At 70.4% G+C, this 52,172-nt stretch carries 45 protein-coding genes and 1 pseudogene; 12 read left to right on the top strand and 34 right to left on the bottom strand.

The window, feature by feature from the left end; all coding sequences use genetic code 11:
• Window positions 1-129 precede the first annotated feature (129 nt).
• From hisF to hisD, 8 genes are read right to left on the bottom strand one after another with little or no spacing between them, the layout of a single operon-like run.
• A complete protein-coding gene (gene hisF / locus AAW14_RS32820; protein WP_265568078.1) occupies window positions 130-885 on the bottom strand; it encodes an imidazole glycerol phosphate synthase subunit HisF in 756 nt (251 codons plus the stop codon).
• A gap of 25 nt (window positions 886-910) precedes the next feature.
• Window positions 911-1,303, bottom strand: coding sequence for a RidA family protein (locus AAW14_RS32815; RefSeq protein ID WP_265568077.1), 393 nt, complete (start codon window positions 1,301-1,303; stop codon window positions 911-913).
• Complete coding sequence (priA, locus tag AAW14_RS32810; RefSeq protein ID WP_265568076.1) at window positions 1,300-2,034, bottom strand: bifunctional 1-(5-phosphoribosyl)-5-((5-phosphoribosylamino)methylideneamino)imidazole-4-carboxamide isomerase/phosphoribosylanthranilate isomerase PriA; 735 nt, start codon at window positions 2,032-2,034, stop codon at window positions 1,300-1,302. The genes AAW14_RS32815 and priA overlap by 4 nt, the downstream gene beginning before the upstream one ends.
• A gap of 3 nt (window positions 2,035-2,037) precedes the next feature.
• The gene (hisH, locus tag AAW14_RS32805; protein ID WP_265568075.1) at window positions 2,038-2,685 is read right to left on the bottom strand and encodes an imidazole glycerol phosphate synthase subunit HisH; all 648 of its coding nucleotides are present in this window, start codon (window positions 2,683-2,685) and stop codon (window positions 2,038-2,040) included.
• Window positions 2,676-2,840 (bottom strand): hypothetical protein, encoded by a 165-nt coding sequence (locus tag AAW14_RS32800; RefSeq protein ID WP_265568074.1) that lies wholly within the window; start codon window positions 2,838-2,840, stop codon window positions 2,676-2,678. Before AAW14_RS32800 ends, hisH begins: the two co-directional genes overlap by 10 nt.
• Window positions 2,837-3,439, bottom strand: coding sequence for an imidazoleglycerol-phosphate dehydratase HisB (gene hisB, locus AAW14_RS32795; protein ID WP_265568073.1), 603 nt, complete (start codon window positions 3,437-3,439; stop codon window positions 2,837-2,839). Before hisB ends, AAW14_RS32800 begins: the two co-directional genes overlap by 4 nt.
• The gene (locus tag AAW14_RS32790) at window positions 3,436-4,542 is read right to left on the bottom strand and encodes a histidinol-phosphate transaminase (protein ID WP_265568072.1); all 1,107 of its coding nucleotides are present in this window, start codon (window positions 4,540-4,542) and stop codon (window positions 3,436-3,438) included. Before AAW14_RS32790 ends, hisB begins: the two co-directional genes overlap by 4 nt.
• Entirely contained in the window at window positions 4,539-5,864 is a 1,326-nt protein-coding gene (gene hisD / locus AAW14_RS32785) for a histidinol dehydrogenase (protein WP_265568071.1), read from the bottom strand. The genes AAW14_RS32790 and hisD overlap by 4 nt, the downstream gene beginning before the upstream one ends.
• A gap of 1,023 nt (window positions 5,865-6,887) precedes the next feature.
• Here hisD and AAW14_RS32780 point away from each other — a divergent pair.
• The 4 genes from AAW14_RS32780 (at window position 6,888) to ybaK (ending at window position 11,288) form a co-directional block, all read left to right on the top strand.
• Window positions 6,888-8,468, top strand: coding sequence for an oxidoreductase (locus tag AAW14_RS32780; protein ID WP_265568070.1), 1,581 nt, complete (start codon window positions 6,888-6,890; stop codon window positions 8,466-8,468).
• A gap of 141 nt (window positions 8,469-8,609) precedes the next feature.
• Window positions 8,610-9,680, top strand: a complete 1,071-nt coding sequence (locus AAW14_RS32775) for a hypothetical protein (RefSeq protein ID WP_416223412.1) — start codon at window positions 8,610-8,612, stop codon at window positions 9,678-9,680.
• A gap of 11 nt (window positions 9,681-9,691) precedes the next feature.
• Window positions 9,692-10,432, top strand: a complete 741-nt coding sequence (locus AAW14_RS32770) for an LON peptidase substrate-binding domain-containing protein (protein WP_265568068.1) — start codon at window positions 9,692-9,694, stop codon at window positions 10,430-10,432.
• A 355-nt stretch (window positions 10,433-10,787) separates the two neighbouring features.
• Window positions 10,788-11,288, top strand: coding sequence for a Cys-tRNA(Pro) deacylase (gene ybaK / locus AAW14_RS32765; RefSeq protein ID WP_265568067.1), 501 nt, complete (start codon window positions 10,788-10,790; stop codon window positions 11,286-11,288).
• 267 nt (window positions 11,289-11,555) lie between these two features.
• Here the strand turns inward: ybaK and AAW14_RS32760 are convergent, their stop codons facing one another.
• The 4 genes from AAW14_RS32760 to AAW14_RS32745 form a co-directional block, all read right to left on the bottom strand.
• Entirely contained in the window at window positions 11,556-12,239 is a 684-nt protein-coding gene (locus AAW14_RS32760) for an AAA family ATPase (RefSeq protein ID WP_265568066.1), read from the bottom strand.
• A gap of 34 nt (window positions 12,240-12,273) precedes the next feature.
• The gene (locus AAW14_RS32755) at window positions 12,274-13,092 is read right to left on the bottom strand and encodes an ABC transporter permease (RefSeq protein ID WP_265568065.1); all 819 of its coding nucleotides are present in this window, start codon (window positions 13,090-13,092) and stop codon (window positions 12,274-12,276) included.
• 91 nt (window positions 13,093-13,183) lie between these two features.
• On the bottom strand, window positions 13,184-14,155 hold the full coding sequence (locus AAW14_RS32750) for an ABC transporter ATP-binding protein (protein WP_265568079.1): 972 nt from the start codon (window positions 14,153-14,155) through the stop codon (window positions 13,184-13,186).
• A gap of 122 nt (window positions 14,156-14,277) precedes the next feature.
• Entirely contained in the window at window positions 14,278-15,492 is a 1,215-nt protein-coding gene (locus AAW14_RS32745; protein ID WP_265568064.1) for an NYN domain-containing protein, read from the bottom strand.
• Window positions 15,493-15,713: 221 nt separating this feature from the next.
• On the opposite strand from AAW14_RS32745, the gene AAW14_RS32740 reads away from it, so the two are divergent.
• A complete protein-coding gene (locus AAW14_RS32740; RefSeq protein WP_265568063.1) occupies window positions 15,714-15,893 on the top strand; it encodes a hypothetical protein in 180 nt (59 codons plus the stop codon).
• Between the two features lie 115 nt (window positions 15,894-16,008).
• On the opposite strand, the gene dnaE is transcribed toward AAW14_RS32740, so the two are convergent.
• Complete coding sequence (gene dnaE, locus AAW14_RS32735) at window positions 16,009-19,548, bottom strand: DNA polymerase III subunit alpha (protein ID WP_265568062.1); 3,540 nt, start codon at window positions 19,546-19,548, stop codon at window positions 16,009-16,011.
• A gap of 341 nt (window positions 19,549-19,889) precedes the next feature.
• Between dnaE and AAW14_RS32730 the strand changes: the two genes are divergently transcribed.
• From AAW14_RS32730 to AAW14_RS32715, 4 genes are all read left to right on the top strand, one after another.
• Entirely contained in the window at window positions 19,890-21,215 is a 1,326-nt protein-coding gene (locus tag AAW14_RS32730; protein ID WP_265568061.1) for a DUF2252 domain-containing protein, read from the top strand.
• Window positions 21,216-21,307: 92 nt separating this feature from the next.
• Window positions 21,308-21,994, top strand: coding sequence for a hypothetical protein (locus AAW14_RS32725; RefSeq protein WP_265568060.1), 687 nt, complete (start codon window positions 21,308-21,310; stop codon window positions 21,992-21,994).
• A gap of 93 nt (window positions 21,995-22,087) precedes the next feature.
• Entirely contained in the window at window positions 22,088-22,927 is an 840-nt protein-coding gene (locus AAW14_RS32720; protein ID WP_265568059.1) for a thioredoxin domain-containing protein, read from the top strand.
• A gap of 105 nt (window positions 22,928-23,032) precedes the next feature.
• Window positions 23,033-24,694, top strand: a complete 1,662-nt coding sequence (locus tag AAW14_RS32715; RefSeq protein ID WP_265568058.1) for an alkaline phosphatase D family protein — start codon at window positions 23,033-23,035, stop codon at window positions 24,692-24,694.
• Between the two features lie 17 nt (window positions 24,695-24,711).
• Here the strand turns inward: AAW14_RS32715 and AAW14_RS32710 are convergent, their stop codons facing one another.
• Window positions 24,712-25,281: a dienelactone hydrolase family protein gene (locus AAW14_RS32710; RefSeq protein WP_265568057.1), complete on the bottom strand. Its 570-nt coding sequence runs from the start codon at window positions 25,279-25,281 to the stop codon at window positions 24,712-24,714.
• 104 nt (window positions 25,282-25,385) lie between these two features.
• Here AAW14_RS32710 and AAW14_RS32705 point away from each other — a divergent pair, with 104 nt between their 5' ends.
• Window positions 25,386-26,495 carry a mechanosensitive ion channel family protein gene (locus AAW14_RS32705; protein WP_265568056.1) on the top strand — a complete coding sequence of 370 codons (1,110 nt, stop codon included), beginning with the start codon at window positions 25,386-25,388 and terminating at the stop codon, window positions 26,493-26,495.
• An 11-nt stretch (window positions 26,496-26,506) separates the two neighbouring features.
• On the opposite strand, the gene AAW14_RS32700 is transcribed toward AAW14_RS32705, so the two are convergent.
• The 6 genes and pseudogenes from AAW14_RS32700 to AAW14_RS32675 all read right to left on the bottom strand — a co-directional run bounded on the left by AAW14_RS32700 (window position 26,507) and on the right by AAW14_RS32675 (window position 31,187).
• Window positions 26,507-27,247, bottom strand: a complete 741-nt coding sequence (locus tag AAW14_RS32700; RefSeq protein WP_265568055.1) for an SDR family NAD(P)-dependent oxidoreductase — start codon at window positions 27,245-27,247, stop codon at window positions 26,507-26,509.
• Window positions 27,248-27,425: 178 nt separating this feature from the next.
• Window positions 27,426-27,647, bottom strand: a pseudogene (locus AAW14_RS32695) (Na+/H+ antiporter); the annotation flags it as partial.
• A gap of 63 nt (window positions 27,648-27,710) precedes the next feature.
• On the bottom strand, window positions 27,711-28,202 hold the full coding sequence (locus tag AAW14_RS32690) for a GNAT family N-acetyltransferase (protein ID WP_265568054.1): 492 nt from the start codon (window positions 28,200-28,202) through the stop codon (window positions 27,711-27,713).
• Entirely contained in the window at window positions 28,199-29,143 is a 945-nt protein-coding gene (locus AAW14_RS32685) for an RluA family pseudouridine synthase (RefSeq protein ID WP_265568053.1), read from the bottom strand. Before AAW14_RS32685 ends, AAW14_RS32690 begins: the two co-directional genes overlap by 4 nt.
• Before the next feature lie 52 nt (window positions 29,144-29,195).
• Entirely contained in the window at window positions 29,196-29,873 is a 678-nt protein-coding gene (lspA, locus tag AAW14_RS32680) for a signal peptidase II (protein ID WP_265568052.1), read from the bottom strand.
• A gap of 81 nt (window positions 29,874-29,954) precedes the next feature.
• Window positions 29,955-31,187: a TraR/DksA family transcriptional regulator gene (locus AAW14_RS32675; RefSeq protein ID WP_265568051.1), complete on the bottom strand. Its 1,233-nt coding sequence runs from the start codon at window positions 31,185-31,187 to the stop codon at window positions 29,955-29,957.
• On the opposite strand from AAW14_RS32675, the gene AAW14_RS32670 reads away from it, so the two are divergent.
• Entirely contained in the window at window positions 31,171-31,959 is a 789-nt protein-coding gene (locus AAW14_RS32670) for a hypothetical protein (RefSeq protein WP_265568050.1), read from the top strand. The genes AAW14_RS32675 and AAW14_RS32670 overlap by 17 nt on opposite strands.
• A gap of 650 nt (window positions 31,960-32,609) precedes the next feature.
• Window positions 32,610-35,741 carry an isoleucine--tRNA ligase gene (gene ileS / locus AAW14_RS32665; RefSeq protein ID WP_265568049.1) on the top strand — a complete coding sequence of 1,044 codons (3,132 nt, stop codon included), beginning with the start codon at window positions 32,610-32,612 and terminating at the stop codon, window positions 35,739-35,741.
• A gap of 201 nt (window positions 35,742-35,942) precedes the next feature.
• Here the strand turns inward: ileS and AAW14_RS32660 are convergent, their stop codons facing one another.
• The 14 genes from AAW14_RS32660 to AAW14_RS32595 form a co-directional block, all read right to left on the bottom strand.
• Window positions 35,943-37,079, bottom strand: a complete 1,137-nt coding sequence (locus AAW14_RS32660; protein ID WP_265568048.1) for a DivIVA domain-containing protein — start codon at window positions 37,077-37,079, stop codon at window positions 35,943-35,945.
• A 52-nt stretch (window positions 37,080-37,131) separates the two neighbouring features.
• Window positions 37,132-37,422, bottom strand: coding sequence for a YggT family protein (locus AAW14_RS32655; protein ID WP_265568047.1), 291 nt, complete (start codon window positions 37,420-37,422; stop codon window positions 37,132-37,134).
• A gap of 51 nt (window positions 37,423-37,473) precedes the next feature.
• Entirely contained in the window at window positions 37,474-38,115 is a 642-nt protein-coding gene (gene sepF, locus AAW14_RS32650) for a cell division protein SepF (protein ID WP_055491830.1), read from the bottom strand.
• Between the two features lie 129 nt (window positions 38,116-38,244).
• The gene (locus AAW14_RS32645) at window positions 38,245-38,964 is read right to left on the bottom strand and encodes a YggS family pyridoxal phosphate-dependent enzyme (RefSeq protein WP_265568046.1); all 720 of its coding nucleotides are present in this window, start codon (window positions 38,962-38,964) and stop codon (window positions 38,245-38,247) included.
• Window positions 38,965-38,970: 6 nt separating this feature from the next.
• Window positions 38,971-39,699, bottom strand: a complete 729-nt coding sequence (pgeF, locus tag AAW14_RS32640) for a peptidoglycan editing factor PgeF (RefSeq protein WP_265568045.1) — start codon at window positions 39,697-39,699, stop codon at window positions 38,971-38,973.
• On the bottom strand, window positions 39,696-40,880 hold the full coding sequence (gene ftsZ, locus AAW14_RS32635; protein WP_265568044.1) for a cell division protein FtsZ: 1,185 nt from the start codon (window positions 40,878-40,880) through the stop codon (window positions 39,696-39,698). Before ftsZ ends, pgeF begins: the two co-directional genes overlap by 4 nt.
• A 279-nt stretch (window positions 40,881-41,159) precedes the next feature.
• Complete coding sequence (locus AAW14_RS32630) at window positions 41,160-41,945, bottom strand: cell division protein FtsQ/DivIB (RefSeq protein ID WP_265568043.1); 786 nt, start codon at window positions 41,943-41,945, stop codon at window positions 41,160-41,162.
• A 142-nt stretch (window positions 41,946-42,087) separates the two neighbouring features.
• Entirely contained in the window at window positions 42,088-43,182 is a 1,095-nt protein-coding gene (gene murG / locus AAW14_RS32625; RefSeq protein WP_265568042.1) for an undecaprenyldiphospho-muramoylpentapeptide beta-N-acetylglucosaminyltransferase, read from the bottom strand.
• Between the two features lie 6 nt (window positions 43,183-43,188).
• Window positions 43,189-44,535: a putative lipid II flippase FtsW gene (gene ftsW, locus AAW14_RS32620; RefSeq protein WP_265568041.1), complete on the bottom strand. Its 1,347-nt coding sequence runs from the start codon at window positions 44,533-44,535 to the stop codon at window positions 43,189-43,191.
• 187 nt (window positions 44,536-44,722) lie between these two features.
• Window positions 44,723-46,147 (bottom strand): UDP-N-acetylmuramoyl-L-alanine--D-glutamate ligase, encoded by a 1,425-nt coding sequence (gene murD, locus AAW14_RS32615; RefSeq protein ID WP_265568040.1) that lies wholly within the window; start codon window positions 46,145-46,147, stop codon window positions 44,723-44,725.
• The gene (gene mraY / locus AAW14_RS32610; RefSeq protein ID WP_265568039.1) at window positions 46,129-47,202 is read right to left on the bottom strand and encodes a phospho-N-acetylmuramoyl-pentapeptide-transferase; all 1,074 of its coding nucleotides are present in this window, start codon (window positions 47,200-47,202) and stop codon (window positions 46,129-46,131) included. The genes murD and mraY overlap by 19 nt, the downstream gene beginning before the upstream one ends.
• Window positions 47,199-48,614, bottom strand: a complete 1,416-nt coding sequence (locus tag AAW14_RS32605) for a UDP-N-acetylmuramoyl-tripeptide--D-alanyl-D-alanine ligase (protein ID WP_265568038.1) — start codon at window positions 48,612-48,614, stop codon at window positions 47,199-47,201. The genes mraY and AAW14_RS32605 overlap by 4 nt, the downstream gene beginning before the upstream one ends.
• Window positions 48,615-48,618: 4 nt before the next feature.
• Window positions 48,619-50,274, bottom strand: a complete 1,656-nt coding sequence (locus AAW14_RS32600; protein ID WP_265568037.1) for a UDP-N-acetylmuramoyl-L-alanyl-D-glutamate--2,6-diaminopimelate ligase — start codon at window positions 50,272-50,274, stop codon at window positions 48,619-48,621.
• Window positions 50,275-50,310: 36 nt separating this feature from the next.
• Window positions 50,311-52,172 (bottom strand): peptidoglycan D,D-transpeptidase FtsI family protein (locus AAW14_RS32595; RefSeq protein WP_265568036.1); only part of this gene is annotated, 1,862 nt, incomplete at its 5' end.

Raw genomic sequence — 52,172 nt, 5'->3', positions numbered from 1 at the left:
CCGACGGCGGCGGCCCCGCGGCACGGGCAGGGCCGCCGCCGTCGGCGCCGCTCTCTTCCCTGCGCGTCCGCCTGGCCCAAAGCCCCGGCCGTCACCGGCGTCGACCGGGGCTCAGGCCCGGTCTCGGCGTCACCGCACCGGGTGACCCGCCGCCCTCAGCGACTCCTTCACCTCGCCGATGCGCAGGTCCCCGAAGTGGAACACCGAGGCCGCCAGGACCGCGTCCGCGCCCGCCGCGACGGCCGGCGGGAAGTCGGCCAGCTTGCCGGCGCCGCCGGACGCGATCACGGGCACGGTCACGTGCATGCGTACGGCCGCGATCATCTCGAGGTCGTAGCCGTCCTTGGTGCCGTCGGCGTCCATCGAATTGAGCAGGATCTCGCCCGCGCCCAGTTCGGCGGCCCGGTGCGCCCACTCGATCGCGTCGATGCCGGTGCCACGGCGGCCGCCGTGGGTCGTCACCTCGAAGCTGCCGGACGGGGTCCGGCGCGCGTCCACGGACAGCACCAGCACCTGGCGCCCGAAGCGCTCGGCGATCTCACGGATCAGGTCGGGGCGGGCGATCGCGGCCGTATTCACACCGACCTTGTCGGCACCCGCCCGCAGCAGCCTGTCCACGTCCTCGGCCGTGCGGACGCCGCCGCCGACCGTCAGCGGGATGAACACCTGCTCGGCGGTGCGGCGCACCACGTCGTACGTCGTCTCGCGGTTGCCCGAGGACGCGGTGATGTCCAGGAACGTCAGCTCGTCGGCGCCCTCGGCGTCGTACACCTTGGCCATCTCGACGGGGTCGCCGGCGTCGCGCAGGTTCTGGAAGTTGACGCCCTTGACGACCCGGCCGTTGTCCACGTCCAGGCAGGGGATGACTCGGACCGCCAGGGTCATGAATCCACGGCTCCTCTTGCTGCTTCTAGCCTCTGAAGGCTTCCAGTTCCACTTCGACAAGGATGCGCGGGTCGACGAAACCCTCCACGACCAGCAGGGTCGAGGCCGGGCGCACGGAGTCGAAGAGCTCCTTGTGGGCCCGGCCCACATCGTCGACGTCCCGCAGATGGGTCAGGTACATCCGGGTCCGGAGCACCGATTCGGGGCCGAGCCCGAACTCGGCGATCGCCTCGAGCGCGCTGCCGAACGCCACCTTGGCCTGCTCGTACGGGTCTCCCTCCCCGTACAGCACCCTGCCCTTGAAGGAGGTCGTCCCGGCCACCAGCACACGGTCACCCGCCGCGACGGCGCGTGCGAACCCGAAGGACTCTTCCCAAGGACTTCCGCTCTGCACACGCCGCACGGCATCGGACGTCATGACGACACAGCCTCCAAGGCCTCTTCCAGGGTGAACGCCTTCGCATAGAGCGCCTTCCCGACGATCGCGCCCTCGACACCGAGCGGGACGAGGCCGGCGATCGCGCGCAGGTCGGCCAGGGACGACACCCCGCCGGAGGCCACGACCGGGCGGTCCGTGGCCGCGCAGACGTTCTTCAGCAGCTCCAGGTTCGGGCCCTGGAGCGTGCCGTCCTTGGCGATGTCGGTGACCACGTACCGCGCGCAGCCCTCCTTGTTGAGGCGCTCCAGCGTCTCGTAGAGGTCACCGCCGTCGCGGGTCCAGCCGCGGCCGCGCAGGGTCGTGCCGCGTACGTCGAGACCGACCGCGATCTTGTCGCCGTGCTCGGCGATGACCTTGGCGACCCACTCGGGGGTCTCCAGGGCGGCCGTGCCCAGGTTCACGCGTGTGCAGCCCGTGCCCAGAGCGGCGGCCAGTGTGTCGTCGTCCCGGATGCCGCCGGACAGCTCCACCTTGATGTGCAGCTCCGCCATGCGCTCGGCGACCTCGGCGATCAGCGCACGGTTGTCGCCGGTGCCGAACGCGGCGTCGAGGTCGACCAGGTGCAGCCACTCGGCGCCCGACCGCTGCCAGGCGAGGGCGGCCTCCAGCGGGGAGCCGTACGAGGTCTCCGTACCGGACTCGCCGTGCACCAGGCGGACGGCCTGGCCGTCGCGGACGTCGACGGCGGGGAGGAGTTCGAGCTTGGCCATGGTCTACAGGGTTCCGATCCAGTTGGTGAGCAGCTGCGCTCCGGCGTCGCCGGACTTCTCGGGGTGGAACTGCGTGGCCCACAGGGCACCGTTCTCCACGGCCGCCACGAAGGGCTTGCCGTGCGTCGACCAGGTCACCTTGGGGGCGTGCAGCACCGGGTTGTTCGTCTCGAGCTGCCAGTCGTGGACGGCGTAGGAGTGCACGAAGTAGAAGCGCGCGTCCGGGTCCAGGCCGGCGAACAACTCGGAGTCGCCGGGTGCCTCGACGGTGTTCCAGCCCATGTGGGGCACGACGTCGGCCTGGAGCGGCCCGACCGTGCCCGGCCACTCGTCGAGGCCCTCGCTCTCGACGCCGTGCTCGATGCCGCGGGCGAACAGGATCTGCATGCCGACGCAGATGCCCATCACAGGGCGACCGCCGGCCAGGCGGCGTTCGATGATCCAGTCACCGCGCGCCTGCTTCAGTCCTTGCATGCAGGCGGCGAAGGCACCGACGCCCGGCACCAGCAGGCCGTCGGCGTTCATGGCCTTGTCGTAGTCGCGGGTGATCTCGACGTCGGCTCCCGTGCGTGCGAGGGCACGCTCGGCGGAGCGGACGTTGCCGAAGCCGTAGTCGAAGACGATGACGTTCTTCCGAGCGCTCAATTCCACACCCCCAGCCGCATGACGCCCGCGACGAGGCACAGCGCCGCGCCGATGGAGAGCAGCACGATCAGGCTCGTCGGCATCTTCTGCTTGACGAAGGAGATGATCCCGCCGAGCAGGAAGAGACCGACGACGATCAGTGCGGTGGAGGTGCCGTTCACAGCGCGCCCTTCGTGGAGGGAAGGATTCCGGCCGCGCGCGGATCGCGCTCGCTGGCGTAGCGCAGGGCCCGTGCCAACGCCTTGAACTGGCACTCCACGATGTGGTGCGCGTTGCGTCCGTACGGCACGTGCACGTGCAGCGCGATCTGGGCCTGGGCGACGAAGGACTCCAGTATGTGCCGGGTCATGGTGGTGTCGTACTCGCCGATCATCGGCGCCATGTTCTCCGGCTCGGTGTGCACGAGGTACGGGCGGCCGGACAGGTCGACGGTCACCTGGGCGAGCGACTCGTCGAGCGGGACCGTGCAGTTGCCGAAGCGGTAGATCCCCACCTTGTCGCCGAGCGCCTGCTTGAAGGCGGCGCCGAGCGCGAGGGCGGTGTCCTCGATGGTGTGGTGCGAGTCGATGTGCAGATCGCCTTCGGTCTTCACGGTCAGGTCGAACAGACCGTGCCGGCCGAGCTGGTCGAGCATGTGGTCGTAGAAGCCGACGCCGGTCGCGATGTCGGTCCTCCCGGTCCCGTCGAGGTCGATCTCGACGACGACCGATGTCTCCTTGGTGGTGCGCTCGATTCTTCCGAGGCGTCCCTCGCGAGTCATGCGCTCTGCTCCTTCTTCAGTTCACGGACCGCGTCGAGGAACGCGTCGTTCTCCTCCGGGGTTCCTGCGCTGACGCGCAGCCACCCCGGTACTCCGTTGTCCCGGACCAGGACGCCCCGGTCGAGGATCTTCCGCCAGGCCTCGTGGGCGTCGGCGAACCGCCCGAACTGCACGAAGTTGGCGTCGGACCCGACGACGTCGTAGCCGATCGCGCGCAGCTCGGCGACCAGCCGGTCGCGCTCGGACTTCAGCTGCTCGACGTACTTCAGCAGCGTGTCGGTGTGCTCCAGGGCGGCCAGGGCGGTCGCCTGGGTGATCGCCGACAGGTGGTACGGCAGCCGTACGAGCTGGACGGCGTCCACGACCGCAGGGTGCGCGGCGAGATAGCCGAGCCGGAGGCCGGCGGCCCCGAACGCCTTCGACATCGTCCGTGAGACGACGAGATTCGGCCGACCTTCGATGAGTGGCAGCAGCGAGTCGCCGTGGCTGAACTCGATGTATGCCTCGTCCACGACGACCATGGACGGCTTCGCCGTCTGCGCGGCCTCGTACAGGGCGAGGACCGTCTCGGGGGGCACCGCGTTGCCCGTCGGGTTGTTGGGGGTCGTGACGAAGACGACGTCCGGCCGGTTCTCGGCGATCGCCTGCTCGGCGGCGGCGAGGTCGATCGTGAAGTCCTCGTTGCGCGGGCCCGAGATCCAGCCGGTGCCCGTGCCGCGCGCGATGAGCGCGTGCATCGAGTACGACGGCTCGAAGCCGATCGCCGTGCGGCCGGGTCCGCCGAAGGTCTGCAGCAGTTGCTGGATGACCTCGTTGGAGCCGTTGGCCGCCCAGACGTTCTCGATGCCGACCTGGTACTTGCCGGTCTTCGTCAGGTACTCGGCGAGCCTTGTGCGCAGTTCGACCGCGTCCCGGTCCGGGTAGCGGTTGAGGTCGCGGGCGGCCTCGCGGACGCGCTCGGCGATCCGCTCCACCAGCGGTTCGGGCAGCGGGTACGGGTTCTCGTTGGTGTTCAGCCGTACGGGGACGTCCAGTTGGGGCGCGCCGTAGGGGGACTTGCCGCGCAGCTCGTCCCGTACGGGGAGATCGTCGATTCCAGTCACTTGCCTTGGGGTACCTTCCAACCGAACCTGGCCTTGATCGCCGCGCCGTGCGCCGGCAGGTCCTCCGCGTCCGCCAGCGTCACCACATGGTGCGCGACCTCGGCGAGCGCGTCCCTCGTGTAGTCGACGATGTGGATGCCGCGCAGGAAGGACTGGACGGACAGACCCGAGGAGTGGCAGGCGCAGCCCCCCGTGGGGAGCACGTGATTGGAGCCCGCCGCGTAGTCGCCCAGCGACACCGGCGCCCAGGGGCCGACGAAGATCGCGCCCGCGTTCCGTACCCGGCCCGCGACGCCGGCGGCGTCCGCCGTCTGGATCTCCAGGTGCTCGGCTCCGTACGCGTCGACCACCCTCAGGCCCTCGTCGATGCCGTCGACCAGCACGATCGCGGACTGCTTGCCCGCGAGCGCCGGCCGGATCCGGTCCTCGATGTGCTTGGTGGCCTCGACCTGCGGCTCGAGCTCCTTCTCCACCGCGTCGGCCAGCTCGACCGAGTCGGTGACGAGGACGGCGGCCGCCAGCGGATCGTGCTCGGCCTGGCTGATCAGGTCGGATGCCACGTGCACCGGGTCGGCGGTCTCGTCCGCGAGGATCGCGATCTCGGTGGGACCGGCCTCGGTGTCGATGCCGATCTTGCCGGTGAAGTAGCGCTTGGCCGCGGCGACCCAGATGTTGCCGGGGCCGGTGACCATGTTGGCGGGCGGGCAGGACTCGGTGCCGTGGGCGAACATGGCGACCGCGGTCGCGCCACCGGCCGCGTACACCTCGTCGACGCCGAGCAGCGCGCACGCGGCGAGGATCGTCGGGTGCGGAAGGCCGCCGAACTCGGCCTGCGCCGGGGAGGCGAGGGCGATCGACTCGACGCCGGCCTCCTGCGCGGGCACGACGTTCATGATCACGGACGATGGGTAGACGGACCGGCCGCCGGGCGCGTACAGCCCGACGCGCTCCACCGGCACCCACTTCTCGGTGACCGAGCCACCGGGTACGACCTGGGTGGTGTGGGTGGTGCGGCGCTGCTCGCGGTGGACCAGGCGGGCGCGGCGGATGGACTCCTCCAGGGCCGCGCGCACGGCAGGGTCGAGCTGGTCCAGCGCCCCGCTGAGCGCCTCGAGGGGCACCCGCACGGACTCGAGCCGCACACCGTCGAACTTCTCCGCGAAGTCGATCAGCGCCGCGTCGCCCCGATGATGCACGGCTTCGCAGATCGGACGCACCTTCTCCAGTGCGGCCTGAACGTCGAAGTCGGCTCGGGGCAGCAGGTCGCGCAGGGCGGGGCCCTCGGGGAGGGCGTCGCCGCGCAGATCGATACGGGAGATCACAGGCCCAATTCTCTCAGACGGCGCCGACCCGCTGGACGCCCGTATCAATGGCTGATACGGAGCGTGCGCGGCCGGACGGGCTGCGTGCCCGGGGCGCCGCAGCGGGCTCCCGGCGGGACAGGGGTCGCCCCCGGTCACGGTGCTCCGGACGGCAGGGAGCTGTGCCGGGGCCCGGGGCGGCTCGGCGTGTCGGAGTCGGGCGGTGCGGGTGCGTCGGAGCGGGGGGCGGCGCGCGGGCGGCACACCTCCCGTGCCGGTGCCGTTGTGCGGGCGCGGCATGTCGAGGCACGTCGAGGCACGTCGAGGCACGTCGAGGCTGGGACGGCGACATGTGTCCGGCTCGGGAACCCGGGTCCGGAGAGCGCGAGCCGGATCCCTGCCGTCGGCGTGTCGCAGGCGGGGCCGTGGTCCGGTGGGCGCACGCCGCAACCGGGCCCTCGGCCGGCGCAGGCGGGGCCGTGGTCCGGTGGGCGCACGCCGCAACCGGGCCCTCGGCCGGTGTCGGCGGCCCTCCGGGCGACGTATGCGGAACCGGGGCAGGCGGCGCCCGGCCGAGCCGCGACTTCGGTCCGGACGGCGCATGCCGTGCGTGCCGGGCCACCATCGGCGGGACACGCCAAGGGCAGCCCCCATCCATCCAGGCAGCGGATGCCACTGCGACGGCCGACGCGGCGTGTCGAAGCCGGGCCGCCGGGTCCGGACAGCGCGTGCCGCAGCCGAGGCCCATCGGCGTGTCGAGCCCTGCCGGTGGTTCGCGCAAACCGTACCGGCCGGCCCAGGGCTTCACGCGACCCCGGCCGGGCTCGGCCCGGCGCCTCACGCACCCCCAACGAGCTCGGCCCAATGGCCCGCATGCGGCGCGGCGTGGCTGGATCCGGTGGTTTCGGCGGCGTGGGCGATGGCCGGATCCGATGGCTGATACGACGCCCGGAAGATCCGCTTCACCAGTAGCGTTCGGCCCGTCACACAGCGGGCATGAACGGTCCTACGAACCCGCGAGTAGCTGGGGAGGAAGGAAGAGCCGTGACCGAAGGTGCCGGCATCCGCACCGGGGACCTGCCGGACGATCTGACCGCCTCCGAGGCCGGGATGTGGCAGGCCTTCCGCAACGGGAGCGTGTACGACCTGCGCAGCGGGGACAGCGTCGTCGACGACCCGCACGGCGGCCACCCCTGGGGACCCGAGCGCAGTGTGCGGGCGCGGATCGTGGCCTGGCTGCTGCTGGACGGGCCGCCCGCACTCGCCGGGCGTGTCTCCTCCCTGAAGCTGACCGGGGTGCAGATCGTGGACACGCTGGAACTCGCGGGAGGCACGATCGTGCCGTACGTGGAGCTCAAGGGCTGCCGGTTCGAGAAGGAGATCCTGCTGCCGGAAGCCCACTTCACGACCCTTCGGCTGGTGGACTGCTCGGTGCCGCGCCTGGAGGCGGCACGGGTGCACACGGAGGGCGATCTGCATCTGCCGCGCTGCCGCTTCCAGAACGGGGTCCGGCTCACCGACGCGCACATCGGCACCGATCTGCTGCTCAACCAGGCCGTCGTCTACCGGGACCGGCGCGGCTGTTCGATCACCGCGGACGGAATGACCGTAGGACAGGACCTCCAGGCCGAAATGCTGGAGTCGCACGGCGAGCTGAGTCTGCGCAGCGCCAAGATCGGCGTGTCGCTGAGCCTTCGCGGCGCCCAGCTGAACAACCCCTACACCCGGCTGGCGCTGAACGCCCCCCAGCTGACGGTCGAACGGACGATGTATCTCACGCCTGCGGGCGTCGGCAATCCGCTGCTGACCAGCGGCACCACGCCCGCGCGCGGAACCCGGGTGCAGCGGTTCGAGTGCCGGGGCGGGGTCCGGCTGGACGACGGGCGGTTCGGGGACGCGGTCGACCTGGACCGGGCCCGGTTCGTCCTCGACGAGGACCAGGAGCTGTCACTGCGCCGGCTCCAGACTCCCGAGCTGCGCTTCCTGGGCGAGCGGCCCGGGCGCGGCAAGGTGATCCTCTCGGGAGCGCGGATCGTGACCCTGATCGACCGGTGGACGAGCTGGCCCGGCCCCGGCGATCTGCACATGGGCGGCTTCACCTACGAGAACCTCGTCCCGCAGGACGCCTTCCCCCTCACCCGGCGCCTGGAGTGGGTGGCGGCGGCGACCGCCGAGTACGCCCCGGAGCCTTACGAGCGTCTCGCGGCCGTGCTGCGCAACTCCGGGGAGGACGAGGACGCGCGCGAGGTGCTGCTCGCCAAGCAGCGGCGCCGCCGCGAGACGCTGCCGCTCGCGGCCAAGCTGTGGGGATACGCCCAGGACTGGACGGTGGCCTACGGGTACCGGCCCGGCCGTGCGGCGGTGTGGATGGCGGTGCTGTGGGCGGCGGCGTCGATCGCCTTCGCGCACGCGAGTCACCCGCCGGTCAACAAGGACGGGCATCCCGAGTGGAACCCCTCCCTCTTCGCCCTGGACCTGCTGCTCCCGTTCATCGACCTCGGGCAGCAGGGCCAGTGGCAGATGAGCGGGGCCTGGCAGTGGGTGCAGACGGTGGTGATCCTGCTGGGCTGGATCCTCGCGACGACGGTCGCGGCGGGCGCGACACGCCTGCTGCGGCGCAGCTGACCGGGAGCCTGCCCATGGCGGCCCAACAGCTGAGAAACGGTCACCTTTTGTGCATTCTTGACTCTTGGGAACGCAACTGAATGCGGTTTACGCATTCGTGCTGGCGCCGCCCCGACCTGCGGCTTTTCAATGGTCGACACCATGGCACTGCTGCCCCCGTTCATGCGTACGGCACGGACGCTCCGTCGCCCCTCCCACGTCGCCGCCGGGCTGCCCGCGGACGACGAGGTCCTGCTGGACGCGCCCGACGAACGTCTGGCACCCGCCCTGGTCGCGGCGGGCCGGGGCGACCACGGCCCGGCGGCCGGACTGCTCGCGGCCACGCGGGAGGCCGCCGCCTGGGAGGACCGCGACCGGTATGTGACGCGGCTCGCCGCCTTTGCCTGCTCGCGCGCCGAGTGGTTCACGGACTGGTGTGCCGCCGCCCCGGACGATCCGGACGCGCTTGTGGTCGGGGCGGAGCTGGCCGTGGCACGGGCCTGGGAGTCGCCCGCCCGCTCCGAACTCCTCCGCCAGATGGGCCCGTTGATCCGGGCGGCGGCCGAGGGCGATCCGCGCGACCCGGTGCCGTGGCGGGTGGCGCTCGACCACGCCCGCGGCACCAACGCGGGCCACGCCGAGTTCGAGCGGTTGTGGGCCGAGGCCGTGCGCCGTTCCCCGCACCACTACGGCTGCCACGTGGCGGCTCTGCAGTATCTGTCGGCCCCCTGCTGCACCCGGTGGGGAAGCACGCCCCACACCCGCCGCGGCTCCCACGGCGAGTGCTTCGACTTCGCCGAGACCGCCGCCCAGGACACGCTGCCCGACTCCCTGGTGCAGGCGCTGCCGGTACGCGCGGCCTTCGCCTGCCTGACCGAGGGCGGCGAGCCGGTCGTGGGCCGGAAGCGGCTGAACGCGGCGGCGGACCGGGCGATCGTGCTGTCGTCCCGGTACACGGAAGCCGACCCGTGGCCCGCGGAGGTGCGCAACCTCCTCACCTGCGTGCTGGTCGCGCTCGAGCGCTGGGAGGACGCGTTGACACAGCTGCGCATGATCGGCCCGTACGCCACCTCCGTTCCCTGGGACCACTTCTCGGACGATCCGCTGGGCCAGTTCCTGGAGGTCCGGGAGGGTGTCCGCCGGGCCGTGGCATCGCCCCGGCCACCACGTCCGACCAGGCCTCTCCTCCCACGAAGTGGGCACGCCGGACGCGTGTGCTGCTGCGGCCATTAGGCTTTCGGGTCGTGACCACCGTCCGGCTCCCGCTCTTCCCGCTGAACTCGGTGCTGTTCCCGGGGCTCGTGCTCCCGCTGAACGTCTTCGAGGAGCGCTATCGCGCCCTGATGCGCGACCTACTGAAGACACCCGAGGACGAACCGCGCCGCTTCGCCGTCGTCGCCATCCGCGACGGCCACGAGGTGGCGCCCAGCGCCCCGGGCATGCCCGACCCGACCGCCGTGCCCCAGCGCGGACCAGCGGCCGGCTTCGGCTCCGACCCGGCCAAGGCGTTCCACGCGGTCGGCTGCGTCGCGGACGCGGCGACGATCCGCGAGCGGGCCGACGGGACGTTCGAGGTGCTGGCGACGGGCACGACACGCGTCCGTCTGCTGTCGGTGGACGCGTCGGGCGCGTATCTGACGGCCGAACTGGAGGAGCTGCCGGAGGAGCAGGGCGACGAGGCGGGCGCGCTCGCCGAGGGGGTGCTGCGCGCGTTCCGGCAGTACCAGAAGCGGCTGGCGGGGGCACGGGAGCGGTCCCTGTCGACAGGTACGGACCTGCCGGACGAACCGGCGGTGGTGTCGTATCTGGTAGCGGCCGCGGTGATGCTGGACACGCCGACGAAGCAGCGGCTGCTCCAGGCCCCGGACACCGCCTCGCGCCTGCGTGACGAGCTGAAACTGCTTCGCTCGGAGACGGCGATCATCCGCAGTCTGCCCTCGTTGCCGGCATCGGACCTCACGCGTGGTACGACGAGTCTCAACTGAGGCGCATGGGCCTGGTTCGGCCACTGGCACGGCCGGAAACCTGTGTGAGTCGAGGTCTTCTACACGAAGACCGGCGGGTCGACGGTCACCGCACACCTCGGGTTCCGCACCACCGCCGGCACCATGACGTACGGGGGCAAGAAGACCATCGGCGTCAACGAACGGGCAACAGCACCTGGACCATGGACTACCCGTGCAGCAGGGACTACAAGGGGCTGATCAAGGTCGACGGCCAGGGGACCTTCGACACCCCCTGGGCGACCTGCTGAACCTGCGTACCCGCCGCACCGCCCCCGCCCGGGACCGTTCCGGGCGGGGGCGGTGCGCGTCCGGCCGTCTGGGAGGATGAAGCCCCATGGCCAGGAAGTCGAAGAAACAGCAGTCGGGCGGAACCCCGGCGACGGTGGCGCTGACGGCCGCCGGGGTGGAGTTCACCGTCCACTCCTACGACCACGACCCCGCGCACCCCTCCTACGGCGAGGAGGCGGCCCAGGCGATGGGGGTTTCCCCCGACCGGGTCTTCAAGACGCTGGTGGCGGACGTGGACGGCGCCCTGGTGGTCGGGGTCGTCCCGGTCGCGGGCTCGCTGGACCTGAAGTCGCTGGCGACCGCGGTGGGCGGCAAGCGGGCGGCGATGGCGGATCCGACGCTGGCGGAACGCACGACGGGGTACGTGCGCGGCGGCATCTCCCCCCTGGGCCAGCGCAGAAAGCTGCGCACGGTACTGGACGCTTCGGCGTCCTCGCACACCACGATCTGTGTGTCGGCGGGCCGCCGGGGCCTGGAGGTCGAACTGTCGCCCGAGGACCTGGCGAAGCTCACCGGGGCGACCCTGGCGCCGATCGCCCGTGCGTGACCACTCGACTAACGGGCCGTCCTCGAGTAGTACGGAAATATGTCGAAGAGGACACGCAAGCGCAAATGGCGCATGAAGAAGGGCCATGCGAACCACGGCCACCGTCCGGCGTAATCACGCCCTCACATCGGCGCCGGACAGCCTCACACGGCTGCTCCGGCGCTCCCGGAGTACGCAGGGGCCCATCACAGGGTGGGCACCGAGTGCACGCCGCCGCGCACGTCCACAACGCCTGCGGCCTTACGCCCGCGGCCTTGCGCTGCGGCCTTATACCTGCGGCGCAGACCCGTACGGTTCCGCGTACGGATCCGGATCCCGGGGCCCGAACAGCGCCGTCAGTCCGAGGTGCACCAGCAGCGCGGCCAGCGGCCACGCCAGCAGTGCCCCTTTCGCCCCGAGCTTCAACGGCGCGGAGAACGTCACTCCCTTGCCCACGGCCTTCGCGTGCGCGATCACGTTCTGCGTGGGCCCCAACCAGACACCCACCCGCCAGGCGAGCAGCGACCCCAGCAGGCCGCCCACGCCGAGCGCCACCACCAGCGGCACCCCGCCCCGCTTGCGCACCAGGAAGACGACCAGCGCGCTGACCGCGCCGAAACCGAGCGCGAGCAGGGTGAACGTCCCGTCCACCCCGATGGCCTGCTCACCCTCGGTGTCCTTCAGATAGACGACCCAGTTCTTGTCGACGAGGTCCCCCACCAGCGGCACATGCGGCGCCAGCCACGACCACAGCACCCCGAGCAGCGCCCCGGCGAGGGCGACGCCCACCGTCGTCACGGCGGCCTCCCGCACCTCGGTCTTCATGCCGGGCCCGTCCGCCCCGTACAGGGCCGTGGCACCGTGCGGAGCAGGGCCCACCCCCGACGGGGCGGACACGGCTTGCCACGCGTCGTGCGAGGAATGCGGCGGCTGTTCATGCGGGGGCGGAGGCGGAGTCAACGGAGCGGTCACCTTCACATCCTGCCAGGCGGGTCTGTCGGCCGCGTCACCGGACGGCCGCCCGGCGGTACGCCCAGGTCGCCAGGGCGAGCGAGGCCACTCCGACCGCGGCGCACACGGCCAGGTCACCGAGGACGAACGCCCAGTCCGGATGCCCGCCGAAGGTCCGCGCAAACGCCTCGACACCGTAGGTGGAGGGCAGCAGATCCCGCGCCATCTGCACGGCCTCCGGCATCCGGTGGGCCGGCAGCACCCCCAGCAGCAGCGCCGCCGACATGCCCAACTGCCCGAACAGGGTGGCGAGTTCGGGCCGCGGAGCGAGAAGGCCGAGCGCCGCTCCCAGTCCGGACAGCGCGGCCCCGGAGAGGGGGATCACGGCCGCGAGGACCCATAGATGCGCGAGCGGCAGCCCGAACAGTACGCATCCGAAGACGGCCGTCACCACCGTCCCGGGCACCGTGAAGGAGGCGTATGCCCCGGCCGCCCCCAGCACCACCGCCGAAGCCGGCACGGGCAGCGTGGCGTAGTGGTCGAGCCCGCCGCTGCCTCGCAGCTGGCCGAAGTACTGCGCCAGCAGGTTGAGCCCGACGTACGCGACGACCAGCACGGAGGCTCCGGCCACCACGGACCGCGCGTCGGCGCCGCCGGCCACGACGCCACGCATCATGATCATGATGCCGATCGACTGGAACGTCGCCACGAACAGCAGCGGGATGCGCGCGACTCGCGCCCGGGACAGCTGCGCCCGGTACACGGCGGCGAGCGAAGGCCACAGCCGCGCCCGCGCGCCGAGGACGGCCTCGTCCCTGGCGCCGCCGTCCGCCATCCCGGCGCCGGGCAGAACCTCGGCGGGTACGACACTCACGTCGCGCTGCTCCTCTTCGTTCCTGCCGCCGCCCCGTCCCCCACGGGCGCGACGCCCCTACCGCCCCATACGGACACGACGTCCCGCGCGCTCATGCCTTCACCAGCCCCTGGGTGCTGCCGCCCAGCGCGAGATACACATCCTCCAGACTCGGGGTGGCCAGCGTGAAGTCGTCGAGGGCCGCGAACGCGGCGCCTCCGGTGACCGTGGCGACGGCCGCCCGTGCCTCCTCGGGAGCCATCCGCAGCGACCAGCGGCGCCCGGACTCGACGGCACGGGCGCGCAGCGCGGCGACCTCGGGCACCTCCAGCGGCGCCTGCTCGCGCCACACGAGCTCGACGCGCACCTCGCCCGCGACTCGTTCCTTGAGTCCGGCCGGCGTGTCGCAGGCGATGACCCGCCCCCGCTCGAGGACGGCGACCCGGTCGAGGACGGTCTCCGCCTCGATGACGTTGTGTGTGACCAGCAGAACGGTGGTCCCGTGCTCGGCCCGGCGCCGGTCCACCGCGCCCCACACCGCGCGCCGCGCCACCGGGTCCATTCCGGTGGTCGGTTCGTCCAGCACGAGCAGCGGCCGCTCCCCCACCAGCGCGGCGGCGAAGCAGGCGAGCCGGCGCTGGCCGCCGGAGAGCTTCTTGAGCGGCCGTGAGGCGATCGGCGTGAGCCCGAGCTCGTCGAGTACGGCGTCCCGCTGTTCCCGCGCCTGCCGCAGTTCGAGACCGCGCAGCCGCCCGGTCGTCTCGACGGCGAGCGAGACGGTCAGCTCGTCGAGGGCGGTGGACTCCTGCCCCAGGTAGGCAAGGATGCGCGCGGCCCGCTCGGGATGCCGCACGATGTCGTGTCCGAGGATCTCGACGCTGCCGCGGTCGGGCCGCATCAGCCCGGTCAGCTGCCGTACGAGGGTGGACTTGCCGGCGCCGTTCGGTCCGAGCAGTCCGAAGACCTCACCGCGCCGGATGTCCAGCCGTACGTCGTCGGTGGCCCGTACCCCGGGTGTCCCGGGCGCACCGCGCCGGCCCCGTACCGGCGGATAGGTCTTGGTCAGCCCGCGCACGGCGCACACGACATCGCCACCTTGCGGTTGTGCCTGGGCGGTGCGCGTACTCACAAGGGACGAGGGTACGGGGTCCGCGACCCGGAACCGCGCCCGGGGCGGCTCATCCGCGCGCGACCTGCCCTGCCCGTCTACTCGCCGGCAGGGACGTGCTCGGTCGTCGTCCGCTGGTCGATCTCCCGCCAGAACCCGGCCCTGATCGCATACCGGTCGTGCTCGTCGATCTGGTCGTCCTTGTGCGCGAGCAGCCCGAACCGCGCCGCATACCGCAGCAGTTCCCCGTCGATACGATGCGGCACCCGTGGATACATGCCCGACAGCTTCTGCAGGTGCGACTGGTCGGCGAGCCGCTCGATCCACCGCCGCGCGAACACCTGTCCTACCTCGTACGGGTCACCGCCGACCGTGGTGATGTCCTCCTCCCGGTCGGCCCACCGCTGCTCCGCGGTCGTCAGCTGCGCGAGCGTCGGCAACGAGGCGGCCTCCGGCGACTCGGCGGCGACCGGCCGGTCGACCCAGCCCTTGTCGGAGGACCAGCGCAGCGTGGCCCCCGCGGGCTGCTGCACGGCCTGGGTGCCCGGCGCCCGCAGCGCCGCCAGGTCCTTGGGCGTCGGTACGCCCTTGGACGTGGCCACGCGCTCCTGGGTGCCGTTGGCCGAGGCGGCCGCCGGGACGTGTTCCGGTTCGGCGGCGGGCCGGTCCGCAGTGGCCGCGAGCGCCGACTCGGGCAGCGGCGCCGACAGGATCGCGGCGATCTCCGGCCGCGGCACCGGCGGGGGCGCGCACACCCCGCTCAGTTCCTTGGCGCGTACGGCCTTGGTGATCCACGCGCGGTCGAGCACGCGCCGCTCGTCGGCCTCGGCCACCAGGTCCTCGGACTGGTTGTAGTCGCCGTCCGCCGCCTGCACGGCCCACAGGTGCACCGCGACCCCGTGCTCCTTCGCGGCCATCATGCCCGGCAGCAGATCGCCGTCGCCGGTCACGAGCACGATGTCCGAGCAGGCACGGTTGCGGGCCAGCTCGGTCAGCTCGGCGTGCATCGCCGCGTCGACGCCCTTCTGCGCCCACCGTCCGTCGCTGCGGGTCAGGGCACCCAGGCGCACGGTCACCCGCGGCATCACGCGCAGCCTGCGGTGTTCCGGCTGCGGTACGCGGTCGGGGGCGCCGTCGAACCAGTAGATGCGCAGCAGCGGCCGTTCGGTGTCGGACTCGGCGCGCTCGCGCAGTCCCTGGATGAGGGCGGCGTGGTCGACGGTGATCCGGGACCTCGATGGCTCCCCGGCGAGCAGACTGGCGGCAGCCCCGAGCAGATACCCGGCGTCCACCAGGACGATGCAGCGGTCCACGCGATCCACCCTCTTTCCGGGAGGTTTGCTTCGGGCTTCCTTCGAGTCTGCCCGACCGTGGGGAGGTTAACGGCCCGAACTCGATCTTCGGCGTGGCGGATCGAGGCCCGGGTCCCCGAACGAGCCCTGTCACAGACGGTAATTGTCCGACATGCGACTGATGTCAGCCTATGTGAATCTGGTCCCGGCCCTGGCCCCTACATCCCCCAGGAGGCATCACCATGGCCAAGAACAAGAACCGCAAGCAGGCCGGCCCGCAGAACCGCCCCTCCCAGGCCGAACAGTCCAAGGAGCGCACGCACAGGCCCGCAGCGGAGTCGCACGAGTCCCCGATACCGCAGACCCAGGGCAGCCCCGCGGATGTTGCCCGTAAGCAGCAGAAGCGCTTCGGCCACAACTGAGGCCGGCGTCCGGGCTCGTGCTGTGTCCTATGCAGTGACACACATGCAGTGACACACACGGAGGGGCGCACCCTGCATGGGGTGCGCCCCTCGCCCGTGCCGCACTCCCGGCCGGTCAGCCCGCCAGGCAGGACGGGCCGAGCAGGACCTTCAGGTCGCCGTAGAGCGCGGGGTCCGGCTTGACCCGGTGCCGGTCCAGCCGCAGGACGGTCGTCTTGCGGGGCCCCTGAAGCTTGATCCGGACCTCGCTGTCTCCCTTGTGCTGGCTGAGGATCTCGCCGAGACGGCTCACCATCGGCGGGGTGACCTTGATCGCCGGGATGGTGAGCACCACGGGCGCATTGGTTCCCGCGTTCGACAGGTCCGGGACCATCAGCTCCATCGCGACCAGCCGCGGCACGTCCTCACGCTTGTCGAGGCGGCCCTTGACGAACACCACGGCGTCCTCGACGAGCTGGGTCGACACCAGCTGGTAGGTCGCCGGGAAGAACATGCACTCGATCGAGCCCGCGAGGTCCTCGACGGTGGCGATCGCCCAGGCGTTGCCCTGCTTGGTCATCTTGCGCTGCAGGCCCGAGATGATGCCGCCGATGGTGACCACCGCGCCGTCCGCGTGCTCGCCTCCGGTGAGCTGGGCGATGCCCGCGTCGGCCTTGTCGGAAAGCACGTGCTCCAGACCGAAGAGCGGGTGGTCGGAGACGTACAGACCGAGCATCTCGCGCTCCTGGGCGAGCAGATACGTCTTGTCCCACTCCTCCTCGGTGAAGATGACGTCAAGGCCGAAGCCGGGCTCGCTGCTCTGCTCCTCGCCCATGCCGCCGAACAGGTCGAACTGCCCCTCGGCCTCCTTGCGCTTGACCGCGACCACGTTGTCGATCATCGGCTCGTACTGCGCGGTGAGGCCCTTGCGGGTGTGCCCCATGGCGTCGAAGGCACCGGCCTTGATCAGCGACTCCGTGGTGCGCTTGTTGCAGACCACGGCGTCGACCTTGTCGAGGTAGTCCGGGAAGGACGTGTACTTCCCCTTGGCCTTGCGGCTCTTGATGATCGACTCGACGACGTTCGTACCGACGTTGCGCACCGCGGAGAGGCCGAAGAGGATCACGTCGTCGCCCTGCGCGGCGAAGTTCGACTCGGACTCGTTGACGTTCGGGGGGAGCACCCTGATGCCCATGCGGCGGCACTCGTTCAGATAGACGGCCGACTTGTCCTTGTCGTCCTTGACCGAGGTGAGCAGCGCTGCCATGTACTCGGCGGGGTGGTTCGCCTTGAGGTACGCGGTCCAGTAGGAGACCAGGCCGTACGCCGCGGAGTGGGCCTTGTTGAACGCGTAGCCGGCGAACGGGACCAGCACGTCCCACAGGGCCTGGATCGCCTCGTCGCTGAAGCCGTTCTTGCGGGCGCCGGCCTGGAAGATGGTGAAGTTCTTCGCCAGCTCCTCGGGCTTCTTCTTACCCATGACCCGGCGGAGGATGTCGGCCTCGCCGAGCGAGTAGCCCGCGATGATCTGGGCGGCCTTCTGCACCTGCTCCTGGTAGACGATCAGGCCGTAGGTGACGTCCAGGACCTCCTTGAGGGGCTCCTCGAGTTCCTTGTGGATCGGCGTGATCTCCTGCTGCCCGTTCTTGCGCAGCGCGTAGTTGGTGTGGGAGTTCATGCCCATAGGGCCCGGGCGGTACAGGGCCGACACGGCGGAGATGTCTTCGAAGTTGTCGGGCTTCATCAGGCGCAGCAGCGAGCGCATGGGTCCGCCGTCGAACTGGAAGACGCCGAGAGTGTCGCCGCGCTGGAGCAGTTCGAAGGTCTTCGGGTCGTCGAGCGGCAGACCCAGCAGGTCGATGTCGATGCCCTTGTTGGACTTCACCATCTTGACGGCGTCGTCCATGATCGTCAGGTTGCGCAGTCCGAGGAAGTCCATCTTCAGCAGGCCGAGCGACTCACAGCTCGGGTAGTCCCACTGGGTGATCGTCACCCCGTCGGTGTGGCGGACCCAGACGGGCACGTGCTCGGTGATGGTCTCGCTGGACATGATCACGCCGGCGGCGTGCACACCCATCTGGCGGACCAGGCCCTCGACACCCTTGGCGGTGTCGATGACCTTCTTCACGTCGGGCTCGTTCTCGTACATCCCGCGCACCTCGCCCGCCTCCGAGTAGCGGGGGTGGCTGGGGTCGGTGATGCCGGAGAGCGGGATGCCCTTGCCGAGGACGTCGGCGGGCATGGCCTTGGTGATGCGGTCGCCCATCGCATACGGGTAGCCCAGCACGCGCGCGGAGTCCTTGATCGCGTTCTTGGCCTTGATGGTGCCGTACGTGCCGATCATGGCGACCTTGTCGGCGCCGTACTTCTCGGTCACGTACCTGATCACCTCGACGCGCCGACGCTCGTCGAAGTCGATGTCGACATCGGGCATCGAGATGCGCTCGGGGTTGAGGAACCGCTCGAAGATCAGGCCGTGCGGGATCGGGTCCAGGTCGGTGATGCCCATGGCGTAGGCGACGATCGAGCCGGCGGCGGAGCCCCGGCCGGGGCCGACCGCGATGCCGTTGCGCTTGGCCCACATGATGAAGTCGGCGACCACGAGGAAGTATCCCGGGAACCCCATCTGGATGATGACGTCCATCTCGTACTCGGCCTGCTTCTGACGGTCCTCGGGGATACCGCCCGGGAAGCGGCGCTCCATGCCGCGGCGGACCTCCTCCTGGAACCAGGTGACCTCGGTGTAGCCCTCGGGGATGTCGAACTTGGGCATGAGGTCGCGCTTTTCGAACATGCCCGTGGTGTCGACCTGCTCGGCCACCAGGAGGGTGTTGCGGCAGCCCTCCTGCCAGGCGTCCGAGGAGTCGATGGCGTACATCTCGTCCGTGGACTTCAGGTAGTAGCCGGTGCCGTCGAACTTGAAGCGGTCGGGGTCGGAGAGGTTCTTGCCGGTCTGGATGCACAGCAGCGCGTCATGGGCGCCCGCCTCGTGCGCGTACGTGTAGTGCGAGTCGTTGGTGACGAGCGGCGGGATGCCGAGCTTCTTGCCGATCTCGAGGAGGCCGTCGCGGACCCGGCGCTCGATGTCGATGCCGTGGTCCATCAGCTCCAGGAAGTAGCGGCCCTTGCCGAAGATGTCCTGGTAGTCGGCGGCCGCCTTGAGGGCCTCCTCGAAGTGGCCGAGACGCAGCCGGGTCTGCACCTCGCCCGAGGGGCAGCCGGTGGAGGCGATCAGCCCCTCGGACCACTGGGCGATGGTCTCCTTGTCCATGCGCGGCCACTTCTGCAGCCACCCCTCGGCGTATGCGTCCGAGGAGAGACGGAAGAGGTTGTGCAGACCTGTCTTGTCCGCCGCCCAGATGGTCTTGTGGGTGTAACCGCCGGAACCGGAGATGTCGTCCCTCTTCTGGTGCGGCTGGCCCCAGAGGATCTTGCGCTTGTTGCGCCGGGATTCGGGGGCGACATACGCCTCGATGCCGATGATCGGAGTGACCCCGGCCTTCGTCGCGGAGTGGAAGAAGTCGTACGCCCCGTGGAGGTTGCCGTGGTCGGACATGGCGATGTGCGTCATGCCCATCTCGTTGCACGCGTTGAACATGTCCTTCAGCCGCGCGGCACCGTCCAGCAGCGAGTACTGGGTGTGGACGTGCAGGTGCGTGAACGGCGGCTTCGACACGGCTGGGGCCTCCCATATGCAAGTGTGGCGCGGAGCGCCTCGTTCAGGGCGGTGGTCGGGTGACGGGCGGGCGTACGTCGACCGGCCTCCGACTGGCTGTGGGCGGTCGGAGGGACAGCGTCGAAGTCTATGCCCCGGCACTGACACCCGGCGGGATTCCCCGCGTACCTTCATCCGGAGGACACGGGCCGCGTACCCGTACCTTCGTGCGACGGACACCGGCTCATCTCCGTGTCCTCGTACGGGGGTCACGGGCACTCCCGCGTACCGTCGTCCGTTGGAAGGGGACGGACCGTCCGTCCCACACGTCACGCACCACCTGCACCTGGAGGCACCCAGCGATGTCGGTTCCGCAGCTCAGCGCCGAGCAACGCGGCGAGGAGATCCTCGCCGTCTTCGACACCGCCTTCGGCGAGCTGCTCGCCGCCGACCCGGCCGCGTTCCGCGTGAAGTTCCGCAAGATGGCGGCCTCCGCCTTCGCGTTCTACCGGGGCACGGCGTGCCTCTTCTACCACGACCTGGACGCGGAGAAGCGCGGCGGCCCGTACCTGGACGACCGCACCTCGCGCGTGTGGATCCACGGCGATCTGCACGCGGAGAACTTCGGCACGTACATGGACGCCACGGGCCGCCTGATCTTCAATGTGAACGACTTCGACGAGGCGTACGTCGGCCCCTTCACCTGGGACCTGAAGCGCTTCGCCGCCTCCATGGCCCTGATCGGGTACGCGAAGGCGCTGAGTGACGGCCAGATCAGCGAGCTCGTCACGGTCTACGCGGCCGCCTACCGCGAGCGCGTCCATGCCCTGGCGACCGGCGCCAAGAGCGACGAGGTGCCGCCCTTCACCCTGGACACCGCCCAGGGCCCGCTCCTGGACGCGCTGCGGGACGCCCGCTCGCTGACCCGCTTCGGGCTGCTGGACTCGATGACCGAGATCCGCGACTTCGAGCGCCGCTTCGCGCCGGGCGGCGGCTCCATCGAGCTGGACGCGGCCACGCGCTACAAGGTGCTCGCCGCCTTCGACGGCTATCTGGAGACCCTGCCGGAGTCGTCCCTGGCCCGCCCGGACTCCTACCGGGTGAAGGACGTGGTCGGCCGGCGCGGCATCGGCATCGGCTCGGCGGGCCTGCCGTCGTACAACATCCTGCTCGAGGGCAACAGCGACGCCCTGGAGAACGACGTGATCATCTACATCAAGCAGGCCCAGACCCCGGCCGTCTCCCGCCACATCACGGACCCGGCGATCCGCGACTACTTCCAGCACGAGGGCCACCGCACGGTGATCTCCCAGCGGGCCCTGCAGGCGCACGCCGACCCGTGGCTGGGCTGGACGGAGCTGGACGCCGCGGGCCAGCTGGTCGCCGAGGTGTCGCCGTACGCCGTGGACCTGGACTGGGGCGACATCGACGACCCGGAGGAGATCGCGGCGGTCGTCGCCGACCTCGGCCGGGCCACGGCCGCGATGCACGCGGCGGCGGACGACCAGTCCGGCGAGTCCCTGGTGCCCTTCTCCACGGAGCGTGCCATCGACGCGGCGATCGCCGCCGACGAGGCGGGCTTCGAGGACCTGCTGGTGGACTTCGCACACGAGTACGGGGCACGCGCGCGTGCCGACCACCAGATCTTCGTCGACCTTTTCCGCAACGGCCGGATCCCCGGTCTGTGAGTTCTCCCAGCCGTTCCCGCACAACGCTCCCGTAACGCATGGCGTCCTTTTAAGGGGCCCTTACGGGAGCGCGTGGGACACTCTTCCCTGCTATGGACATATCCGGGACCCAGCTCAGAGCCGTACGCGCGGCGCTGTTCACGGCGGTGGTCGTGACGCTCAGCACCGCGTCGCACGTCCTGCTGTCCGAGGTCCCGCTGCCGATGGGGACGGTGGCCGCCATCGGCGCCGCCGTCTTCGTCGTCGCGTATGCGCTGGCGGGCCGCGAGCGCGGCTTCGGAAAGATCGCCGCCCTGCTGGTCCCGCTGGAGCTGACCGCGGACACGGTCTTCACCACGGGCCAGCAGGCCTGCTACGGCAGGGCGGGCGGCCCGGTCACCGGCCCACTGCGCTCGGTCGGTCTGGACGTCCTGTGCAGCGGCGGCAGTGTGGGTACGCCCCTGACCCGGGTCACCGGCACCGGAGCCGACCGGATCACGGCTCTGCTCGAACACGCCGACCCGGCGACCGCCTGGCTCCTGCTGGCCGCCCATGTGAGCGTGGGGCTCCTCGCGGCCGCCTGGCTGCGCCGGGGTGAGCGGGCACTGGCCCAGCTGCTGCGCGCGGTGGCCGCGAGCACATTCCGGCCACTGCTGATCGCGGTCGCCGCAGTGGCGGTACGTCTGGCCCCGGTGCGCCGGGCCCGGCGGCCCCTGCACCGCGTCGTCATCGTCCGTACCCGCCTCTTCGTGCACTCCCTGGGACGGCGGGGCCCGCCGCGCTCGGTCGCCTTCGTCTGAGGCACCCGAAGCATCCGAGCACCGGAAGCCCCCTTTTCCCCTTTCAGCAACTCCGCGCACAGAGTGTGCGCGCATCCCCATGGAGATCACCCAATGAGCAAGCGGAACAGCCAGGAGGCGAAGACGGCGGCCCGTGAGCGGCTGCGTCAGGAGCGCGAGCGCCAGGCCAAGCGCGACAAGGTCAAACGGCAGGTCATCGTCGCCTGCGCGATCGTCGGCGTCCTCGCGATAGCCGGCGGGATCGGCTACGCCGTCGTCCAGGCCAACAAGCCCGGCCACTGGGAGGCCGTCAAGAGCGACAAGGTCGTGGCGCCCGCGAACACCACGGGCACCGACGGCACGACGGTGGTCATCGGCAAGAACACCGCGAAGAAGACCCTCAAGGTCTACGAGGACCCGCGCTGCCCGATCTGCGCCCAGTTCGAGGAAACCGTCGGCGCGACCGTCAAGAAGGACCTCGACGACGGCAAGTTCAAGATCCAGTACATCGGCGGCACCTTCATCGACGGCGACCAGCTCGGGAAGGGCACTGTCGGTACGCGCGGCGAGGGCTCCAAGAACGCGATGAGCGCCATGGGTGCGGCTCTGAACGTCAGCCCGGAGGCCTTCCTCGAGTACAAGAGCGCGCTGTACTCGAAGCAGTGGCACCCGGACGAGACGGACGACAAGTTCAAGAGCGACGACTACCTGATCAAGGTTGCCGACACGGTCCCGGCCCTGAAGAACAACACCGCATTCCGGAACGCGGTGAAGAACGGCACCTACGACGCCTGGGCGTTGGCGATGTCGAAGACCTTCGACACCAACAAGGACCGCGTGACGGGCACCCCGAGCTTCGTCATGAACGGCAAGATGCTCACCACCCCCGCCGGCAACCCGCCGATGACGGTGAACGAGTTCAACTCGCTGGTGGACCCGGCGCTCAAGGCCTGAACGGGCACCCGACGGGGCACCCCGGGCAACCGCTGAACGAAGAGCGGGCGAACTTTTGAAAGTTCACCCGCTTTTCGTTCGTACCGATCAGTAATCTGATCGCCCGTGACCAGTCGCTACAGATCATCCGCGAGCGCCAACTCCCCTTCCCCGCGCCGCCGTACGGTCGTCAAGGCCGCAGCCGCCACCGCCGTCCTCGGCGTCCCGCTCGCCGCCGCCCTCCCGGCCCGCGCCACCACCGGCGCCCCCGCCTTCCTGCACGGCATCGCCTCCGGCGACCCGCTGCCCGGGGGCATCCTGCTGTGGACCCGGGTGACCCCCACCCCCGAGGCTCTGCCCGGCTCCGGGCTCGGTCCCGACACCGAGGTGAGCTGGGCCATCGCCCGGGACAAGGCGTTCACGAACATCGTCGCCAAGGGTTCCGTCACGGCGACCGCCGCTTCCGACCACACCGTCAAGGCGGACGTACGGGGCCTCGAGCCCGCCACGGACTACTGGTTCCGCTTCTCCGCCGGGGGCACCGACTCCCCCGTCGCCCGCACCCGTACGGCCCCGGCCGCCGACGCCGCCGTGTCCGGACTGCGCTTCGGCGTGGTGACCTGCGCCAACTGGGAAGCCGGCTACTTCTCGGCGTACCGCCATCTGGCCGCCCGCGCCGACCTGGACGCATGGCTGCACCTCGGCGACTACATCTATGAGTACAAGAGCGGCGAGTACGCGGCACGCGGCAAGGTCGTCCGCCCGCACTCGCCGACGAACGAGATCATCACGCTCGCCGACTACCGTGTCCGGCACGCCCGTTACAAGACCGACCCCGATCTCCAGGCCCTGCACGCGAAGGCGCCGGTCATCGCGATCTGGGACGACCACGAGTTCGCCGACAACGCCTGGTCGGGCGGCGCGGTCAACCACACCGAGGGCGCCGAGGGCACCTGGACGGCCCGCAAAGCGGCCGCGAAGCAGGCGTACTTCGAGTGGATGCCGGTCCGCCCGGCCATCGCGGGCACCACCTACCGCCGGCTGCGCTTCGGCAAGCTCGCCGACCTCTCGCTCCTCGACCTGCGCTCGTTCCGCTCGCAGCAGGCTTCCGCGGGCAGCGGTTCGGTCGACGACCCGAACCGTACGATCACCGGCCGCGCCCAGCTCGACTGGCTCAAGGCGGGCCTGGCGGCGTCCGACACCACGTGGCGCCTGGTCGGCAACTCCGTGATGATCGCCCCATTCGTCATCGGCTCGCTCTCCGCCGACCTGCTCAAGCCCCTCGCCAAGCTGCTCGGGCTGCCGCAGGCAGGCATCGCCGTCAACACCGACCAGTGGGACGGCTACACGGAGGACCGCCGTGAACTCCTGGCCCATCTGCGCAACAACGCCATCACCAACACGGTGTTCCTGACCGGCGACATCCACATGTCGTGGGCCAACGACGTGCCGGTCGACGCCGGGACGTACCCGCTGTCCCCTTCGGCCGCCACCGAGTTCGTGATCACCTCGGTCACCTCCGACAACCTCGACGACATCGTCAAGGTCCCCGAGGGCACCGTCTCGGCCGTGGCCGCACCGCTGATCCGCGCGGCCAACCGGCATGTCCACTGGGTGGACACGGACCGCCACGGTTACGGCGTACTGGACATCACCCCCGAGCACGCCCAGATGGACTACTACGTCCTGTCCGACCGCACGGACGCCAACGCCCGCTCGTCCTGGGAGCGCTCGTACCGCACGCGCAGCGGAACGCAGAGGGTCGAGCGGACGTACGACCCGGTGTAGTCCCGGCCGGGGGGCGGCTACAGGCCCTCGAGGAAGCCGAGGGCCACCCGCCAGGTGGCCTCGGCCGCCTCCTCGTCGTAGTCCGGGAGCTCCGGGTCGGTGTACAGGTGGCCGGCGCCCGCGTACCGGTAGATCTCCACGTCGGCGCCCGCCCTGCGCATCTGCAGATACCAGGCGCTCAGCCAGTCGTCCGTCTCGAACGGATCCGGCTCGGCCACGTGCAACTGGACCGGCAGCTCGTCCACCGAGGCGCTCGCCGCAATGTCGGAGGTGCCGTGCAGCAGCAGGAGGCCGCGCGCGTGCTTGTCGCCGAGCGCCAGGGTCTGCGCGGTGGCGGCGCCGAGCGAGAACCCCGCGTACACGAGTCCTCGCGCGGAGTAGGGAGCGGAGGCCAGGACCGCCCGCTTGAGCAGCTCTTCCTTGCCGATCTCGTCCTTGAAGGCCATGCCCTCCTCGACCGTCTCGAAGGTGCGGCCGTCGAACAGATCGGGGGTCCACACCTCGTGCCCTGCGGCGCGCAGCCGGTCCCCGGCGGCGCGGACGGCGGGACGCAGCCCGTACGTGGAGTGGAAGAGCATGATGTTCATGAGCCCATGGTGCCAGCCGGGTCCGACAACGCCGTATGCAGCACGTTTGCGATCGGAACGGAATCGTTGGTTCACGACGGCCTCAGCCGGTTACGTTCGAAGGCATGGAGAACGTACTGCGCCCGGTGATCGTCGTCGGCAGCTCTGTCGTGCTCACACTGCTCATCGGTTGGGCCACGGACCTCCTGCTGAGCAAGGCGAACGACACTCACCCCGAGACGCCCCTCTGGGGCCTGCTGCGTCGCGGCCGCGTCCCCTACCAGCTGGTGCTGTGTGCGGCCCTGCTCAGAGGCTTCTACGACCAGGCCAAGCTGCTCGAGGACCACCGGGTCGGGATCGGCCGGGCCCTGACCCTGGTGCTGATCGGATCCGCCGCGTGGCTGGTGATCCGTATCGCGGGCGCAGTCGTCGAGTCCTCCTACACCCGCTACGCCCGCCTCCACCACGATCCGGCCCGGGTCCGCCGGGTGCGCACCCAGGTGTCGCTGATCATGCGAGTGGTGTCGGCGATCGTCGGAGTGGTGGCGTTCGCCGCCATGCTGCTGACGTTCCCGGCGATGCGGGCGGCCGGCGCCTCGCTGCTGGCCTCCGCCGGCGTCGTGGGCATCGTCGCCGGTGTCGCGGCGCAGTCCACGCTCGCCAACCTCTTCGCCGGGCTGCAGATCGCGTTCGGTGACATGGTGCGGATCGGTGACACGGTCGTGGTCGACGGTGAGTGGGGCATCGTCGACGAGATCACCCTGACGTTCCTGACGGTGCGGACCTGGGACGAGCGCCGGATCACCATGCCTGTGACGTACTTCACCTCGAAGCCGTTCCAGAACTGGTCGCGGGGCGGTGCCCAGATGACCGGCATCGTCTATTTCCACGTCGACCACTCCGCGCCCGTGGAGGCGATGCGCGAGAAGCTCCGCGACATCGTGCGCGAGTGCCCGGCGTGGGACGGCCGCGCCCACGGCCTGGTCGTCACCGACACGACACCCACCACCATGCAGGTGCGTGCGCTGGTGACGGCGAAGGACGCGGACGACATCTGGACGGTCCGGGTCACGGTCCGCGAGCAGATGATCCGCTGGCTGACCGAGGAACACCCGTACGCGCTGCCGCGGGTCAACACGGCGGAGGCGATAGCGCCGCCGAGCAGCAACGGCCACGCGTGGGCCGACGGCGCGGGCCGGCGGGAGTACGAGTCGCCGCGCTCGGGCCGGGGCTGATGCCCGCTCCGTCAGTGGCCCCGCTCCGCACCGCCGTTGACCTGGATCACCTGCGCGGTGATGTGCCCGGCGCCGGGGGACGCCAGCCAGTGCAGGGTCTGGGCGATGTCGCCGGGCGTGCCGGCGCGGCCGGTCGACGTCTCCGCAATGCCACGGTCGCGCCGCGCCGGGTCCATGGCGTCGCCGAAGAACTCGGTGTCCTCCACATAGCCGGGCGCGACCACGTTCACCGTGATGCCGCGGGGACCCAGATCCCGGGCCAGATCGTAGGCGTACGGGTGCAGCGCGGCCTTGCACGCGGCGTACGCGCCGCTGCCGGAGCCGCGGTAGGCGGCGATGGAGCTGAGGAACAGCACGCGCCCGCCGGGTGAGGCGAGCCGGTTCCGCAGCGCCTCCGTGAGCAGGACCGCGGTCAGCACGTTCAGCCGGAAGTTGACCGTCCAGGTGTGCGCGGCGGCTTCGAGCGGGTCCGCGGTCCCGGCCCCGGGCTCCAGTCGTCCGTTGCCGCCCGCGTTGTTGACGAGGACGTCCACGGTGCCGAGCTCGTCGGCCACGAACCGGGCGACCCCGCGCACGGCGTGCGGATCACTCAGGTCGGCTGCGCAGGTGAGTGCCCCGGGCACGTCGGCCTTCTCCAGTACGTCCGCGCGCCGCCCGAGGAGAAGCACCCGGTCCCCGTCCGCCGCGAAGGCCCGCGCCGTCGCGAGTCCGATTCCCGTACCGCCGCCGCTGATCACCACATTGCGCGCCATGATCCGATCGTACAAAGACGGGCAGCCGCAGGGCGGTTGCTCACTGCCGGGCGCTCCTGGCGCGTCGGACCCACGCCGGGCGCTCCCCACGGGTCCGCGGGCGGACGTCGGCGCAGACTGCGCACGTCCAGGAGGCGCAACACCCAGGAAGATCGGCCGTTGCATTGGCGGCGAACTACCGCCACGAGGTCCGTCGCAGCGCCGCGTACAGGAGCGGGGGCAGCAGTGCGGGCAGGATCAGCTCGAGCGGGATGTTCACGTTCGGCACGAAGTCGAGCAGCGCCAGCTCGATCCCGAGCAGTGTCATCAGCACCGGAGCCGCAGGACCCAGCCGGTCCCCGGCCGGGACGCTCACCACGGCCCCGAGCAACAGCAGGAGCAGCAGGGCCAATTGATCCACTGTGAGCGCTCCGCGAACGTTCGAGATCACACGGGGGACCCCAAGCCTGCCACGTCGCCCTGCTCACGCGCCTTTCGGCGCCCTCGGCTGCAGAGGGCGCCGCATCGCCCGGTGCGGTATGCCCGCGTCGGGGAACTCCGGCCCGTACGCCTCGTACCCCAGCCGCTCGTAGAAGCCCAGTGCTTGCGTCTGCGCGTGCAGGTCGACCGCAGACAGGCCACGCGCGCGTGCCGCGTCCTCGATCGCACGCACCAGCGCCGCGCCGACGCCCAGCCCGCGCGCCTCCCGGGTCACCGCGAGCCGCCCCAGGGAGCCCACGGACGGGTCGCCGCCGTTCTTGGCCGCGGCGGCCTCTCCCCGCAGAAGCCGGCCCGTCCCGAGCGGAACGCCGTCCTCCCGTACGGCCAGGACATGCACCGCGTCGGCGTCGTAGGCGTCGTACTCGATGTCCTCGGGTACGCCCTGCTCACGGACGAAGACCTCCTTGCGGACCGCGAAGCACGCCTCACGGTCCCCGGGGTCCTCGGCGACCCGCACCCGGAACGCTGCGCTCACGCCCAGCTCTCCTCGCGCACCTTGTCCAACGCCTTCTGCAGATCGGCGGGATAGGCGCTCTCGAACTCGACCCACTCCCCGCCCCCCGGGTGCTCGAAGCCGAGGCGTACCGCGTGCAGCCACTGCCGGGTCAGGCCGAGCCGCTTGGCGATCGTCGGGTCCGCGCCGTAGGTCAGGTCGCCGACGCACGGGTGCCGGTGCGCTGCCATGTGGACTCGGATCTGGTGGGTTCGTCCCGTCTCCAGCTTGACGTCGAGCAGGGAGGCCGACCGGAAGGCCTCGATCAGGTCGTAGTGCGTGACGGAGGGCTTGCCCTCGGATGTGACCGCCCACTTGTAGTCGTGGTTCGGGTGACGGCCGATGGGCGCGTCGATCGTGCCGCTCGTCGGGTCCGGGTGGCCCTGGACGAGCGTGTGGTAGCGCTTGTCGACCGTGCGCTCCTTGAACTGGCGCTTGAGCGAGGTGTATGCGCGCTCCGACTTGGCCACCACCATCAGGCCGGACGTGCCGACGTCGAGGCGGTGCACGATGCCCTGGCGCTCGGCGGCTCCAGAGGTCGAGATGCGGTATCCGGCGGCGGCGAGACCACCGATCACGGTCGGGCCGGACCAGCCCGGCGAAGGGTGCGCGGCCACGCCGATCGGCTTGACGACCACGACCACGTCCTCGTCGTCGTGCACGATCTCCATGCCCTCGACCGGCTCGGCGACCACCTGGACGGGCGCGGGCGCCTGCGGCATCTCGACCTCGAGCCAGGCGCCGCCACGCACCCGCTCGGATTTGCCGGCCACCGTGCCGTCGACCAGCACCTTGCCCGCCGCGGCAAGCTCCGCCGCCTTCGTACGGGAGAAGCCGAACATGCGGGAGATGGCGGCGTCGACGCGCTCGCCCTCCAGGCCGTCGGGCACGGGCAGGGTACGGATCTCGGGAAGCGTGCTCACCCGTCGAGTATGCCGGACGGGTCCGACAGCGCCGTACGAGAGCCCCGGGCGCTCAGTCCTTGTGGACCGTGCCGTCCGGGTCGAGGCCCCGGAAGGACAGCAGCACGATCAGGATGCCGCCGCAGACGATCGCCGAGTCGGCCAGGTTGAAGACGGCGAAGTGCTTGGGCGCGATGAAGTCGACGACCGCACCCTCGAAGATGCCCGGGTAGCGGAAGATCCGGTCGGTGAGGTTGCCCAGGGCGCCGCCGAGCAGCAGGCCCAGCGCGATCGCCCAGGGCAGGCTGTAGAGCTTGCGCGCGAGACGGGCGATCACGACGATCACGGCGGCCGCGATCACCGTGAAGATCACGGTGAAGGCCGCGCCGAAGCCGAAGGCCGCGCCCGGGTTGCGGATCGCCTCGAGCTTCAGCCAGTCCCCGATGATCTGGATCGGCGCGTGGCGCTCCAGCTTCGCGACCACGATCAGCTTGCTGATCAGGTCGAGGGCATAGGCGAAGACGGCGACCACGAACAGGACCGCGATCCGGCGCCTGCCGCGGGGGCGCTCGGCGGCGCCCGCCCCCGGCTCCTGGGCGCCGGAGCCCACGGCCGGGGCCTTCGCGGGCGCGGCGGCGGAGTCCGGGGCGGTTCGCCCGCCGGACGGGGCCCGGCGGCCGGACTGCTCCGCTCCGGCCCCCGCCGATTCTGGGATGTCCGGCGTACCGATGATGCGCTCCGCCTTTGCCACGTGAATCCCTCAACCTAGGTGCCTGACTGAGGACGAGACTACGACACCTCCAGGCCGGACCAGGTGTTCAGGACGGGATCATTAGCGGCGTTCCTGCTTCTGCTTGCACTCGACGCACAGCGTGGCGCGCGGAAAGGCCTGCATGCGTGCCTTGCCGATGGGATTGCCACAGTTCTCGCACAGCCCGTAGGTGCCCGCGTCGAGGCGGTCCAGGGCGCGGTCGGTCTGTTCGAGCATCTCGCGCGCGTTGGCGGCGAGCGCCATCTCGTGCTCGCGGGTGATGTTCTTGGTGCCGGTGTCCGCCTGGTCGTCGCCCGCGCCGTCGCCCGAGTCGCGCATCAGGCCGGCCAGCGCCCGCTCGGACGCGTCGATCTCACCACGCAGCCGAACCGACTCCGACTGCAGTTCCGCGCGCGCCTCGGCCACCTCTTCCGGGGTCCACGGGTCCTCCCCGGGGCGCACCGCCAGTTCGCCGGGCTCCACGGCTGCGAGCCGTGCCTTGGGTACCGCGGTGGGGCTCTTCGCCGCCGTGGCCGTGCCAGGAGTCTTCTTCGCAACCACCGTTGTGGCTCCCGTCTGCTCGGCGACCTCGTCCGTGCCCGCCTTCTTGGCCGTGCTCTTCTTGGCCGCACTCTTCGTGGGGGTGCTTTTCGTCGTACCGCCCTCAGCGGCGGCGCTCTTCCGGGCAGCGGCCTTGGCAGGAGCCGTCTGCTTGCCGACGGCCTTCCCGGCCGCGGTCTTCTGCGCGACGGCCTTCTTGACCGCCGTCTTCTTGACCGCCGTCGTCTTGACCGCCGTCGTCTTGGCCGCCGTCCTCTTGGCCGCGGCCTTCTCGACGGCGGTACCGGTCGCCGTCGCCTTCTCGGTGACAGCCCTCTTAGCCGCCGACTTCTCGGTCTTCTCGGCGGCGGTACCGGCCTGCCTTGCCTTCTTCGCGACAGCCTTCTTTGCGACAGCCTTCTTCACCGCAGTTTTCTTGGCGGCGGTACCGGCCTCCTTCGCTTTCTCTGCGGCTTTCTCTGCCGCATTCTCTGCGACGGCCTTCCCGGCCGCGGCCTGCCTCGCGACGGCCTTCTTGGCCACGGCCTTCTTCGCGACGGCCTTCTTCGCGACGGCCTTCTTGACCGCCGTCGTCTTGGCCGCGGCCTTCTCGGCGGCGGTACCGGTCGCCGCCGCCTTTCTCGCGACAGCCTTCTTCGCCGCCGTCTTCTCGGCCTTCTCGGCCTTCTCGGCGGCGGTGACAGCCGCCCTTGCCTTCTTCGGGACGGCCCTTTCGGCTGCCGTCTTCTCGGCGGCGGTGCCCGCCGCCGACACCCTCGTACCGGCGGCCGCCCTCTTGGCGACGGACTTCTTCGCAGCCGCCGCCGTCGGAGAAGCCGCCTTCCCGGCGGCCCGCTTCCGGGTGGATTCCCTCCCTGCGGCCGTCTTCGTGCGCGCCTCCTTCGAAGAAGCCGCCTTCCCGGCGGCCGCCTTCTCCGGAGCTGTCTTCCCGGAGGCAGCCCTGGCGGTGGACGTCTCCTCGGCGGCCCTCACCGAGGCCGCCCGTTTCACGGCACCCTTCACAGAAGGCGCCTCCTTCGCGGCCCCCTTCACCGAGGCCGCCTCCTTGCGGGCCGCCTTCCCGGATGCCGTCTCCTCGGCGGCTTCCTTCTGGGCAACCGTCCTACGAGTAGCTTTCGTGACCGTCTTCTCGACGGCCGTCGCAATGCGGGCCGCCTTCTTCACGACCGACTCCTCACCGGCCGCTCCGGGAGCGGCCGCCTTCGCGGCCCCCGCTTCCCCGGAGAGCGCTCCCCCGGTGGGCACCAGCGCGGAAACCGTCTCCTGGGCCGCCGTATTCCCGGAAGGCCCAGCCGTCGCCGACGCCCCCGCCCGGACCGCTGCCCCGGCCGTCGCGGCGCTCCCCGGGATGTCTGCCGCCCCGGTGGCCGCCCTCTGCCCGGCGGGGTCCGTGCCCAGCGTCTTCAACGGCCTGGCCCTTCGTCCGGCCGCCACCGTGTGGGTGTTCTTCCTGCCGTTCACATCCCTGGCCGCCGGACCGCCGGAGGCAGCCGCACCCATGGATCTGCCGGACGTCGACTGCTGAACGGCGGTCTTCTTCGCCACCATGGCCGCGGCCCCTTCACACATTGTGATCTCGCGCGCGAATCGTGCTGGGACGATAAATCGACTTCTGGCCCGCGGCAACGGGGCACGCCAGCGATTCGCCCGCCACGCGCGTGCCCCGCGGCGAGTCTGCATCCGTTGTGCCCAGCTCTCCGCCCGGTAATCCGGCGGGCGGGGCGTCCCGGGACCCGGACGCCGGCGGCGCGCCATTCGGGTCACTCGCCGCCCCGCGTCGGCCCCGCCCACGGGACCCGGAAAACCGGTCGGCCGCGGTCCGTGCGGCGCCGTACACTGGGCGGAGCGAAAAGGCGTGGATGGGGACGAGTAGCGGCGTACGCAGCCATGAGCGACCCGGGGACGGTGGAAGCCCGGGGGCGAGCGCGACGTGAAGATCACCCCGGAGCCGCCGGAAGAAAGCCTCGGACAGTGGGCTCCGCCCACGGGCCGACAAGGGCCAGTAGAACCGGCATCGCGACCCCAATGAGGGGGCTCACCGGAGCGTACGGCGCACCGGGGAGCCAAGGAGGGTGGTACCGCGGGAGCGCGCCGCACACGGCGTACGGAGAATTCAGGTGATTCCCGGCTCTCGTCCCTCCGACGGAAGGCAGCACGTCCGCCGGAGGAAGATCCATGACGCAGTACCGCCAGGTGCCCGCCCAGGTCGACCTGCCCGCGCTCGAGCACGCCGTGCTCGACTTCTGGCGCGAGCAGAAGATCTTTGCCAAGAGCCTGGAGCAGTCCGAGGGCCGCCCCGAATGGGTGTTCTACGAGGGTCCGCCCACGGCCAACGGCATGCCGGGCGCCCACCACATCGAGGCCCGCGTCTTCAAGGACGTGTTCCCGCGCTTCCGCACCATGCGCGGCTACCACGTCGGCCGAAAAGCGGGCTGGGACTGCCATGGCCTCCCGGTGGAGCTGGCGGTCGAGAAGGAGCTCGGCTTCAGCGGCAAGCAGGACATCGAGGCGTACGGCATCGCGGAGTTCAACGCCAAGTGCCGCGAGTCTGTGACCCGTCACACCGACGCCTTCGCCGAGCTCACCACCCGCATGGGCTACTGGGTCGACCTGGACGACGCCTACCGCACCATGGACCCCGAGTACGTGGAGTCCGTCTGGTGGTCGCTCAAGGAGATCTTCAACAAGGGGCTGCTGGTCCAGGACCACCGCGTCGCCCCCTGGTGTCCGCGCTGCGGCACGGGCCTGTCCGACCACGAACTGGCGCAGGGCTACGAGACGGTCGTCGACCCGTCGGTCTATGTCCGTTTCCCGCTCACCTCCGGTCCGCTGGCCGGCGAGGCCTCGCTCCTGGTGTGGACGACGACCCCCTGGACGCTGGTCTCCAACACCGCGGTGGCCTCGCATCCCGAGGTCACCTACGTCGTGGCGACGAACGGCGAGGAGAAGCTCGTCGTCGCCGAGCCGCTCGTCGAGAAGGCCCTCGGCGAGGGCTGGGAGACCACGGGGCAGACCTTCACCGGCGCCGAGATGGAGCGCTGGTCATACCAACGTCCGTTCGAGCTCGTCGAGTTCCCGGCGCCGGCCCACTTCGTGGTGAACGCCGACTACGTGACCACCGAGGACGGCACGGGTCTGGTCCACCAGTCCCCCGCCTTCGGCGAGGACGACCTCAGGGTCTGCCGCGCGTACGGCCTGCCCGTCGTCAACCCGGTGCGCCCCGACGGCACCTTCGAGGAGGACGTCCCGCTGGTGGGCGGCGTCTTCTTCAAGAAGGCGGACGAAAAGCTCACGGAGGACCTCCAGCAGCGCGGGCTGCTCTTCAAGCACCTGCCGTACGAACACAGCTACCCGCACTGCTGGCGCTGCCACACCGCGCTCCTCTACTACGCCCAGCCGTCCTGGTACATCCGCACCACGGCGATCAAGGACCGCCTTCTCGAGGAGAACGAGAAGACCAACTGGTTCCCGGAGACGGTCAAGCACGGCCGGTACGGCGACTGGCTGACCAACAACATCGACTGGGCCCTGTCCCGCAACCGCTACTGGGGCACGCCGCTGCCGATCTGGCGCTGCGAGGACGGCCACCTCACCTGTGTCGGCTCCCGTGCGGAACTGACCGGGCTGACCGGCGCCGACCAGTCCGAGCTGGACCCGCACCGGCCGTTCATCGACGAGGTCACCTTCGACTGCCCGCAGTGCGGCAAGACGGCCACGCGCGTACCGGAGGTCATCGACGCCTGGTACGACTCGGGCTCGATGCCGTTCGCGCAGTGGGGCTACCCCTACAAGAACAAGGAACTGTTCGAGTCCCGCTACCCGGCGCAGTTCATCTCCGAGGCCATCGACCAGACCCGCGGCTGGTTCTACACGCTGATGGCGGTCGGCACCCTGGTCTTCGACAAGTCGTCGTACGAGAACGTCGTGTGCCTGGGCCACATCCTCGCCGAGGACGGCCGCAAGATGTCCAAGCACCTGGGCAACATCCTGCAGCCGATCCCGCTGATGGACCAGCACGGCGCGGACGCGGTCCGCTGGTTCATGGCGGCGGGCGGCTCCCCGTGGGCGGCCCGCCGGGTGGGCCACGGCACGATCCAGGAGGTCGTCCGCAAGACGCTCCTCACCTACTGGAACACGGTCGCCTTCCAGGCCCTGTACGCCCGGACGTCGGGCTGGGCGCCGAGCGAGGCCGACCCGGCCCCGGCCGACCGCCCGGTCCTCGACCGCTGGCTGCTGTCGGAACTGCACGCGCTCACCGACCAGGTCACCCTGGCGCTGGAGGCGTACGACACCCAGCGCGCCGGAAAGCTCCTGTCCGCTTTCGTCGACGACCTGTCGAACTGGTACGTCCGCCGTTCCCGTCGCCGCTTCTGGCAGGGCGACAAGGCGGCGCTGCGCACCCTGCACGAGGTCCTCGAGACGGTCACGAAGCTGATGGCGCCGATCACGCCGTTCATCACCGAGCGGGTCTGGCAGGACCTCGTCGTGCCGGTGGCCCCGGGCGCCCCCGAGTCGGTGCACCTGGCGTCCTGGCCGGAGGCCGACCTCGGCGCGATCGACCCGGAGCTGTCGAAGCAGATGGTGCTGGTGCGCCGTCTCGTGGAGCTGGGCCGTGCCACCCGCGCCGAGTCGGGCGTCAAGACGCGTCAGCCGCTGCGGCGCGCACTGGTCGCGGCGGCCGGCTTCGAGACGCTGGACCCGGAACTGCACGCGCAGATCACTGAGGAGCTGAACGTCGAGGCGCTCGCGTCGCTGTCCGAGGTCGGCGGCTCGCTGGTCGACACGACGGCGAAGGCGAACTTCCGTGCGCTTGGCAAGCGCTTCGGCAAGCGCGTCCAGAACGTGGCCAAGGCGATCGCGAACGCCGACGCGGCGGTGCTGTCCCTGGCGCTGCGGGAGGGCACGGCGTCGGTGGAGGTCGACGGGGAGACGGTCACCCTCGCCACGGACGAGGTGATCATCACGGAGACCCCGCGCGAGGGCTGGTCGGTGGCGTCCGACTCCGGCGCGACGGTCGCCCTCGACCTGGAGATCACCCAGGAGCTGCAGCAGGCGGGCCTCGCCCGTGACGCGATCCGGCTGATCCAGGAGGCCCGCAAGAACAGCGGTCTGGATGTCGCCGACCGCATCGCGCTCCGCTGGACCGCGACGGAGCCGGCGGTCGTCGCGGCCCTGACCCAGCACTCGGAACTGATCGCCGAGGAGGTCCTCGCCACGGACTTCGCCCAGGGCGAGGCGGACGAGACGTACGGTGAGCCCTTCGTGGAGGAGTCCCTCACCCTGACCTTCCGCCTGCGCAAGGCGTAACGGCACACACGAAGGCCCGGGCCCGCCAAAAAATCTTGGCGGGCCCGGGCCTTCGGCGTTGCGTACCCACGCACAACCGCTCCCCCACCCGAACACAGGGGCCACTGTCCCCGAACACGCACAGCACAAGGGCGGGGCCCCGGATCGAGATCCGGGGCCCCGCCCTGAACGCTGCCGACAGCTACGGCGTATTCATGACCGTCAGTTGTCGTCCTCGTCGATGAGGAACCCACGCATCGGCGAGGGGGCCTGGCCCATCGGCCCCGGGCCCTGCGGGCGTACCGGCGCCATCGGCTGGGTCATCGCCGGGGACATCTGCTGCTGACCGCCGTAGGACGGAGCGGACGGAGCCGGGCCGCCGCCCATCGTCTGGTTGCCGCCGTACGACGGGGCGCTCGCACCCGCCGGAGCCATCGACGGCGCCGACGGCGACGGCAGGGAGGCCGTGGCCGGGGTGCGCGGCGGGGCCAGGGAGTCGTCGGCCTGGGTCTCCAGCTGGCGCAGCTGCGACTCCAGGTACGACTTCAGCCGCGTGCGGTACTCGCGCTCGAAGCCGCGCAGGTCCTCGACCTTGCGCTCCAGCGTGGCGCGGGCGGACTCCAGCGAGCCCATCGCGACACGGTGCTTCTCCTGCGCGTCCCGCTCCAGGGCGTCGGCCTTGGCCCGGGCGTCGCGCTCCAGACCCTCGGCGCGGCTGCGGGCCTCGCCGACGATCTTGTTGGCCTCGGAGCGGGCCTCGGCGATCGCCTGGTCGGCGGTCTGCTGAGCAAGCGAGAGGACACGCGCGGCGCTGTCGCCGCCGGGGCCCTGACCGGGCATGCCCGGACCGCCCATGGGGCCGCCCATCGGACCGCCCATGGGGCCGCCCATCTGCTGCTGCATCGGGGGCTGACCGCCCATCGGCCCTTGCCCCATCGGACCCTGGCCCATCGGACCCTGGCCCATCGGGCCGGGCCCCTGGGGACCTCCCTGACCGCCACCCGGGCCGGCGGGCAGCTGCGGGGCACCGCTCGGCAGCTGGGGCGGGCCACCCATGGGGCCACCCATCTGCTGCTGCGGCGGGCCCGATATCCCGGCGGGAACGGGAGCCCCGGGACCGCGCATGCCCTGCTGCTGGTCCCCCGGCTCCGGAGGCTTCCGCATGTTCTGCTGGTTCTGCGCCGCGGCACGCGTGGCGGCGGCCAGCTTGGCGCGCAGGTCCTCGTTCTCCCGGAGCAGGCGGGTCAGTTCGGCTTCGACCTCATCGAGGAAGGCATCGACCTCGTCCTCGTCATAGCCTTCTCGGAGGCGGACGGTCGTGAACTGCTTGTTCCGCACGTCCTCGGGGGTCAACGGCATCTCTTCACCTCAACGTAGTCATCGGCAGTCGGCAAGACCGTATCGTCCACATTCACCTCGCGAAGCTGCCCACGATGGAGATCAGGATGTAGACGATGATCATCAGTACGAAGAAGGACAGGTCGAGCGCCACGCCCCCGAGACGCAGCGGCGGGATGAACCGCCGCAGAAGCTTCAGCGGTGGATCAGTGACAGTGTAGGTGGCCTCCAGAACGACCACCATCGCCTTGCCGGGTTGCCATGAGCGGGCGAACTGGAAGACGTAGTCCATGACCAACCGGAAAATCAGCACGACAAGGAAGCACATCAGCGCGACTTTGATGACGTCCAAGACCACGCCCATGATCCGTGCTTCCCTCTCCCCTGTTCCCGTGCATCTTTCCGGTGGTGCGTCTCAGCTCTGGTTGAAGAACCCGCCCTCTGCGATGCGGGCCTTGTCCTCCGCCGTGACATCGACGTTAGCAGGAGACAACAGGAACACCTTCTGCGTCACCCGCTCAATGCTGCCGTGAAGACCAAACACCAATCCGGCCGCAAAGTCGACAAGTCGCTTCGCATCTGTGTCATCCATCTCAGTCAGATTCATGATCACCGGAGTGCCCTCACGGAAGTGTTCCCCGATGGTACGGGCCTCGTTGTAGGTCCGGGGGTGAAGCGTGGTGATCCGGTACGGCTCTCGTTCGGACACGACCTTGGGCATGATCACCGGCGCGTTCTTCTCCAGGCTCTGGCGTTCTTGTGTGATGGATGCCACGGGGGCGATGCGAGCCGGACGCCCAGATTCCGCGGGGAGCGAAGCGGATTGGGGCACCGGCTCGCGCTGCGCGGGCGGCTGGACGACTCGCACCGATTCATCCCTTTGAGGCTGAAGTGCCTGGTGCGACTGGTGAGGCGGTTCATGCCGCCTGCGGTCCCGCTCCGGCTCCGGGTCGAGTTCGGGCTCGAAGTCGTCGTCGGGGTCGAATCCCCTGCCGTCGTACCCATCGTCCTCCACGAGGCCGAGGTAGACCGCCATCTTGCGCATCGCGCCGGCCATGCTCTGAGTCCTCCGCTCTGTGGTGGATCGGCTGACGACTGCCAAGTGCCCGCGATCCACGAGGTCGTTACGCCCGCCTATCAGCGGTAATGACCATATTTTCTGCTGTGGTCCGACTTCCTGGCGACGTTACCCGAGCCTGGGGCGGACTCCGAGTACCGCGGTACCGACGCGCACATGTGTCGCCCCGGCCGCCACGGCCTGCTCGAGGTCCGCACTCATCCCTGCCGAGACCATGGTTGCAGTCGGATGGGCTCGGCGCAGGTCAGTCGACAAATCCATCAACCGCCGGAAAGCCGCCTCTTGGCGTCCCGCGTACTCCCCGGTGAGCGGCGCGACGGTCATGAGCCCGTCGAGCCGCAGTCCCGGGGCGTTCGCGACGAGGTCGGCCAACTCTTCGATTCCTCCAGGTGCCACGCCTCCGCGCTCCCCCCGTCCGCTCGCGCCCGCATCGAGCGCGACCTGGAGCAGACAGCCCACCTCGCGCCCGGCCCGCACCGCCTCCCTCGACAGTGCCGTCACAAGCTTGGAACGATCGACGGACTGCACGAGACCTGCATAACCGACCACGGATCGCACCTTGTTGGTCTGCAATTGACCAACAAAATGCCAGGTGAGTGGCAGATCCGAGCATGCGGCTGCCTTGGGGGCCGCGTCCTGGTCGCGGTTCTCGGCCACGTGGCGCACACCGAGTTCCGACAGAATCCTCACATCGTCGGCGGGATAGGTCTTGGTGACCACGATCAGGGTCACCTCCTCCCGCTTACGGCCGGCCGCCCGGCAGGCGGCGGCGATGCGGTCCTCCACCTTCGCGAGGTTTGCGGCGATGTGATCCCTACGGTCCGTCATGCCCCATCAGTCCAGCCAGACATAGCCTGCGAGCCGCCCGGTGGTGCGGTCGCGTCGGTACGAGAAGTGGTCGCCCGACTCCAGCGTGCACACCGGCGACTGCGCCCGGTCGCGCACCCCGAGCCGTTCGAGCTGGGCGTGCACACCGGCAGTCACATCGACCGCGGGAGTGCCCCAGCTGGTCTCGGCGTGCGCCGCCGGCTCTGCGGCGGACACCTCGGCGCGCATCGACTCCGGCACCTCGTAGCACCGACCGCAGACCGCGGGCCCCGTGCGGGCGACGATCCGGGACGGCTCGGCGCCCAGTTCCATCATCGCGCGGACGGCGGCGGGCACGACTCCGGCGACCATGCCGGGCCGGCCCGCGTGGGCGGCGGCCGCGATGCCCGCGACGGGGTCGGCGAGCAGAACGGGCGTGCAGTCGGCGGTGAGCACGGCGAGGGGGAGTCCGCGGCGCGCGGTGACGATCGCGTCCACCTCGGGCACCGGCTTCGCGCCCCAGGGCTCGTCGACCACCGCGACGTCCGGTCCGTGCACCTGGTTCATCCAGACCACCCGGGCCGCGTCGAGTCCCAGCGACCGCGCCGCCAGTTCCCGGTTGGTGCGCACGGCGTCGGGGTCGTCACCGACCGCACCGCCGAGATTGAGCTCCTCGTACGGAGCGGCGCTCACCCCGCCCCACCGGTCGGTGAAGGCGAAGTGCGCGCCGCTCACGGTGTCGTGCTGTCCTATCACTTGAGGAAGTCCGGTACGTCCAGTTCCTCGGCGGCGCTGTCCGAATAGGTCCGCGACGGCGGGACCACCGGAGGGGCGACCGGGAGGTCGCTCACCGGCTCCGGCTCGGGCGCCTCCTTCGGCGTGACGCTGCCGAGCGAGCCGAAGGACGGACGGCTCTCCGCGGGCCGGACCGGCTCCTCGCGCTGCTTGGCGGAGGACGAGCCGAGGACGTTCTCCCGCTTGGCCGGAGGCTGGCCTCCGTCGAAGCCGGCGGCGATCACGGTGACCCGCACCTCGTCACCGAGGGCGTCGTCGATGACCGCACCGAAGATGATGTTGGCCTCGGGGTGCGCGGCCTCGCTCACCAGCTGGGCGGCCTCGTTGATCTCGAAGAGGCCGAGGTCGGAGCCGCCGGAGATGGACAGCAACACACCGCGGGCGCCGTCAATGGACGCCTCGAGCAGCGGCGAGGAGATCGCCATCTCGGCCGCGGCCACGGCGCGGTCGTCGCCGCGCGCCGAGCCGATGCCCATGAGGGCCGAACCGGCCTCGGACATGACGGACTTGACGTCCGCGAAGTCCAGGTTGATCAGGCCGGGGGTGGTGATGAGGTCGGTGATGCCCTGCACACCCGAGAGCAGGACCTGGTCCGCAGACTTGAAGGCGTCGAGGACGGAGACCTGGCGGTCCGAGATGGACAGCAGCCGGTCGTTCGGGATGACGATGAGGGTGTCGACCTCTTCGCGCAGTTCGGCGATGCCGTCCTCGGCCTGGTTGGCGCGGCGCCGCCCCTCGAAGGTGAACGGGCGGGTGACCACGCCGATGGTGAGGGCGCCGAGGGAGCGCGCGATGTTGGCCACGACGGGCGCGCCGCCGGTGCCGGTGCCGCCGCCTTCACCGGCCGTCACGAAGACCATGTCGGCCCCCTTGAGGACCTCCTCGATCTCCTCGCGGTGGTCCTCGGCGGCCTTGCGTCCGACGGCCGGGTTGGCGCCGGCGCCGAGTCCGCGGGTGAGTTCACGGCCGACGTCGAGCTTGACGTCGGCGTCGCTCATCAACAGAGCTTGCGCGTCGGTGTTGATGGCGATGAACTCGACGCCCTTGAGACCGACCTCGATCATCCGGTTGATGGCATTGACACCACCGCCGCCGACACCGATGACCTTGATGACTGCGAGGTAGTTCTGCGGTGCTGCCACGTCGAAGGCCTCTCGCCTCGAATTACGTTGCCGTCGTCTCGCGGGTGCCCCGCGATCCGACGGCAGATGCCGAATGGGACGGTCCGAACGCCGACCCGAACCCTAACCCTGAAGTTTAGGGTTACCAGTATGTCTGTTCCTTGGACTCTTCCGAACAGGACACTAAGTCGACAAGTGGCGCACGTTCAACGAACACGCCGAACCTCCCGTTTTTCTTTTCACCCTATGTGATCAGCCATAGGGGTGCCCAACCAGGGTGCTGGCCTGCGCGAATGTGCGTCAACTCCCCGATGACGCAGGGGCGGTGGGAACACTGACGTCGAAGTGCCGGGCCCGGGAAGCCGCTTTCATCAGCGCCGTCAGCGTGGTCGACTTCGCGACACCCTTCTCGTCACTGCCCCACAGCACGCTTCGGCCGCCCGTCAACTCCAGCGAGACGGAGTCGTACGAACGGACCTTGACGGTCCGTGTGTCGCGGGCGACGGCGGCCGGAATGTCCCGGGCCACGCGGGCCGCCTCACGGAGCAGCCGGTCGGTGCCGAAACGGCCCTGGCCGACCGTCCGAGGCACCGTCAATTCCAGTACGGGAACGCCCACCGGAGGGTGTGAAACCGTGGCGAAACGTACGCCTTCTCCGTCCACTTCGACGAACTTTCCACCTTTTCCGACGACCAGGACCGGCGTACGTTCGGTCACTTTCAGACCGATTCCATGGGGCCAGGAACGAACGACGTCAACCGAGTCGATTCGGGACAGCTTCTGGCGCAGACGCGCCGCGATCGCATCGGTGTCGAGGGAGACGAGCGGCGTACCGAGCCGCACGCCTGCGGCCTCGCGCACCTCGGCCTGGGTCAGGACGCGCGTGCCGGAGACGGAGACCCTCTGCACGCGCAGCCACGGGGAGCCGTACAGCAGCCAGATGGAACCGCAGCCCGCCAACACCACCGCCAGCAAAAGGATGATGAGCATACGAGACCGGAGCAGCCGCCCGGGGCGGGGCGGCCGGGGCGAGCCGGACCCCAGATGCTTCCGTTCGCCGCGCTCGGCGGTCGTCGATCCGGCCACGCGCCCTCCTTATTCGTGGCTCGGTTCGCCTCCGGGGCGCTCCAGCCGGTGTCGAGAGCCCGACCGTGCTCAGCCCTGCGGGCCTCCGCGCGCTCGACCTCTCGACACCGGCGCGTCCCTTCGGCTCACTCGCCGATGTGCGTTACTGGCGGTGGCGCGAGGCCATCGCCTCGTACACCATGCCGACGAGCAGGTCGTCGGCGTCCCGGCGGCCGAACTCGCCGGCGGCACGGGACATCTGGTAGAGCCGGTGCGGGTCGGCGAGCACGGGCAGGACATTCTGCTGGACCCACTCGGGCGTGAGCTCCGCGTCGTCGACCAGCAGTCCGCCGCCGGCCTTGACCACCGGCTGGGCGTTCAGCCGCTGTTCGCCGTTGCCGATGGGCAGCGGGACGTACGCGGCCGGGAGCCCGACGGCGGAGAGCTCGGCGACGGTCATCGCGCCCGCACGGCAGAGCATCATGTCGGCCGCCGCGTACGCGAGGTCCATACGATCCAGGTACGGTACCGGGATGTAGGGGGGCATTCCCGGCATCTGGTGCACCTGTGGCAGTTCGTTCTTCGGGCCGACCGCATGCAGGATCTGGACACCGGACTGCTGGAGGTACGGGGCGGCCTGCTGGACCACCTCGTTGAGCCGGCGGGCGCCCTGCGAACCGCCGGAGACCAGCAGCGTGGGCAGATTGGGGTCGAGCCCGAACGCGGCACGGGCCTCCGGACGCACGGCCGCGCGGTCCAGGGTGGCGATGGTGCGGCGCAGCGGGATGCCGACGTAGCGGGCGCCTCGCAGCTTGCTGTCCGGAGTGGAGACGGCGACCTGGGCCGCGTACCGGGAACCGATCTTGTTGGCCAGGCCGGGGCGCGCGTTGGCCTCGTGGATGACGATCGGCACACCGAGGCGCTTGGCGGCCAGATAGCCGGGCAGGGCGACATAGCCGCCGAAGCCGACGACGACGTCCGCCTTCGTGCGCTCCAGGATCTGCTCGGCGGCCTTGATCGTGCCGCGCAGCCGCCCGGGGACCGTGATCAGCTCAGGGGTGGGCTTGCGTGGCAGGGGGACGGCCGGGATCAGCGCGAGTTCATAGCCGCGCTCGGGTACGAGCCTGGTCTCCAGGCCGCGCTCCGTGCCCAGGGCCGTGATCCCCACGGTCGGATCCTGCCTGCGCAGGGCGTCCGCGAGGGCGAGCGCGGGCTCGATGTGGCCGGCGGTCCCCCCACCGGCGAGTACGACATGCACCGAAATTCACCGCTCTCCGGACGAACGCGCCGCCGAGGCACGCCGTCGCATCGTGTTCCATCTCCGAGGTCCCTGAGGTCCTCCAGCCCGCTTTCTACCAAAGCGGGGTTGCCGCATGGCAAGCGCCGCCCGCGCAGCGGGCTCGTCGCGCGCGAACGCGATCAGCAACCCGATGGCGAACATGGTCGGCAGCAGGGCGGATCCCCCGTAGGAGAACAGCGGGAGGGGGACACCGGCGATCGGCAGCAGGCCGAGCACCGCACCCATGTTGATCACCGCCTGAGCGATGATCCAGGTTGTCACGCCTCCCGCGGCGTACCTCACGAAGGTGTCCTCCGTGCGTCCGGCCACGCGGATACCCGCATAGCCTAGAGCCGCGAAGAGGGCGACCACCGACAGCGTCCCCGCGAGGCCCAGTTCCTCACCGGTGACGGCGAAGATGAAATCGGTGTGCGCTTCGGGTAGTTGGCCCCATTTTTCCACACTCGCACCGAGTCCTGAACCGAAGATTCCGCCCGACGCGAGCGCATAGATGCCGTGCACACCCTGCCAGCAGATGTCATTGGGTCCGGGATCGGTGGCGCCGATGCAGGCGAGCCGGTTCAAACGGTGCGGGCTGGTCTCGATGGCGAGGGCGCCGAGCACCGCGGTGACGGCCAGCACGCCGACGAACAGCCGGGTGGGCGCACCGGCCATCCACAGCAGCCCGAACAGGATCGCGGTCAGGATGATCGTCGTTCCCATGTCCCCGCCGAGCATGATCAGCCCGAGCAGCAGGAACGTCGCCGGGACGAGCGGTACCAGCATGTGCTTCCACTGGCCGAGCAGCCGCTTCTCCTGCTTGCGGGCCATCAGGTCGGCGCCCCACAGCACGAGCGCGAGTTTGCCGAACTCACTGGGCTGGATCTGGAAGGAACCGCCGAGCGAGATCCAGTTCCGGTTGCCGTTGACCGCCATCCCTATCCCCGGAACCTGCACCAGGATCAGCAGGAAGAGGCCGCCCGCCAGCATCGGGTACGCCAGCGCCCGGTGCAGCTTCACGGGCATCCGCGCGGCGACGAGCAGCAGCACGGCCCCGATCGAGGCCGCCAGGAACTGCTTGCGGAAGAAGAACGACCCCGGCAGTGATTTCTGCAGGGCGGTGATCTGCGAGGCCGAGTAGACCATCACCAGGCCGAGCACGGTGATCAGCAGACTGGCGCCGAGGATCACGTAGTAGGCGGTGAGGGGCCGGTCCCAGGCGCGCCGGGCACGGATGAGCAGCCGGACGACGGGGCCGCCGGCGGGGCGCGGGGCGGAGGGCCGCTCGACGGTCCGCTGGGCGGGGGGACGGCCGGTTCGGCTGCCGGGCATCATCGATCACCGCCGCTGCGGGAGAACGTCCCGCCGGAGCTCCCCCCAGGCCCTCGGGGCACAGGAGGAACGAGGGGCCGGCACTCCGCCGTGCCGACGGGGGGCACCCTCCGGCGAACCACCGGCCACATCCGAGTCACGCGTCCCTCCAAGGGTCCCGAGCACCCGCCGTGGCCGAGACCCGCAGTCAGGCGCCGACGCCGAGTTCGCGAACCGCCTCAGCGAAAGCGTCTCCGCGCTTGTTGTAGTTCGTGAACATGTCCATGGAGGCACAGGCCGGCGCCAGCAACACCGTGTCGCCCGCCCGAGCGAGCCCCCGCGCCTCCCGCACCGCCGCACGCATCGCCCCAGTGTCGGTCCGTTCGAGGTCGACGACGGGTACTTCCGGCGCGTGTCGCGCAAGGGCTTCACGGATCAGGGCACGATCCGCGCCGATGAGCACCGCGCCCCGAAGCCGCTTCGCCGACTTGACGACCAGCTCTTCGAAGGCCGCGCCCTTGGCGAGGCCGCCCGCGATCCACACGATCGACTCGTACGCCGCCAACGAGGCTTCCGCCGCATGCGTGTTGGTCGCCTTGGAGTCGTCGACGTACGCGACGCCGTCCACGTCCGCCACGTGCGCGATGCGGTGGGCATCGGGCGTGAAGGCCCGCAAGCCGTCCCGTACGGCCGTGGCGGGCACCCCGAAGGCGCGGGCGAGCGCCGCCGCAGCAAGGGCGTTGGCGATGTTGTGCGGGGCCGGCGGGTTGACGTCGGAGACCTCGGCCAGCTCCTGGGCGTTCTTCTGCCGGTTCTCGACGAAGGCCCGGTCGACCAGGATGCCTTCCACGACGCCGAGTTGGGAGGGCCCCGGAGTGCCCAGCGTGAAGCCGATGGCCCGGCAGCCCTCCTCGACGTCGGCCTCGCGCACGAGGTCCTCGGTGGCCTTGTCGGCCACGTTGTACACGCACGCGATCCGGTTGCCCTCGTAGATGCGGCCCTTGTCGGCGGCGTACGCCTCCATGGAGCCGTGCCAGTCGAGGTGGTCGGGCGCCAGGTTGAGCACGGCGGCGGAGTGGGCGCGCAGCGACGGCGCCCAGTGGAGCTGGTAGCTCGACAGCTCCACCGCCAGGACGTCGTACTGCTCCTCGCCGAGCACGACGTCGAGCAGGGAGACACCGATGTTGCCGACCGCGGCCGTGCGCAGGCCCGCCGCCTCGAGGATCGAGGCGAGCATCTGGACGGTCGTGGTCTTGCCGTTGGTACCCGTGACCGCGAGCCACGGGGCCGCGTCGGGTCCCCGCAGCTGCCAGGCCAGCTCGACGTCGCCCCAGACCGGGACGCCCGCCTCGGCGGCGGCGGCGAACAGCGGCTTGTCGGGCCGCCAGCCGGGGGCGGTGACGATCAGTTCGGTGCCCTCGGGCAGGGTTGCGCCGTCGCCGAGGCGGACGGTGATGCCCAGCGCTTCCAGCTCCGCGGCCTGTGCCCGGGACCGCTCGTCGTCGCCGTCGTTGACGACGGTCACGAGCGCTCCGAGCCCGTGCAGCACCTTGGCCGCCGGGACCCCGGAGACGCCGAGGCCCGCGACGGTGACGCGCTTCCCCTGCCAGTCGGTCACTTTTCCGCTGCCCATCCTGCGTAGAAGATGCCCAGTCCGACGACCACGCAAATGCCCTGGATGATCCAGAACCGGACCACCACAAGGACCTCGGACCAGCCCTTGAGCTCGAAGTGGTGCTGGAGCGGGGCCATCCGGAAGACACGCTTCCCGGTGAGGCGGAACGAGCCGACCTGGATGACGACGGACATGGTGATCAGGACGAACAGACCGCCGAGGAGCGCGAGCAGCAGCTCGGTGCGGGAGCAGATCGCCAGGCCCGCGAGGGCACCGCCCAGCGCGAGGGATCCGGTGTCGCCCATGAAGATTTTGGCGGGTGAGGTGTTCCACCACAGGAAGCCCAGGCAGGCGCCCATCAGCGCCGAGCTGACGATGGCGAGGTCGAGCGGGTCGCGCACCTGGTAGCAGGCCGACGGGTTCGTCAGGGTCATCGCGTTGGCGCAGGACTCCTGGAACTGCCAGACACCGATGAAAGTGTACGCGCCGAAGACCAGCACGGAGGCGCCGGTGGCGAGGCCGTCGAGACCGTCGGTGAGGTTCACGCCGTTCGACATCGCCAAAATCATGAACAGCGCCCAGATGACGAACAGCACCGGGCCGATGGTCCAGCCGAAGTCCTGCACGAAGGAGAGCTTGGTGGAGGCCGGGGTGTTGCCGTGGCTGTCGGCGAACTGCAGCGCCAGCACCGCGAAGGCGATGCCGACGATCAGCTGTCCGGCCATCTTGGCCTTGGCCCGCAGGCCCAGCGAGCGCCTCTTGACGATCTTGATGTAGTCGTCGAGGAAGCCGACCAGGCCCATGCCCGCCATCAGCGCGAGCACCAGCAGCCCGGAGAAAGTCGGCGCGTAGCCCGTGATCACCTTGGAGAGGAAGTACGCGGCGATCGTCGCCAGGATGAAGGCAATGCCGCCCATGGTCGGCGTGCCGCGCTTGCTGTGGTGCTCGCGCGGGCCGTCGTCGCGGATGTACTGCCCGTAGCCCTTGCGGGCCAGCAGCTTGATCAGCAGCGGGGTGCCGATCAGGGTCAGGAAGAGGCCAATGACTCCCGCGAACAGGATCTGCTTCATCATCGGGCGGCAACCTCACCCTCGGCACCGGTCTCGAGCAGCGCCTGCGCCACGCTCTCGAGCCCGACCGACCGGGACGCCTTCACGAGTACGACGTCTCCCGGGCGCAACTCGCTGCGCAACAGGTCGACCGCCGCCTGTGCGTCGGACACGTGCACCGACTCCTCACCCCACGAACCCTCGTTATATGCGCCCAGTTGCAGCCAGGACGCTTCCCTGCCCCCGACCGCGACGAGCTTGCTGACGTTGAGCCGGACGGCGAGCCGTCCGACCGCGTCGTGCTCGGCGAGCGCCTCGTCCCCGAGTTCGGCCATCTTGCCGAGCACCGCCCAGGTCCGCCGCCCCTTGCCCATGGCTGCCAGCGCGCGCAGTGCGGCCCTCATGGACTCGGGGTTCGCGTTGTAGGCGTCGTTGACGATCGTCACGCCGTCCGGGCGCTCGGTGACCTCCATCCGCCAGCGGGAGAGGGAGCCCGCCTCGGAGAGCGCGAGGGCGATCTCGTGAGCGGACATGCCCAACTCATGGGCGACGGCGGCCGCGGCGAGCGCGTTCGACACGTGGTGCTCACCGTACAGGCGCATGGTCACGTCGCTGCACCCGGAGGGTGTGTGAAGGCTGAACGCGGGCTGTCCGCTGTCCGTGAGTCTCACGTTCTCGGCGCGTACGTCCGCTTCGCCGGACTCTCCGAAAAGGATCACCTTCGCCTTTGTACGGGAGGCCATCGCCCGTACGAGCGGATCGTCGGCGTTGAGGACCGCGACGCCGCCGGCGTCCGACGCGGGCAGGCTCTCGACGAGTTCGCCCTTCGCCTGTGCGATCTGCTCACGGCCGCCGAACTCGCCGATGTGGGCGGTGCCCACGTTGAGCACCAGTCCGATCCTCGGCGGGGTCAGGTCGGTGAGGTAGCGGATGTGGCCGATTCCGCGGGCGCCCATCTCCAGGACGAGGAACTTGGTCTCCTCGGTCGCGCTGAGGGCGGTGAGCGGCAGCCCGATCTCGTTGTTGAGCGAGCCGGGCGTCCACACCGTCGGCGCCCTGTGCTGGAGCACCTGGGCGATGAGGTCCTTGGTGCTTGTCTTGCCCGCGGAGCCGGTGAGCGCCACGAGGGTGGCTCCAAGCCGCTGCACGACGTGGCGCGCCAGGGCGCCGAGGGCGGCCTGTACGTCGTCCACGACGATCGCGGGCACGCCGACGGGGCGGGACGCCAGGACGGCGGCGGCACCGGCCCGGACGACCGCTGGCGCGAAGTCGTGTCCGTCCACACGCTCGCCCGCGAAGGCGACGAAGAGGCTGCCGGGCTCCACCTCGCGGGAGTCCCGGACGACCGGTCCGGTGACCTGGACGGACGGATCCGGTATGTCATGCGTCTGCCCGCCGACGACTGTGGCGATCTCGGCGAGGGAGAGGGCGATCACAAGTTCATCCCTGGGTCTGCTGGATAGCTTCGCGAAGCACCTGGCGGTCGTCGAAGGGACGGACCACTCCGGCGATGTCCTGGCCCTGCTCATGGCCCTTGCCCGCGACCAGCACGGTGTCCCCTGGCCGCGCACGGGCGACGGCCGCGGCGATGGCGGCGGCCCGGTCCTCGAAGACCTGCACCTCGCCCCGTTCGTGCGCCGGTACGGACGCCGCGCCCTCGAGCATGGTGGCGAGGATCGCGAGGGGGTCCTCGGAGCGGGGGTTGTCGGAGGTCAGTACGGCGGTGTCGGCGAGCCGGGCCGCGGCGGCACCCATCGGGCCGCGCTTGGTCCGGTCGCGGTCGCCGCCGCAGCCGAGCACGACGTGCAGCTTGCCCCCGGTGACCTTGCGCAGGGCACGCAGCACCGATTCGACGGCATCGGTCTTGTGGGCGTAGTCGACCACCGCGAGATACGGCTGTCCGGCGTCCACGCGCTCCAGGCGGCCCGGGACCCCCGGTACGGCGGCGACGCCGTCGGCGGCCGTCTGCGGGTCGAGACCTGCCTCGGCGAGGGCGACGACAGCGGCGAGCGTGTTCGCCACGTTGAAGGGGCCCGGGAGCGGCGACTTGGCGGCGATCCGCTGGTCCTTGGGGCCGATCACGGTGAACGTGGAGTCCAGCGGGCCGATCCGGACGTCCTCGGCGCGCCAGTCGGCGTCGGGATGGCCCTCGGCGGAGAAGGTGACGACCGGGACACCGGCTTCTTTCACGAGCCTGCGGCCGTATTCGTCGTCGTGGTTGATGACGCCGAGCCTGCTGCGTTTCTCCGTGAACAGCTGCGCCTTTGCCCGGAAGTAGTCCTCCATGTCGGAGTGGAACTCCATGTGCTCCGGGCTGAGGTTGGTGAAGACGGCGATGTCGAAGACACAGCCGTCGACGCGGCCGAGGACCAGCGCGTGGCTGGAAACCTCCATGGCGACCGCCTCGACCCCGCGCTCGCGCATGACGGCGAACAGAGCCTGCAGGTCGGTGGCCTCGGGGGTGGTTCGCTCGGACTTGATGCGCTCGTCGCCGATGCGCATCTCGACGGTGCCGACGAGTCCGGTGCTGCGGGCTGTCCTCAGACCGCCCTCGACGAGGTAGGCCGTCGTGGTCTTGCCGGAGGTGCCGGTGATGCCGATCTGGAGCAGATCACGGCCGGGGCGGCCGTAGATCGTGGCCGCCAGTTCGCCCATCCGCCCGCGCGGGTCGTCGGTCACGAGGACCGGGAGCCCGGTGGCCGCGGCGCGCTCGGCGCCGGTCGGGTCGGTCAGTACGGCGACCGCGCCGAGACCGGCCGCCTGGGTGACGAAGTCCGCGCCGTGGAGACGGGCGCCGGGCAGGGCGGCATACAGATCGCCGGGGCGGACGGCGCGCGAGTCGTGGGTGATGCCCGTGACCCCGGCGGCGCTCTCCGGCGCGGTGACACCCAGCTGACCGGCGAGCTCCGCGAGGGGTGTGGCGGAGACGTGGGCCGGCCGCGGCGGTCCCGGATATGTCATGGAACCGGCCTTCTGACTGGTGTGGAACTGATCAGCGTGTGGCACGGCGGTGAGCGTACCCGCCGCACCCCCGCCGGAGCGAAGTGAGGGCGGGAGCGGGGTCTGGTTCCCGGGATCGGGGGTGATCGTTGTCACGAGCTCGTTCCTGGTCGTTCTGTCCCGTAGTGCTGATCATGGCGTGAACGTCACGGGGAGGTTCGCGGCCCCGGCCCCGGTGGGCGGGACCTGGAGCGTCTTCAGGGCGAACTCCATCACCTGCTTGAAGATGGGGCCGCAGATCTGGCCACCGAAGTAGCTGCCCTTGGTGGCGTTCTGGATCGCGCAGTAGACGGTGATGCGCGGGTTGTCCGCCGGCGCGAACCCGGCGAAGGACGACGTGTAGCCGCGGTACTTGCCGGTGGCCGGATCCACGCGGTTGGCCGTACCCGTCTTGCCCGCGACGCGGTAGCCGGGAATGCGCGCCTTGATACCGGTGCCCTGCTCGTCGTCCACGACGGACTCCAGCATCTGGGCGAGCGTCTTCGCCGTGCTGTCGCTGACGACCCTGGTCTTCTTGGGCTCAGGGCCCGGCGTGAACCGGCCGTCCGGGCCCTTGGTGCCGCGTACCAGGGTGGGCTCGACACGGACGCCGCCGTTGGCGATGGTCGAGTAGACCGAAGCGGCCTGGACCGCGTTGATCGACATGCCCTGGCCGAAAGGAATCGTGTACTGCTGCGAAGTGGACCACTTGCCGGGCGGTGCGAGGATGCCGTTCGTCTCGCCCGGGAAGCCGAGTCCGGTCGGGCTGCCGATGCCGAACTTGCGCAGGTACGAGTAGAGGATCCGGTTCGCCTCCGGCTGCGTCTTGCCGAGCTGTCCGGCGGCCAGGATGGTGCCGATGTTGCTGGACTTGGCGAGGACGCCATTGAGCGTCAGATACCAGGTCCCGTGGTCGACGTCGTCCTGGAACAGCCGGTCACCCCGGTGCAGCCGGTTGGGCACGGTGACGTGCGTCATCGGGGTGGCGGCGTTCTCCTGCAGCACGGCGGCCATCGACATGACCTTGGCCGTGGATCCGGGCTCGTACGCGTCCTGGAGGGCCGCGTTGCCGAGGGCCGCCGGTGTGGCGCCCGAGAGGTCGTCGGGGTCGAAGCCGGGCGCGTTCGCCATGGCCAGGATCTGGCCGGTCCGGGTGTCCTGCACCACCACGTAGCCGCGGTCCGCCTTGGACTTCTGCACCTGGTCGGTGATGGCGCTCTGGGCGGCCCACTGGATGTCACGGTCGATGGTCAGCTCGATGTCGGAGCCCGCCACGGCGGGCGTCTCGGCGGAGCCCGCGGTCGGCACCAGACGGCCGCCGGACTGGGCGTAGCGGATCTTGCCGTCCTTGCCGGCCAGTGCCTTGTTGAGCTCCTGCTCGATGCCGCCGCCCCCCTTGCCGTCGGCGTTGACCCAGCCCAGTATCCCGGCGGCGAGGTCGCCGTTCGGGTAGACGCGCTTGGTGGTGGGCTCGGCGAGCACGCCGGCGAGGACGTTGACCGTGGTCCTGTCGGTGCGGCCCTTGGCCGCGAGTGTGTTCTTCAGGTCCTTGATCTGCTGCCAGACCTGGGGGGTCCGGCGGTGGGCCAGCACGACGTAGCGGGTGTGCGGGGTCCTGAGTTTCTGGGCGACGGAGGCGGAGTCCTGGCCGAGGATCGGGGCGAGGAGGGCGGCGGCCTGCTCGGGGGCATCCGCCGTCCTGGTCGCCTCCGGTGTGAACAGCGTCGGGTCGGCGGTGATGTCGTACGCGTCCACGCTGGTCGCCAGTTCGACGCCGTTGCGGTCCGTGATCTGGCCGCGTACGGCGGCCAGGGTGCGGCCGACATAGCGGTTCTGGTCGGCCTTGGCGGCGTATGCGCTCGCGTCCACGGCCTGCACCTGTACCAGCCGTACGACGAAGGCGAGCATGACCAGCGTCAGGGCGAGACCGACCATCCGCAGCCGGGGGCGCGGGCTGCCGAGCCGGATGGTGCGCGGGGCCGGGCCACGGGCCGGGGCCGGGCGGCGCGCGGGGC

This window comes from Streptomyces hygroscopicus, assembly GCF_026168105.1.
In the GTDB taxonomy this organism is placed as follows: Bacteria; Actinomycetota; Actinomycetes; order Streptomycetales; family Streptomycetaceae; genus Streptomyces; species Streptomyces hygroscopicus_D.
This window is presented reverse-complemented; position numbering and strand designations above follow the sequence as displayed.

Excerpts from the sequence above, each read along its gene's own strand:
- priA (WP_265568076.1), bottom strand. The coding sequence starts at position 2,034 with ATGGCCAAGCTCGAACTCCTCCCCGCCGTCGACGTCCGCGACGGCCAG.
- mraY (WP_265568039.1), bottom strand. The coding sequence starts at position 47,202 with ATGATGAAGCAGATCCTGTTCGCGGGAGTCATTGGCCTCTTCCTGACC.
- AAW14_RS32720 (WP_265568059.1), top strand. The coding sequence starts at position 22,088 with ATGAGCAAGCGGAACAGCCAGGAGGCGAAGACGGCGGCCCGTGAGCGG.
- AAW14_RS32740 (WP_265568063.1), top strand. The coding sequence starts at position 15,714 with ATGGCCAAGAACAAGAACCGCAAGCAGGCCGGCCCGCAGAACCGCCCC.
- murD (WP_265568040.1), bottom strand. The coding sequence starts at position 46,147 with ATGGGCAGCGGAAAAGTGACCGACTGGCAGGGGAAGCGCGTCACCGTC.
- AAW14_RS32645 (WP_265568046.1), bottom strand. The coding sequence starts at position 38,964 with ATGACGGACCGTAGGGATCACATCGCCGCAAACCTCGCGAAGGTGGAG.
- AAW14_RS32710 (WP_265568057.1), bottom strand. The coding sequence starts at position 25,281 with ATGAACATCATGCTCTTCCACTCCACGTACGGGCTGCGTCCCGCCGTC.
- AAW14_RS32705 (WP_265568056.1), top strand. The coding sequence starts at position 25,386 with ATGGAGAACGTACTGCGCCCGGTGATCGTCGTCGGCAGCTCTGTCGTG.
- AAW14_RS32815 (WP_265568077.1), bottom strand. The coding sequence starts at position 1,303 with ATGACGTCCGATGCCGTGCGGCGTGTGCAGAGCGGAAGTCCTTGGGAA.
- AAW14_RS32700 (WP_265568055.1), bottom strand. The coding sequence starts at position 27,247 with ATGGCGCGCAATGTGGTGATCAGCGGCGGCGGTACGGGAATCGGACTC.
- AAW14_RS32655 (WP_265568047.1), bottom strand. The coding sequence starts at position 37,422 with ATGGGCGTGGTCTTGGACGTCATCAAAGTCGCGCTGATGTGCTTCCTT.
- ileS (WP_265568049.1), top strand. The coding sequence starts at position 32,610 with ATGACGCAGTACCGCCAGGTGCCCGCCCAGGTCGACCTGCCCGCGCTC.
- hisB (WP_265568073.1), bottom strand. The coding sequence starts at position 3,439 with ATGACTCGCGAGGGACGCCTCGGAAGAATCGAGCGCACCACCAAGGAG.
- AAW14_RS32775 (WP_416223412.1), top strand. The coding sequence starts at position 8,610 with ATGGCACTGCTGCCCCCGTTCATGCGTACGGCACGGACGCTCCGTCGC.
- sepF (WP_055491830.1), bottom strand. The coding sequence starts at position 38,115 with ATGGCCGGCGCGATGCGCAAGATGGCGGTCTACCTCGGCCTCGTGGAG.
- hisF (WP_265568078.1), bottom strand. The coding sequence starts at position 885 with ATGACCCTGGCGGTCCGAGTCATCCCCTGCCTGGACGTGGACAACGGC.
- AAW14_RS32725 (WP_265568060.1), top strand. The coding sequence starts at position 21,308 with ATGGACATATCCGGGACCCAGCTCAGAGCCGTACGCGCGGCGCTGTTC.
- ftsW (WP_265568041.1), bottom strand. The coding sequence starts at position 44,535 with ATGCCCGGCAGCCGAACCGGCCGTCCCCCCGCCCAGCGGACCGTCGAG.
- AAW14_RS32660 (WP_265568048.1), bottom strand. The coding sequence starts at position 37,079 with ATGCCGTTGACCCCCGAGGACGTGCGGAACAAGCAGTTCACGACCGTC.
- AAW14_RS32730 (WP_265568061.1), top strand. The coding sequence starts at position 19,890 with ATGTCGGTTCCGCAGCTCAGCGCCGAGCAACGCGGCGAGGAGATCCTC.
- ybaK (WP_265568067.1), top strand. The coding sequence starts at position 10,788 with ATGGCCAGGAAGTCGAAGAAACAGCAGTCGGGCGGAACCCCGGCGACG.